Origin of the sequence: Cesiribacter andamanensis AMV16, from assembly GCF_000348925.1 — a bacterium.
GTDB classification, from domain to species: Bacteria; Bacteroidota; Bacteroidia; order Cytophagales; family Cyclobacteriaceae; genus Cesiribacter; species Cesiribacter andamanensis.
The window spans coordinates 1-42,125 of the sequence record NZ_AODQ01000028.1 but is presented as its reverse complement, the minus strand read 5'-3'; the positions used below and the strand labels follow the sequence as shown (position 1 = coordinate 42,125).

Sequence of the window (42,125 nt, the reverse complement as noted above, 5' to 3'; positions counted from 1 at the left end):
ACGTTTACTGTATGGGTCCTGGGCGGCCGCCGGTCAGGCGAGACCCGCGCGGTTCGAATCCCAGCCCGCGTGGCCCGGCGGAATCACCAAAGTAAAAACGTTTTCCGGGAAGCGGAAAATATAGCACTCTGAAAATTTAATTGTACCAGATTCTGCAGGCTGCCTGTAGGAATGTATAAAGATCCTGATTCCGTAGCTCAGCTGGTAGAGCAATACACTTTTAATGTATGGGTCCTGGGTTCGAATCCCAGCGGGATCACTAAAAAAGCCTCTTAGCGTATGCTGGAGGCTTTTGTGTTTGTAGGCGCTGGATGGGCTGCGTTTTAAACGAGCGGCAGTTGATGGGCCAGTTTATGGGAGCTTGTAGGCCTCGTCTACCTTACTCCTTCATTCCAGAATAAATTCGGCTGCTGCCTGATAGGGCGAAGGAAAAGGCTCGCAGGGTACTTATCCTGCTTCAATCTAATTTTTTTCAAAAAATAGTCAAGATAAGGGGCGTCAATTCAGCTCTTTTGTTATCTTTATCGTATGCACTCTCCGGGTGAAAGGGTGTGATAGTGAGGAGGTTGAACGGTGTGAGATCTCCTGAATAGAGTGGTCTGCTGGTACGCATTCCGGAAGCTTGATCTGCGTTGTAGGCAAATTCTCTTTATACGCCATTTCTTTTAACAGTAGCATTTGCTGGCTCTCTGCTTCAGACAGCTGAGGGGACGGGTTGTGTGCGCTACAAGGGGGGTACCTTTGCTGGTGGTGCCGGGAAATTTTTTGTCCGTATTCTACGCATTTAGTGCGTTTGCCATCTGGTAAAAAGGTTGCATTCGCTGATTTTACTTTTATTTTTTAAAACAAGCTACCCTAGTATGAAAGCATTTTTACATTTACCCGCCATGGCGGCCCTACTGGTGTTTGCCGCCTGCCAATCGGATATGGATGAGCCGCCTGCGCCCCTTTCCGAAATACCCGACCCCTTCGCAGGCGAAGTAGCCTATCCCGGCCAGGAAGGAATACTGACCGAGGGCCTTCTCTATGGTGCCCCCATTACCTACAGCCTTATCGACAACAAAGCCGTCTTTCAGGGGGATATTCTCCTGAGCAGGGAACAGCTGACAGCCCCTGCACCGGAAGAAGGGCAGCGGGTAAAAGGCACCGGCCGAAGCCTGCAGGCCGTACGCTGGCCCGAGAATACGGTCTATTATGCCATTGATCCTGCCCTGCCGGCAACGTATCGGGTGCTGGAGGCAATTGCTCACTGGGAGGCAACTACCCCCATTACATTTGTAAAGCGGACTACCCAGAACAACTATATTTATTTCGGCGAGGGCGACGGCTGCTACTCCTATGTGGGCATGATAGGCGGGGGCCAGTTCATCAGTGTAGGCCGGGGCTGTTCTACAGGTAGCACCATTCATGAAATAGGGCATGCACTGGGCCTGTGGCATGAACAAAGCCGGGCAGACCGGGATCAGTTCGTTACTATCCATTATGAGAATATCCAGCCTCAGTATTACCATGCCTTCATGACCTACACCGAGCAGGGGTATGATGGTTTCGATCATGGTGGATTTGATTTTAATTCAATCATGATGTACCATCCCTATTCCTTTTCCATAAATGGCCAGCCCACCATTACCCGGACAGATGGTTCCCTCTATTCCTATCAGCGGAATCGGCTTTCGGCAGGTGATCTGGCTATCATCAATCACATGTACCCAGCCCCTGTTGAGGAGCCGGTAGAGGAGCCCCCGGTGGAGGAACCAGTTATGACGATAGCGGCGCTGCTGCAACATTTCCAGGCCTTTGTGGCCGAGGGGAGCCTGCAGGGCAGTGGGCCGGGCAAATCGGCCGGCAACAGGCTCAACGCCTTTACAAACAAGTTAAAGGGCGTAGAGGAGCAGCTTAAAGCCGGCAATACCACCACCGCCATTGCCCGGCTTTCGGATGCGCAAAAGCATATCCATAGTAGTGGCAGGCTCAAACCCTCACACTTTATTACGGGCCCTAAAGCCTCTGCATTCAATGCCATGATCGATGCGCTGAAAGAGTCCCTCAGGGCGGAATAAGGAGCCGTCATCTCATCCATAGGATGACTCCATGGGCCCTCCCGGCAGGGCTGCCACCCCCTGCACCACCCAGCTCCGCCGGGAGGGCAAACATACGCTCAGGCCTTTAGGAGAAAGCTTATGCCAGTCGGGGTAAGGGGTCAGCAGCACAGCCAACAGGACCTGAAGTTTTAAACCCTGCCCAGTGCCTGGCTGCATGCCGGCCTGCTGTATAAGCCAGCGCAGGAAAAGCCCCGATCTTTACGATTTGGGGCTTCTTTTTGTTTACTTTTATACGGGCTTGCCTATTTTGCGTACGCTCTGTGGATGGGCGGATCGATCAGGCCCCCTTCCACCCCCAATTTATGTAGCCCTTTTTTTTATTCATGGATACCTCTACCCCTGCCGTTCGGATTGACCTTCCTGTTACCCTATCGTATGCTGCCCTGGAAGCGGCCGCCCGCAAAAAAATGCTGGGGCAGGTGCTGCCCCCCTCCACCGCCGAAGGCGAAGAACCCTATGCCCGCCTGCTGGACCTGCGTATGGCTCCCAGCCCCAGCCCCGACTATGATCTGCTGCTAAAAGTAAAGCTGGACATGTTGCGCACCCTTTTTAAGCGGGAGGGGGTAGATCTGTATGTGCTGGCCGAGCTGGGTTACGATAATCAGCGCCAGCTGCTCTGGGTGCGCAAGTACAAAGTGGATGCCCGCACCCAAAGCCGCCTGTATAATGGCTCGCTGGAGATGCTGGCCAACAGTGTGGGCTATGAGCAGGTGCTGAAACGCGCCCGTTTTCGGGTAGGGGATATCATTGCCCGCGAACTAGGCAAAATCAATGAGCGGCTTGCTGCGGGAATGGAGCTAAAGGGGTTGCAGCTGCAGGGGGGCGTTGACACACTGCAGGTGGCCGATGTTAAAGCCGGGCCGGAAGGCATTAGCCTTACGGTAGTGGTGCAGGCACAGCTTGAGGCCAGGGTGCAGGACCTGCTGAGTCTCATGCCCCAAGACATGGCCCATGAGGCCTGCCGCCACTTTAGCGCAGCTGAATGCCGGCGGCAAAGCGGTCCGCGATCTCCCTTGCGGGCCGAGAAAAGCGGGCATTGTTCTGTACGGTGCACAACTTGGCCAGCTCTATCTGCTGCTGGGGCACCCCAAAGGCTTCCAGCTGCAGCACATTGGCCTTCCAGAGGTCCAGCCGGGCTTTCTCATCAGGCTGGGGCAGCAGCAACAGCCTGCTTTGGCTGCCAAAGGCTTCTTCTACTGCCTGCACTACTTCCTGGCCCACCTCATAGGCCTCCTGGCACACCGAGGGGCCAATGCCGGCCAGCAGATCTTCTCCCCGGGTGCCAAAACGGGCCTGCATTTCCAGCAAGGTTTTTTCCAGAATGCGGGCTACTGTGCCCCGCCAGCCTGAGTGTACCGCTCCCACAGCCCCATGGCGCCGGTCGTAGAGCAGGATGGGCACACAATCGGCCGAGAGTACGGCCAGGCCAATGCCTCTTTCCTGGGTAATGAGTGCATCGGTTTCCTGCAGCTCGGCAGCTGTGGTCTGGCTGCTTACGGCCACAATGCGGGTCTGGTGCACCTGCGAGGGAAAATAGAGGCGATCTTCGGCCAGGCCCAGGGCGACTGCCAGCTGGCGGCGGTTGCTGCGCACAGCCTCCCGGTCTGGACTGCTGGAGTAGCTCAGCGTAAATTCTTCTTCATTGGGGGTGCTCCGTTCGCTTACAAAATGCCGGATGCCGGGCTCGGCGGCCAGCTGGTCAAACTGCCAGAGGGGCAGCGTTTGAGGGTTGATGCGCTTCATGGGCTGGTGATAGGGGGGAAGGGTAAAGGGGGTAGGGTCAGCGCTTTTTGATCTGCTCACAGGGGCCTTCATAGTGAATAAAAATGCTGATCCAGAGCGAGCGCGAAAGCCGGAAAATAATGGGGAGCAGGCCTACCACCACCCCAACCACCGTTACAAACACCATGAGCATGGTAATTTCGTCGGCCAGCAGCGATAGCACAAAGAGGGCTACCAGAAAAATGGCGGTGCTAATGGCGTAGCTAACGAACATAGCCCCGAAGTAGTAGCCCGGTTCCGGCTCAAAGGACTGGCCGCAGCAGGCGCAGCGGGGATGCATCCGGGCAAAGCGGGGGGTATACAAGCTCCCGGGCAGAAACATGTTTCCCTCCCGGCAGCGGGGGCATTTGGTCGTCAGTATGCTATAAAGCAGAGATCGTCTGGCACTCATGCTACTTTGAGCTAATTCCTTACATATCTGCAAGTATAGTATACTTTCTTAAGTTACAGGAGAAGCAACATGTGTTTATTGGCCTTCAAGGGAGAATTCAGCCCCTTTATCAGAGATTTGAGGCCTGGCAAGTGATTTGTTAAGGTAAGTACTTTCAGATCAGGCAGTTGTGAGCGTGCGCAGAGGGTATCAATTTCGTAGAAAAATCGCTGCTCTGTCTTTGAAATATTCAATTTGCAACAGAGGGTTGGTGTTTGCGCACGGCTAGAGAAAGTTGAAAAGAGCCTCTATGGGGCTTTGCAAACGTTTGTATTGGGATGATGCAATTTATAGGCCCATTTTAACAAAAAAATGTTCAAACAAAATAGTAATATTATGACTTGAAAAAGGGTTCGGGTGCGTTTTCTTCAGCCAGAAACTTTTACCTGAGCTCCTCATAATCAGTTGCTTTGTGCAAACGTATAAAAGGATTGTAGAACAGAACTAAGAAGTGTATGTCTAAGTACAACAAGTGGTATCACCCCTACGAGATAAACGAAAAATACAATACGCGTGTAGCTTACTTCTCCATGGAGTTTGGCATAGACCAGGCCCTGAAGATCTACTCGGGCGGCCTTGGCTACCTGGCCGGCTCGCACATGCGCAGCGCCTATGACCTGCGCCAGAACATGATTGGCGTGGGCATGCTCTGGAAGTTTGGCTACTATGACCAGACCCGCACCGAAGATCAGCGTATGGGCATTCAGTTCCAGAAGAAATACTACTCCTTTCTGGAAGATTCCGGTATTAAGGTAGAAGTGATCATTCATGGCAGCCCCGTATGGGTAAAGGCCATGGTGCTGCGCCCCGATACCTTTGGCACGGTGCCCATGTACCTGCTCACCACCGATATTCCTGAAAATGATCACCTGGCCCGCACCATTTCCTACAAACTGTACGACCCCGTGCAGGAGACCCGCATTGCCCAGAGCATTGTGCTGGGCATAGGGGGCGCCAAGGTGGTAGAAGCCCTGGGCGGCGCCGATATTTACCACATGAACGAAGCCCATGCCCTGCCGCTGGCCTTCCACATGTACGGCCGCATGCGCAACCTGGAGGAGGTAAAGAAACAAATTGTGTTCACTACCCATACCCCTGAGAAAGCCGGTAATGAGGAGCGCGACATCGAGCTGCTGAACCGGATGTCGTTCTTCGGGCCGGTTCCGCTGGAAGAAGCCCGCTACATCAGCGGCATGCATGGCGAGCAGTTCAACTATACGCTGGCAGCCCTGCGCCTTTCCAAAATTGCCAATGGGGTATCGCAGCTGCATGGCGAGGTATCGCGCCAGATGTGGTACGGCAATGAAGGCATCTCCGAGATCAAGGCCATCACCAATGCCCAGAATGTGCCCTACTGGCGAGACCAGAAGCTGCAGGATGCCATAGACCGCAACGACGACAAAGCCCTTACCCTGCGTAAGGAAGAAATGAAGCGCGGCCTGTTTGAAATAGTGGCCGACCAGACCGGCAAGCTGTTCCGTCCGGATGTGCTTACCATTGTATGGGCCAGGCGCTTTGCCGGCTACAAGCGGGCCGATCTGCTGCTACGCAACATTCACCGCTTTATGGATTTTATCAGCCGGAGCGATATGCCCGTGCAGATCATCTGGGCGGGTAAGCCCTATCCGTTCGATTATGGCGCCATTGAGGTATTTAACCGCCTGATGGAGATGTCCTACCAGCGGCCCAATGTAGCCGTGCTCACAGGCTATGAAAAGAACCTGTCTAAGAAACTGAAGCAGGGAGCCGATGTGTGGCTGAATACCCCCCGCCGGCCAAGGGAGGCCTCAGGTACCAGCGGCATGACGGCCGCCATGAATGGCGCCATCAACTTTACCATTCAGGATGGCTGGATTCCGGAGTTTGCCCGCCATGGCGAAAACAGCTTCCTGATCCCGATCTGTGATACCTCTCTGCCCGATCATGTACAGGATGATATCGACTATGATCACATGATGCGCATTCTGGAGCAGGAAGTGGTGCCTACCTATTACCGCAACCACGGGCAGTGGCTGGCCATTGTAAAACAAGCCATGAAGGATGTAGTGCCCCAGTTTGGCGCCGACCGCATGGCCGATGAATATTACCGGGAAATTTACCACGCCCCCATGAGCCAGCCCAATGGCCATGCGGTGTCACAACACAGCCAGAGCATGGCGCACTAGTGCCTGCTCCTGAGCAGGGAGTGCGGCCAGGGCCGGAGACGTATCCAGCCGGGCAGCGCTGCTGCCGCCATACAGCAGGCCATTGACCCTGGCGGTTACCGTGGCGTCAATAAAGTCCTCCTGTTGGGGGGTAGCGCTTCCTGAAATGGGCCAGTAGCTGCGCATGGCGCTGCAGCTGGTATTTTGGTGGCGCAGCTCGGCCAGGTAAAACCCTTCATAGGGGTAGAACAGCGTATGAACCCTGGTGTTCAGCCGCTGTTCTACCCTCTTTTTTGGCCAGCGCCTGCTGGTGCTGGGCAGGTGTATGGTAAAAAATGGCCGAGGCATACTGCCGTTTGTAGGGCGGACGGGTAGGGGTGTGCCAGCTAAAGAAGAAGTCGAGCAGCTGCTCATAGCCGATCTGCTGCGGGTCATGCTCCAGCTGCAGACTTTCGATATGGTTGCCCAGGCTGCGGTAGGTGGGAGCGGGGCTGCTGCCGCCAGCATAGCCTACGCGGGTGCGCACTACCCCCTGCTGCAGGCCAAAGAGGGCATCGGGCTTCCAGAAACACCCCAGGGCAAAGGTGGCGGTTTCAGTAGCAGCAGCAGGGGGCGCAGCATTGGCGGGCATGGGTGGTCTGGGAAAGCTGTAGTATCTTTGCAGGAAGCATGGCGCATGCCTCCCTCCCTGCTGTACGCTCAAAAGGGGCAGCGCGTTGTGCCGCTCCCTAGCTGCAATTGCCTATGAAAGCTCCCTTAAAATGGGGTGTTACAGCCCTTACCCTTTTACTTGTTGGCTGGATGCTGCTGGAATTGCTGCGCCAGCCCGGCGTGCAGGACCTGCCCGGGGGCTTTCAGGAAGTAGCTTTTTACCGCAATGAGAACAATACCGGACCCATCATTCGCCTCTATGCCGTAAGCGTGCGGGATGCCAGCCCGGAGCAGCTGCAGCAGTACGGCAATTTTATGCCCCACACCAAGTATGGCACCACGCGGGTGTATTTTTTTAAAGAAGGAAGCCCGGTACCCCCTGCGCTCTATCCCGGAGATGTAAATGTTGATGCTGCCTACCAGCCCTACTGCATTGCCATGTATGAAAAGAGCTCAATGGGGCAGGTAAGCCTGGTTTTTGAACCGTTCTGATCCATATTTTCCCTATTTCCGGGCCCCGGTGCTGCTCCTGCTGCCGGGCTACCTCTGCAGGCCGTTTAGTCCGGAAGTGGGTTGGTTTATGTGTGAGGGGCGCACCGATCACATCTTTGGGCGGGTTCGTCACATTTTTTTTTAAGGCTGCCGGGGGGTGCCTAACTAGCATGGAAATCAGCCGGAGAAGGCGCATGGGCCATTGCCCGCCTGCTTCTGCCTGGGCCGGGCAGGCCCAGCGACTATAGCTTCTACTTTACACCTCCTTGTAGCTTGTACAGAAATGATTACTTTATCCTCCACATTGCAGCCTTCTTTTATGAAAGACGATCTGTCAAGATCCGAAAATTTCAACCGGGTAGAATTCTGGGCCGTCACCACCTTATTTGTCTTTGCGGTCTTTTTCTTTATCTCCGAGGGCATTCAGAATATTGCCCATGTGCGCACACCCAACCGCTACTACTTTGATCAGGCACTGATCTACTTTGACTATTACAGGCACTACTTCTGGCCCCAGCTGATCCGCTACAGCTTTTTGTTTGTGGCCTTTTTGGTGCTCAACTTCCGGGTAGTGCCGCAGCTGATCCGCCGCAAATCCCTGCTGCGCAATGTGCTGCTGGTGCTGGTGTTTTTTGTGCTGGGCGGGTTGGTCTACAGCATTACCGATACCTATCTGAAAAATTACCTCTTTGCCCAGTTTGGGTCAGAGCAGGAAGCCTACAACAGCTTTTTTCTCAATGGCTTTCTGTACGCCTTCTGGCTGCTGCTGATGCTGGCCCTCTATACGGTGATCAAGTACCTGGGCATTTACCTGCTCTCCAATGCCGAGACGCTGAAAGCCCGCTACCCCTTTATCACACAAGGGGGGCTGGTGATTGTGGTGCTCTGGATGATCGGGATATTTCTGCTGCTGATGGGCGATGCCGACCGGGAGCTCATCATAAGCTGGTGTGTGCTGGTGCCTTCAGGCATTATGATCTACTGGTACTCCTTTTATGCGCTTATTCCGCAATCGCTAAATAAAAAGCGCCCCTTTCTGATGTACCTGAGCAAGGTATTGCTGATCATGGCAGTGGCCTTTTTGCCTATTGCCCTGTTGGTCCTGATCCTGGTAAGATACGGCGATCTGGCCTTTGTGCTGAGCATGTTCAATGTGGCCTTTCAGGTACTGGTGGCTGCCCCCCTTTGTTGGGTGCTGTACAAACGGCAGCGCAAGGGGGAGGAGCAGCTGTTTGTGCTGCAGCGGGAGCTGGGGCACAGCCATGCCACCTTTGATTTTCTGCGCTCGCAGATCAATCCCCATTTTCTCTTCAATGCCCTCAACACCATGTATGGCACCGCCCTGCAGGAGGGGGCCGAGCGCACCGGCGAAGGCATACAGAAGCTGGGCGATATGATGCGCTTTATGCTGCAGGAAAACATGCAGGAGAAAATAGCCCTGGCCCGGGAGATTGAGTACCTCCACAACTACATTAGCCTGCAGCGGCTGCGCACCGATTCCATCCCGGGCATTACCATTCATGAAGCCATTGAGCAGCCGGTGCTGCCTGTGCAGATTGCCCCCATGCTGCTGATCCCCTTTGTGGAAAATGCCTTTAAGCATGGCATCAGCTTCCGGGAGCCTTCTCACATCAGCATTACGCTGGAGGTGCGGGAGCAAACCCTTTATTTTGATGTGCACAACAGCAAGCATACCCGCCCCGAGAACGATCCCGAGCGGGACAAGAGCGGCATTGGCCTGAGCAATGTGCGCCAGCGCCTGCAGCTGCTCTACCCTCAGCGGCACGAGCTGCTGATCCGGGAAACAGGCAAGGAATATTTTGTGCATCTTACCGTTCAGTTATCTGCCTAATCACATGGCCTACCCCTGCTGCCTATGAACGCCATTGCTGTAGACGATGAACCCATGGCCCTGGAGGTAATCCGGGCCCATGCCGCCAAGGTGCCCTTTCTGGAGCTGAAGGCCCAGTTTACCGATGCCTTTAAGGCGCTGGAGTACCTGCAGAAGGAATCCATTGACCTGCTTTTTCTGGACATTAAGATGCCGGATATCTCGGGCCTGGATTTTTTCAACAGCCTGAGCAAAAAGCCGCTGCTCATTTTTACCACCGCTTATAGCGAGCATGCCGTTACCAGCTTTGAGATGGATGCAGTGGATTACCTGCTCAAACCTTTTTCGCTGGCCCGCTTTCTGAAAAGCTGCAACAAGGCCTACGAACTTTATACCTACCGCAATGCCGGCGAGGCGGCCGATTTCTTCTACATCAAGACTGGCTACGAGCAGCTAAAGGTGCAGTACGAGGAGATCCTCTACGCCGAGGCGGCCGGCAATTATGTGACCTTTGTGCTGAAGGACAAGAAAATCCTTTCCCGCAGCACCTTTGCAGAAGTAAGTGGCCTGCTGCCCCCTGACCGCTTTGTACGGGTGCACCGCTCCTATATAGTGGCCCTCAACAAGATCGATAAGGCCGAGCGCCACCAGGTGACCATTCATGCCACCCCTATACCGGTGAGTGAGGCCTACCGCCAAAACCTGATGGGGGTACTCAATAAGTTCTGACAACCATCTGCCAGAGGGCTTGCTCCGGCAGAAGGGCGCCCAGGCACCGGCTCCCGGCTTACAAAACGTACAGTATGGGTTGCTCAACCTGGAATGTTTCTATACGGAACGAATCCCCCTTCACCAAGGGGGATTTTTGTATGTCTTATCAACTTAACTAGAAGGTTTGATCCATAATTCACGGTGCAAAAGGCTCCATAGTCCGCCTCGGCTACCCGGCCGGGGCTATTTTATTTCCGCTGGCAACCCTTTCTGAAGAGCCCGACGCCTGGTCGCTATCGGCAGTTTAGCGGACTGGGAGAGGGGATGCAGGCTTGTTTCTGCCCCCTGTTCTCTTTGGTACAAGGCGTAAAAGCAGTTCCGTCACCTTTTTTCCTGTGCTCATCACATTTTATTTGCCGACTGCCCCTGGCATGCTAACTAGCTGATGATACGCACCGGAACCCCTTTTAATCAATCGCACCATGAACACATTTAGCACTACCTTCGCCCCCTTTTTCAGCTGCCGCCGGGGACGCTCGCTCCTTAGTACCTATATGGGGCTACTGCTATTTTTTATGCTGCCCATCGCGCAGCTGCCACTGTCCAGCCCGGCAGAGCCTAGTCTGTCGGAGCGGGCGTTGCGCCGGGACGATCCCGGCCCCTGTGGCGCTGACCCCCTGCCCGTAAGCCAGCCAGAGGTTGCCCTTACGCAGGCCTTGGCTGCTGAGAGTACCCAGCTTCCCTACCCCCGGCTGTGGACGGTTTGGCAGTTGTGGCAGTAAGCACTCTTCAGCGGGCCCGGATCCTGTAGCCCAAAGGAGCACCGGTATGTTGGGCAGCGGTTGAGCAGCGGGGCAGCAAGCCCGGGATCTGTTCAGCCGATCCTTTTTTTAGTGGAGTTAAATCAAAATAGTCTTAAACGAAAGGGGCGTTTATGCGTTAAAGCCTATAGGTCTTGTCCTTTTTTTACTCCGGCTTGCCCAAGCAGCGATCAACCCCCTTTTTATGCAGTCCGAATCTCCAGCCATCCTTTCGCCTACGCAATCCGATCTTCTCAGCCGGTTTAAACATGTACGGGCCACCACCGAAAAGCTGTGTGCCCCCCTGCAGACGGAAGATTATGTGGTGCAGCCCGTAGTAGATGTAAGCCCGCCCAAATGGCACATTGGCCATACCACCTGGTTTTTTGAGGAGTTTGTGCTGGATGGCAACCTGCCGGGCTATGAGCGATTCGATCCTCAGTACGCCTACCTGTTCAACAGCTATTATGAGGGGGTAGGTAAGCGGGTGGTGCGCACCGACCGCGGCAACATGACCCGCCCCTCGGTAGAAGAGGTGTATCAGTACCGGGCCTATGTAGACCAGCAGCTGGAGTGTTACCTGCAGGAGCATTCGCTCCCGGCCGAGGTAGCCGAAAAGCTGGAGCTGGGCCTGCAGCACGAGCAGCAGCACCAGGAGCTCCTGCTGTACGATATCAAATTCATACTGGGCGGCAACCCCCTGTTTCCCCCATACCGTGCCCGAAAGGCCGCAAAAGAAGCAGCACAGCCGGTAGGCGAACTGCAGTTTCTGCCCATGGAAGAAGGGGTGTATGAGATTGGGTGGGGGGCAGACACGCAGTCCGCAGACGCGCAGTCCGCAGACGCGCAGTCCGCAGACGCGCAGTCCGCAGACGCGCAGTCCGCAGACGCGCAGTCCGCAGACGCGCAGTCCGCAGACGGCCCCGGAAGGAGGGGATTCTGTTTTGACAACGAGCTGGGCCGGCACAAGGTATACCTGCAGGCCTATGCCATTGCCGACCGGCTGGTGACCAATGGCGAGTGGCTGGAGTTTATGGAAGCGGGTGGCTATCGGTACTTCCGGCACTGGATGCAGGAGGGCTGGCAATGGGTGCAGGAGCAGGGCATACAGGCCCCCTATCACTGGCACCGGATCGACGGGCAGTGGCAGCGCTTCAGCCTGCACGGGCTGGAGCCGGTAGACCTCCAGGAGCCCGTTACCCATATTAGCTTCTATGAGGCCGATGCCTATGCAAAATGGCGGGGGCTGCGCCTGCCCACCGAGCAGGAGTGGGAAGCTGCCTGCCGCAAGCACAGCCCGGCACCCCCTGCCTATGCCAACTTTCAGGACAGTGAGCTTTTTGAGCCGGCAGTCCGCAGCAGCGGCAACCGGCAGTTCTGGGGTGATGTGTGGGAGTGGACCGGCAGTGCCTACCGCCCCTATCCCTACTTTAGCGAAGCGCCGGGTCCGGTAGGGGAGTACAATGGCAAGTTCATGATCAACCAGATGGTGTTGCGGGGCGGCTCCTGCGCCACGCCACGGGATCACATCCGGGCCAGCTACCGCAATTTCTTTCACCCGCAGCTGCGCTGGCTGTTTAGCGGCCTGCGCCTGGCCAAGCAGCTGTAAGCTAGCTACTGCTGGCCCGCTGGGCTGCCCCTTTTTTCCATTCATACCATACCCCTTTATGTCCTCATCTCATCGCTCAGCCAACACCAAAACCACAGCTGCAGGCGGAAGCAACGCACCCAGCCAGGATGCCGGCCACCGGGATGCCGGCCACCGGGATGCCGGCCACCGGGATGCCGGCCACCGGAGTGCCGGGCGCAGGCCTGTTCTTCCGGCACCCCTTTTGCAGTTTGCGTGGGATGTGCGCCAGGGGCTCTCCGCCAGCCCTAAGCAGCTCTCCTCCAAATACTTTTACGACAAGCAGGGCGATGCTCTTTTCCAGGCCATTATGCACATGCCGGAGTACTACCTGACCCGCTCCGAGTACGAGATCCTGGACATGCACAAGGAGCGCCTGCTGCAGCTCTTTTGCAATGATAGCGGCCGCTTTAACCTCATTGAGTTTGGCGCGGGCGATGGGCTCAAGACCAAGCTGCTGCTGCGCCATTTTACCGGGGCAGGCATTGATTTTCGCTACATCCCGATCGATATTTCCCAAAACGTGCTGGAAACCCTTACGGCTGATCTGCGGCAGAGCATCCCCGGTCTGCAGGTGGAGGGCATTTGTGATGATTACTTCAGGGCGCTGCACCAGCTGGGCCAGACCAGCGACCGGCGCAATGTGGTGCTTTTTATGGGTTCCAACATCGGCAACTTTTCCGAGCCGCAGGCCCTGGACTTTCTCAGCCGCCTCTCCTCGGAGCTCAACCCCCATGACCTGATCCTGATAGGTTTTGACCTGAAGAAGGACCCCGGGCAGATCCTGGCGGCTTACAATGACCGGGCCGGCATTACCAGGGCTTTCAACCTTAACCTGCTGCAGCGCATCAATGGGGAGCTGGGCGGGGAGTTTGACCTGGACCAATGGGAGCACTACCCCCTGTATGATCCCATAAGTGGCGAGGCCCGTAGTTACCTGATGAGCCGCCGGGCGCAGCAGGTGTACATTGAGGCGCTGGACGAAACCTATCAGTTTGCTGCCTGGGAGCCTATACATGTAGAAATCAGCCGTAAGTACGATCTGGCCGCCATTGGGCACTACGCCAGCAACACAAACTTCAGGCTGGTGGAGCATTTCTTTGATTGCCGGCATTATTTTGTGGATTCGCTCTGGGAGAAAATATAAGCGCTCCTGCCCCGGATACTTGTATAAGTCTGCGCCAAGCACTACTTTTGTAACCCAAACCTGCGCATGTGGTGAAACTGGTAGACACGCCATCTTGAGGGGGTGGTGCTCGCAAGGGCATGGAAGTTCGAGTCTTCTCATGCGCACACAAAAAAGGCCTTTTTCTTCGGAAAGAGGCCTTTTTTTATTTCTATGCGCACTGGGAGGAGAAGAAAGTTGTATCGACAGAACTCTAGCTATAGAAGCTTATATGCAGCTTCTGCTCTTTACTGCAAAATGAGTGCGTATTTAAAAGAACTGTCGTTGCTTTAATAGGCTCGTTCATTATTTAATTTTTCTGCTGAAATATTAAATAGCAATCTATATTATTTAAATTTTTGGCTAAAATTTTAAATAGATCATCAGTCTGTTTAAATTACGCACCAGATCTTTAAATAGGTCCTATAATGAAAGAGTTCAAAGCAGGTCAATACATAAAGCAGGGTTCCTATAAAAGTTTTCAGCCGAACTCCATTAACCGCCCCTGGATCATGGATGATATGGAGGTACTGCAGTTATTGGGGATAGCAGACAGGGAGCTGGGGCGACTGGATATGTATTCTGAGTATATCCCGAATATAGAATTGTTTATTAGCATGCATGTGTTGAAGGAGGCCACCCAGAGCAGCAAAATTGAAGGTACGCAAACCAATATGGAGGAGGCACTGCTCGATAAGGAAGATGTGCCGCTGGATAAGCGCAATGACTGGGAGGAAGTACAGAATTATATTCAGGCCATGAATCATGCCATGGGTGCGCTAGATAGGCTTCCTTTTTCCTCCAGGCTTATTCGCGAAACGCACAAAACGCTGATGCAGGGGGTACGTGGGGAACAGAAGCAGCCGGGTGAATTCCGCACCAGCCAGAACTGGATCGGAGGGGCCAGTATTAACGACGCAGTGTTTGTGCCTCCGGTACATACCTCTATTCCGGAACTGATGGGTGACATCGAAAAGTTTGAGCATAATGAAGAACTATATTTTCCAGAGTTACTCAAAATAGCCCTTATTCATTACCAGTTTGAAACAATTCACCCTTTTCTGGATGGCAATGGGCGTGTAGGGCGTCTCATGATTACCCTGTATCTGGTAAGTAGGGGGATTTTGAAAAAGCCAATTCTCTACCTCTCTGATTTTCTGGAGCGGAACCGCAGGTATTACTACGATAACCTGATGCGCGTTCGAGAGGCGAATGATTTGAGCAGGTGGTTTAAGTTTTTTCTGCAGGGTGTTATCGAAATCGCACAAAAAGGGATTAGCACCTTCGATGGAATTTTAAGACTTCAAAAGGAGATTGACATTAAGATCAAGAGTCTCGGCAGTAGAGCAGTGAATGCTCAAAAGGTGTTGGAATACCTGTATCAGCGGCCAGTCTTGAATGCAGAAAATGTACGGAAGGTGACTGGTCTTTCCATGCCCTCAGCCTATAGCCTTATCAAAGAGCTGGAGGCTCAGGGAATTCTACGAGAGATCACAGGTGGGCAGCGGAGTAGGGTGTATGAGTTTAGTGATTATCTTAATCTGTTCCGTTCCTAAAAGGAAGACCAGGATTCAAATCACGCAGGTTCTGTAAAGGGTACGTATATAAAACTTCCTTCGGCTCAAATGAAGGCAGTTAGGCCCTATATAGGCCCTGCATTTCGTAACTATCTGACATTCATAACTTATGAATAATCTTGAGGTGGTGGTGCTCGCAAGGGCATGGAAGTTCGAGTCTTCTCATGCGCACACTTAGGCCTTTTTCTTCGGAAAGAGGCCTTTTTTGTTTGCAGGGGCAGGGAGGGGAAGAAAGGTATAAGGACAAAATGCTAGCTGTGGAAGCGTATAAGCGGCTTTGACGCGTTACAGCAGATTGAGGACGTATTTAAAAAAATCAGCCATTACTTAAATAGACCCAATCCTTATTAAAGTTTTTTGTTGAAATCTAAACTAGCCAAATGCCTTTTGTAGGCATTTGGCTATACTTTTAACCAGCTTGTGGTCCTGTTTACTTATGCACAAGATCTTTGGATAAGTTCCACTATGAAAGAATTCAAGGCTGGTCAATACATAAAGCCGGGTGCCTGTAAAAGCTTTCAGCCAAATTTTCAAGGAGCAGGTCAGGCCAGTGCTACTGTTCCACTTCATCAAAATAGATCATGAAGGTAGTGCCTGCGCCGGGCTTGCTCTCCACTTTAATACGGGCTCCATGGCTTTGCAGAATGCTGCGCACATTGGCCAGGCCTACCCCCAGACCGGAGGGCTTTTGGGTGTAGTAGGCATCAAACATCTTGCTTAGCTGTTCCTGGTTCATGCCGCAGCCATTGTCCTTGATGAGCAGAGCCGTGTAGCGCTGCTCATTTTTGCGCACCACCACGCGCAATACTCCCTTATGGGCTTCCATGGCGTCAATGGCATTATGGAAAATGTTGAGTATGGCAATCTTCAGCTTTTCGGGATCGGCCTTTACCTGGCAGTCTTTGGCATAGGTTTCTTCTACCTGTATATGTTTCAGAAAGAGGCGGTCCTGTGCCTTGGTCAAGGTCTCTTTTACCAGTTGCTGGAGGGAGTGCACCGCAAATGCGGCATTCTGATTTTTGGTGAGGCTGAGCAATTCAGTGATAAAGGCCTCGATGCGCCGGGTGCTTTTGCCAATAATGTCAAAATAGGTTGTGGTGGCCTGCGTTTTTGTAGCGGCCTGCTCCTGCTGCAGCAGCTCCAGCACCATATTAATGTTCACCAGCGGCCCGCGTACTTCATGGGCAATGGTACGGGCCATATGGCCTTTTACGGAGAGCTTTTCGGCTTCCAGCAAGGCTTGCGTGCGCTCCTCAACCTGCTGCTCCAGCAGCTGGTTGTAAGAAGCAAGGGCTTCTTCTATATGCTTGCGGTCTTCGATGTCGGTAGCCGTTCCAAACCACTCCAGCAGGTTTCCGGCGTTGTCTTTGAGGGGCATAGTGCGGCAAAGGTGCCAGCGATAAGCGCCGGTGGCATTGCGCAGGCGGTATTCGGTTTCGAAGGAAGCGCCCTGGGCCAGGGCCTGCTGCCACTTTTCTTTTGCCGCGGGGGCATCGCTGGGGTGCACAATGGCCTGCCAGCCGGGGCCGGCAGAGGTTTCGGGGCTCAGGCCGCTGTATTGGTACCAGCGCTGGTTAAAGTAGCTGGCCCTGCCTGCAGCATCGTTGGTCCAGATGAGCTGCGGTATGGCATCGGCCAGGGTGCGGAAACGGGCTTCACTTTCCTGCAGGGCTGCTTCAGCCCTGGCTCTTTCTGCCGCAGCCCAGATACGTTCGGCTACGATTTCAATCAATTCCACTTCTTCTTTTGTCCAAACCCGCGGCGTAGCGGTTGCTGCGGCAAGCGACCAGATGACGTTGCTTTCGCCTTTGCGAACACTGGCGCAAATGAACGCCTGCAAATCCACTGCATGAAGGGATGTCCTATTTAAATCAGAAAGTCTGGTATCGCCATCAATGTCATTGAAGACAATCGTTTGGTCTTCGATTTGCCGAACTGTTTCAGGAAAATCAGACATCCGAACTTCGCCCAAAATAGATACCAGACTACCTTTTCGATGCTCCGCTCTGACCACCGCACGGTCGTCATCGGGATACAAGACAAACACATAAGCCCGATCCAGCTCCAAGAATTCAGCGAGCATCTGCAATGGGGTCTCTTCAATTGCCTTCTCGTTAGACAGGGTTCGTAAAGTGTCGGAGAATTTCAATAGAAACGCCTGTTGTTTCTCCCGTTTTTTGCGTTTGGTGATGTCTTCGAAAACCACTGCCACCTGCCTGGCTTCTGCTTGGCCTATCCGTGATGCATAAACATGGTACCATCGCTGCGTAGGCTCATGCCAATTTTCGAAACGAACCGTATCTCCTGTTTTAACAACCTGATCAAAGGCATTAAACCAGTACTTCTCTGTGGCCAGCCCCAGCTCGGAGTGCAACTTTCCTACCACACCTTCCAAGCCTGTTTGTTTGTTGTAGGCTGGATTTACTTCTAACCAGCGCAGGTCTGTCGGCGTTTCCTGATCATCATACACTACTTCATAAATACAAAAGCCTTCGTCTATGGCATTGAAAATGGAATAGTATTTATCGGTTGCTTTCTGTGCGAGTTCCTCTTTCAGCCGAAGGATTTCTTCCTGAGATAGTATGCGTTCGGTAATGTCTAGTGCTGTAGCCACCAAACCATCTCCCAGCTTTACGGCCATCAGGTGAAACCAGCGTTCCCTGCCCATCAGCTTCAGCTGCACTTCTGTGTTCAGCTCTTTGCCTGTCTCTACCACCTGGCAATACAGCCGGAACACGATCGTGTCTTTGATTCCGGGATAGGCTTCTGAGTAGCGATTGCCGGTGCGGTTCTCCAGTGCGTATTTTCTGGCTTCCCGGTTTTCCAGCTGAAATTCAAAATCAACAATCTCTCCAGCCGTATCCCGAACAGCTTTGTGGTAAGCAATCGGATTCAGCGAGACATCAAATACAGTTTTGATCAGGTTTCGGTTTTCCCTGATTTCCTGCTCGGCAATTTTTCTTTCTGTTACATCTTCCCAGGTATGCAACAGCCGATCACCCTCCAGGGGACTATTGGTAATAGCGAACCATACCTTTTGCCCCAGGAAATCGGCTTCCCGTACATAGTTGTTTCTTTTCCCGGATTCAATCACTTCAATGAATTGCGGCAGTTGTACCAAGGCATTTTCTCCGTGCGCGCTAAAGGGTTTGCCGGTAAAATCCTCACCCTCCAGCATCTCCAGGCTTGCCCGGTTGATGAACTCATGCACAAAATCAAAGATCTCCCCTTTTTCATTGCGCAGGGCTTTGTAGACTGCCATGCCGATTCGGGGTGCATCAATCACATCCTGCAGCAGTGTTTTGCTTTGCAGCAGGTCCTGCTGGGCTTGTTTCAGGAGGGTGATGTCGGCAGTGGTGGTGGCCACGCCGTCATCGAACTTCACCACCGACTGGTAATACCAGCCCTTAAACTGCTCATGCGGATAATACCGTTCCTGCTGGTCGGGAATGCCGGTTTCCACTACCCTGACAAAGGTATCGAAAATGCCTTCCTTTTTTACGCCGGGGTTGTGTTGCAGCAGGCACTGGCCCACTACAGGCCCGAATATCTTTTTAGAGGTTTCGTTGATGAGTATCCACTCAAAATCGATGATAGTGCCTTTAGCGTCGCGCACGGCTTTAAATACCTGAATCATGTCCAGCGAGCTGTCGATGGTGGCTCTCAGCAGCTGGTCGTCTCCAATATTGCCGGTACTTTGCCGGGCTTCCTGCGGCAAGGGGGGCTGCTGCCTGCGAAGGGTCAGCAGCAGCAGTTGGGAAGGGGCGGTTGCTCCCAGGGCCGTGCAGCAGATGCTGAAGCAGTGCCAGTGTCCATTGGCCCCTTTCAGCTGTGCCTGCCACTGCCGCTGTTTGCCCTCGGGCAGGCTTGCCGCCGCCTGCACGTGCGCGGCAAAGGCCTGACGCCCGGCGGGTTTCAGCAGCTCCTCCAGAAAGGAGAAGCCCTGCTGCAAGGCGGCCTCCGGCGCATAGCCCAGCTGCTGCCGGAGCTGCTGGTTGGCGTAGGTGATGGTGCGTGTTTGTGGGTTGGCCAGCAGCAGCAGGTCGGGGCTCAGCTCGGCCATGGCCTGAAAGGGGGCCGTGGCCTGCAGCGGCGATGGGGTGTGATTACTACGGCTGCGGTCTGTAGGGGTAGGCATAAAAATACCGTAAGCGGATTAAGTATTTGCAGCCCTTTGGCGCTGAAGGGCGCGAAAGAGCCGGGGGTAGGGCAGGTGTTTAAAAAGTACTTTCAGCGCCGGAGGCTGAAAAAACAATATACTCAGGCAGAGGCCATGAGTGCAACTAGAAGGATGGATTTTATATGATTTTTTTCGCTTTCTTTCCCGGGAATGCTGTCAATGCGCTTTTGTTTACTGGGCATTGCTACTGGCTGTATGCTGTCTGTAAAGCTATCAGAAGGGGAAGATATTATCAAAATGGGAGTGTTCTGCGGCGAAACTCTGGCTAGCACAAAAAAGTAAATCAAAAAAATGGGGCCCTGCCTGGCCCTACGGGCATTTTAGGGCAGAGACACTATTTCTGGCCCGGTATCTGTCCTGTACCACAGCAGATCCTAGTATTTTTTAACCTCCGTTTGGCTGATTTTTTAAACTAGATCCCAGAGGCCCGGACCTGTGCCTTCCTTCCACCCGGTTCGGGCCTTTTTCTTTGTGAGTGGACCGGCCTCTCCAAACCCGGAGAGGCTCTTCTGGCTGCAACACGACCGCTGCAGCCCTTTTTTAAGTCCTGCGGCAGAATGCTTTTTTCCTGGCAGACTGCCGACAGGCACAAAGGAAACCCACTCCCTTCCTTTATGAAGAAAGAACCAGGGTGGATTTTGGAGGATATTCTTCGGCCTTCCAGAAGCGCAGTAGAAAATCAAGGTCTTCCAGGTAGTGTTGCCGGGCCACACCCGGAAGGTAGCAAAAAAGCAGTGGCCACGCCAGGCCCCCTAACCGGACTGGTTGGGAAGGAGAGCTAGCCCACCGCCCCCTCTACCAGCTAAATTTCCTGCTGGCTCAGACCCTAAAGCTGGTAGACCAGCTGGTCAATTTCGGATTCAGGGGGGGCTATTTTTTTTACTGCTTTCTAGCCTGTGGAATTCGATCAACATTCAATACGGCTAACAAGGTAGAGTACTAGAACCAAAAGGCAAGGGTATGTTTTCAGATTTGAGCCAGGCATTGTAGATAGCAATTGGTGTTTTTTGCTCTGTTTTTCAACAATTGTTTTGATACAGGCTTTATCTAATGATAGCAGCACGTATGCGCTGTACTACCCCCCCCCGCCATAAGACAGTTATGTAAGTAACACGCATGGAATCACTTACTCTCACCATGGTCAAGACCAGGATTCATATTAAAAACATGGTTTGCCCCAGATGTATTATGGTAGTAAAGGAACGCTTACGCCGTGCCGGCCTGCAGGTAGTACATGTGGAACTGGGTTATGCAGAAATCGTACAACCAGCTCGTTTAGACACGGCCAGGATCAGAAAAGCATTGGAAGCGGTAGGATTTGAATACATACAGGGAAAAGATGAGATCACTCTTGAAAAGATCAGAACCGCCCTGCTCGATTATATTCATCAGCTTGAAAATGGGAGTAATGAAACCTTATCTATTTACCTAAGCCAAAGCCTGGGCATCAACTATACGTGTCTTAGCAGATTATTTTCCAAGGCTAAGCATATTTCCATCCAAAAATATCTGGTGCTTCAAAAAATAGAACGTGTAAAGGAGTTGCTGGAATATGGTGAGCTGACCTTGAGCCAGATAGCTGCACGTCTTGGGTACAGCAGTGTTCACTACCTATCAACTCAATTTAAGAGTGTTACAGGCAAATCTGTTTCTGAATACAAAGCATTGCAAAAGCCAAACCGCAAGTTTCTAGACCAGCTATAGCGATCATTCGCTAACATCAGGCCTTTACCATCCTTTTTTCATACATAAAAAGCAGAATCTTGTACAGCATTTAGACGATCTATCCCTGCATTTCATAAACACAACCCCAATGAGCGCGTTAAAAATATAGTTGATTTTTTAAACCGTTAAAACTTTTTAATCATGGCTCACGATAGAGAATTGCTTCAAAAACTGGCCCAGTGTGCTGCCGCCTGTGAAATGTGTGCAGATGCTTGTCTGGATGAAGACAATGTGAAAATGATGGTCCGCTGCATTCGCCTGGACCGCGATTGTGCCAAAATTTGCCATACAGCTTCCAGCTTTGTTGCCTCCCATTCGGATAATGCAGGGGCTATTCTGCAGCTCTGTGCTGATATTTGCCGCCAGTGCGGCGATGAATGCGCACAGCATAAGCACGACCATTGCCAGGAATGCGCCCGTGCCTGCCGCGAGTGCGAGGAAGCCTGCCGCAGCTATGCCGGTGCCCGTATGTAAAACAAGCAGTATTTACTGATTGAAAGCACTGGCCACTTAGGGGTCAGTGCTTTTCTTCTTACGCTACAGAAGCCAATTCATGAATTTTTTAGCCGTTCAAGCATGAAGCATCAGGACAAAGATTCTCACGATAAAAAGGGGAATAAAGGGGGCATGGCCATGCGTGGGGTAAGCCGCCCCATGGCCGAAAAGCAAATCAGGGAGCACCAGCAGGAGATGCATTCCCGGGAGGATGAGCATCCGGAAGGTGCACACAAGGATAAGCAGGGCGGCGGCATGAAGATGGACCCGGAAATGCGCCAGAACATGCTGCACATGCATCACATGCAAACACTCTGGATCTACTGGGCCATTATCATGCTGGGGTGTGGATGCTGCTTTCGCCATTAACTTTTAGTTATGCCAAAGGGACGGTAGATCCCAGTGGGGGCCGGGATCTCTGGCTCTCGCTGGAGCAGCGCATCCAGTTCATGAAATGGAGCGACATTCTAAGTGGCCTGGGGCTGATCTTCTTTGGCTGGCGCTCCCTTACGCCCAACCGGCCCATCAGTCTCTGGATCTGCTGCTTTATCGGTATTTGGCTCTCTATTGCCCCGGTGCTGTTCTGGTCGCCAACGGCAGCTGGCTATCTGAACAACACGCTTATAGGCATGCTGGTCATCTCCCTTACCATCCTGATACCGGGCATGCCTAATATGATCATGTACATGAAAATGGGCTCTGAAATACCCCCTGGCTGGAGCTACAACCCATCCAGCTGGCCGCAGCGCTGGATCATGATTGTGCTGGCCTTTGCGGGCTGGGGTGTTTCGCGCTACCTGGGGGCTTTTCAGCTGGGCTACATCGACCACGCCTGGGATCCTTTCTTTGGCGAAGGTACCCGCCAGGTGCTTAACTCCAAGATGTCGCACTCCCTGTTTATTTCCGACGGCGCTATGGGTGCTTTGGCCTATACCTTCGAGTTCCTGATGGGCTTTATGGGCAGCCCCAGCCGCTGGCGCACCATGCCCTGGATGGTGGCGGTGTTCGGCATTCTGGTAATTCCCTTAGGGCTGGTGCACATCTTTCTGGTGATCTCCCAGCCAGTAATGGTAGGTGCTTGGTGTACGTTTTGCCTGCTGGCAGCAGCCATTATGCTGCCGATGATCCCGCTGGAAGCCGATGAAGTAGTGGCCATGTTTCAGCATATGAAACAGGCGAAAAAACGAGGCGATAACCTCTGGGAGGTATTCTGGAAAGGCGGTAAGCCCTTTGAGATGAACAAAGACGAGCGCTCACCTACATTAATGCAGTTTCCCCAGATGCCCGGAAAGGTGTACAAAGCTTCTATCTGGGGCATGAGCTTTCCCTGGACCTTAACCGTCTCTACCCTCATTGGCCTAGCGCTTATGTTTGCTCCAGGACTGCTGGGCTTTGATATACAGGCTACGCCTTCGGATATTTTCCACCTTAGCGGTGCACTCATTGTGGTGGTTTCAGTGATTTGTATGGGCGAAGTACTTCGCTTTGGCCGCTACTTGAACATTCTGCTTGGCCTGGTGGTAGCGGTAGGGCCATGGCTGGTAAACAGTGAAAACCTGATGCTGAACATTATCGGCACGCTTGCTGGCCTGCTGGTTGCAGCACTGGCAATGCCAAGAGGACCTAAAACGGAGAACTACGGCTTTTGGGATAAGTATGTTAAATAGAGATCGGGCTAGGTCTACTACACATACAGAGACAACAACCCTTTCTGTATCAGATCAGGAGCTTTTTGAAAGAGTACGTAAGCTGCTGCACGAAAACATGATCAAGGGGCAAAGCCAGGAAAAGAACATACAGTTTCACTATACCAAGCCTTCTCCCGGGCGCTACCCCTTTCAGTTCTTCTGGGATACCTGCTTTCATGTCTTCATTTTCAGTGCCCTGGGCGAGCACGATATGGCCAGGGAACACCTCACCAGCCTGTTTGCCCTGCAGGAGGAGGACGGCTTTGTGGGACATATGATATACTGGGACCGCCTGCAGCCTGGCCGAAGCACCGATGTGTTTCAGCTAAACCCAAGGCTGGGCAGGCGTTTTTTCCGGGAGCACATGTCAGCCTTGATACAGCCTCCCCTGGTGGCTCAGGCGGTAGCTAAAGTTTATCAAAATACCGGAGACACAGCGTTTTTAAGCAGCATGCTGCCAAAGCTTAAGAAGTACTTTGACTGGGTAAGCCACAATCGTGACTTTGAGGGGGATGGCCTGATTACGATTATCTCTCCCTTTGAATCCGGCATTGACTTTAAGCCCACGTTTGATGTTGCCCTGGGCATGCCGCAGCGTAAAGGAGACTGGCGGTTATTCCTGCGGTATGTTGGGGTAGACTTCCGAAATTTTGCCAATGGGTATAATCTTAAGAAGATTTACCGGAAAGGCTATTTTCTGGTGAAGGAAGTTGGCTTCAATACCATTTATGCGCAAAACCTCTTTGCCCTGGCTGATTTGTGCAAGGCCGTAGCGGATCCGGATGCTGCCAGGTATCGTTCCCTGGGAGGAAAGGTGGTAGGGAGCATCCTGTCCATTATGTATGACAGTGATCTGGGAGCATTCCTGGACACCTGGGGAAAAGACAATAAAAAATCAGGGTGCTTACCCCTACCATCTTTTATCCGGTAGTGCTCCAGGGCATGCCCAATGAAATAACAAAAAAGGTAATCGGCCAGCATTTGATAGACGGAAGTGAATTTGACACCCCCTTTCCGCTCCCCTCCCTGGCTAAAAATGCAGCTGCCTTTAACCCCACAGAATCAAAATATATCTGGCGCGGGCCTACCTGGATTGTGCATAACTGGTTCTTGCATCAGTTCCTGCTGGAAAAAGGGCATCAGCAAGAGGCAACAAAACTGGTAGAAAGCATTCGCACGCTCATCGGGAAAAGTGGCTTTAGAGAATACTATAACCCCTTTACCGGCGAAGGCTATGGTGCCAAAGAGTTTACCTGGGCAGGGCTGGTTGTAGATATGATGCAGATGGAAAAGCGGGCAAACTCAACTATCTCCCCCACTCACACCTGACATCCGCACCATCTTCCATAGCGGAACTAATAATCATCAAAGCGCTCCAGGTGTTTTCGATCAGATAGTTAACCGGTTTTATTACCCGCTGGTATATAAAAAAGGCTGCTACGGAATTTCTTCACTAGCAGCCTCTTTTTACTAAAAGTAACGTAGCTTACTGGACCACTTCAAAAGGAAAGCTGATCTTTTTGGTTTCCCAGGCCAGGGAAATAGTGCCTGCTGTCTCGCTTACTTTATTGACTTCATATGCAAGCTGCTCCTTAGATTCCTGCAGGGTCTCTGGCTTTATGGTAAAGCGAAACACATCTTCCGACTGCTCATACTCATCCTTGCCGTGCTGGTCCCAGTTGCGGTTAAAGATCACCGTCCAGTCGCCGGCCGAGGGGATGGTAAAAAGGGCATATTTTCCTGCAGGCAGGGTATTCCCTGCAATTTTGAGGGGTTTGTCCGTCTCCAGCCAGGTGGCATTATGCGCGCCCGATACCCACACTTCATCCAGGGCAACCAGCCCTCCATAGATCATGCGGTTGCGTACACTGGGGGCACTGTAATCAATATGAATGTGCGCTCCGCCCACCATGGCCATGGCGCTGGTGTGAGGACTCAAAGCTTTCTTTTGCGCACCAGATTCTGCGGAACCCGCTTCCGGAGCGCTGGTAGGATGCTGATGCTCAGCCGGAGTCTCTGCTTGTTCGGAGCCGGACGGCTCGCCCTGGCAGGCACTAAACAGTACTGCTGCCGCTGCAATGATCATTAACTTTTTCATGGATGATTCTATAAACTGCCGGCGCAAATATGCTGAAAAAAGCCAAGACTAGTACATAATAAGAAACCTGCGACCTTAGACCACGCTGCCTTTTGCTGATAGTAAAAAGATATACATCCATTACAAAGTTCTATAAATAGTACAAGCAGATACTTGGCTAACTTGGCTCCAGGCAAAGCATCATAACTTTTTGAACATAAATGGATTCATAATAATAGCTCATTGAGCTTTTTATGCTGCCCTGCCGTTCATAAAACTTTTTATATATGGACCACTCACATCACCACGATCACAGGCCTAAGGAAAAGGCCAACGATCAAGTCAACAGGACCCGGGACCATCTGGCGGAAAAAACGCTGCATGCGCACGAACAGGCTATTCCGGATAAAGAAAAGTTAGGTGATACCCCTAAAGATAGGCCAGCAGCGCATCCCAGGCATGGGGCACATCCCACGCATCAGGGACATGACATGCCAGCAGATCATAGCGGGCACGGCGATATGCACGAAGAGCATGGGGGCCATTCCCATGGCGATCATCACCGCATGATGATCCAGGATTTTAAGCGCCGCTTCTGGATCTCCCTGATCCTATCCATCCCGGTAATCCTGCTAAGCCCCATGGTGCAGCACATCCTGGGCTTTGAGCTTGAGGTGCCTTATGCCGGTTACATCGCCTTTGGTCTTTCCTCTGTCATCTATTTCTACGGGGGCTGGCCTTTTCTGACAGGACTGGTAGAAGAGGTGAAAAAGGGATCTCCCGGCATGATGACGCTCATTGGCGTTGCCATTACGGTGGCCTATGTCTACAGCACGGCCGTTGCTTTTGGACTGGAAGGCATGGATTTCTTCTGGGAACTGGCCACCCTGATTGTGGTGATGCTGCTGGGGCACTGGATTGAAATGAAATCCGTACTGGGTGCTTCCAAAGCCCTGGAGTTGCTCGTAAGCATGATGCCCGCCACCGCCCATGTGATCCGTGGGGGACAAATCCTTCAAATCCCGATCGGGGAGTTGCAAAAGGGCGATGTAATTCTGGTAAAGCCCGGCGAAAAAGTGCCAGCTGATGGCCTGGTAACCCAGGGGGAAAGTTATTTGAACGAAAGCATGCTCACCGGCGAAAGCAAACCGGTGCAGAAAACAGGGGGAGATAAAGTAATCGGCGGCTCCATCAACGGCAATGGCTCCCTGCAGGTACAGGTAGAGCATACCGGTGAGGAAAGCTACCTGAAAAAGGTCATCAATCTGGTGCAGGGGGCACAGAAGACAAAATCAGAAACCCAGCGCCTGGCCGACCGTGCCGCCAAGTGGCTTACCTATGTAGCCCTGTCGGCTGGGTTTATCACCTTTGCTGCCTGGCTCATTGCCGGAGCCGAACTGGACTTTGCCCTGGAGCGCATGGTCACCGTGATGGTGATTTCCTGTCCGCATGCGTTGGGCCTGGCCATCCCCCTGGTGGTAGCCATCTCTACAGCTGTATCGGCCAAGAATGGACTGCTGATCCGCAACAGAACAGCCTTTGAGAATTCCCGCAACATCACGACCATCCTCTTCGACAAAACCGGTACGCTTACCCAGGGATCGCATGCCGTGGCGCAAGTGGTCACCTTCGGAGAAGGGATCAGCAAACAGGAAATGCTACGCCTGGCTGCTGGCGTTGAGCAAAACTCCGAGCACTACATTGCACTGGGAATCCTGAAAAAGGCAAAGGAAGAAGGCATAACTGTACCTCCCTCTCAATCATTCAACTACCTGCCCGGCAAAGGCCTGGAAGGCCAGGTAGAAGGTAAGGATATTAAAGTAGTAGGTCCTACCTACATCAAAGAATATACCATAGCCGTTCCTGCCAATGCCGCCGAAGAAGGCGTAGAGACTGTTGTTTACGTGATGATAGAAGGCCAGGTAGTGGGCTACATCACCCTTCGGGATCAGATCCGGCCCGAATCGGCAGAGGCCATTCGGGTGCTGAAAGAAAACGGCATCAAAAACCTGCTGATCACTGGCGATAACGAGCGGGTAGCCAAAAGTGTAAGCCAGGCCCTTGGCATGGATGGGTATATGGCCAATGTGCTGCCACACGAAAAACTGGAAAAAGCAAAGGAGCTGCAGGCAAAAGGAGAATTTGTGGCCATGACCGGCGATGGGGTAAATGATGCCCCCGCCCTGGCCCAGGCCGATGTGGGCATTGCGGTAGGCTCCGGTACCGATGTGGCCGCCGAAACAGCCGACATCATCCTGGTAAACAGCAACCCGCAGGACATTGCCTCGCTGATTCTCTTTGGCAAAGCCACCTACCGCAAAATGATCCAGAACCTGATCTGGGCCACCGGTTACAACATCATTGCCTTACCATTGGCAGCAGGGGTGCTCTATCAGCAGGGCATCATGATCTCTCCGGCTGTGGGTGCAGCGCTCATGTCTTTGAGTACCATCATTGTCGCCATTAATGCACAGCTGCTGAAAAGGCAAATTAAGCGTTAACACGGCTATTGCTTCCTATTTTTTCAAATTCACCACTGGTTATGAGCATGAAAATTCTTTTATCAAGCCTGCTCCTGTTGACGATCCTTTCCCTCCCTTTAGCAGCCCAGCATGAGGGACATCAGCAGCATCAACAAAAACAGCAGCAGGATACTACTCAACACCTGCAGCAGGCCAGCCAGCAACATGGCCAGATGCAGCATCAGGGCACGCCTATGTCACACGCCTTCTCCCGCAACCTCCCCATGACCCGGAATGCCTCCGGAACCGGCTGGCTGCCCGACGAATCGCCCATGTACGGCAATATGTTCCATGCCCGGGAGTGGATGTTTATGCTGCACTACAATGTATTTTTCCGCTACAACAAGCAGGACGTTTTTGAAAAGGGCCAGCGAGGGGATACCCAGTTTGATGTGCCAAACTGGTTTATGCTGATGGGCCAGCGTCCTGTAGGCGCAAGGGGATTGTTTCGCTTCAGCGCCATGATTTCCTTAGATCCTCTGACGGTGGGTGGCAATGGGTACCCACTGCTGTTTCAGACCGGGGAAACCTATAACGACCAGCCCCTGATAGACCGGCAGCACCCCCACGATCTCTTTAGTGAGCTATCCATCGGCTATACCCATATGCTCTCTTCGGAGGCAGATATATTTCTGTATCTGGGCTATCCCGGGGAGCCCGCCCTCAGCAATGTAGCCTTTATGCACCGCCCTTCCGCCCTTAACAACCCTGATTCCCCTTTAGGCCACCACTGGCAGGATGCTACCCACATTACCTTTGGGGTGGCTACGCTGGGCTTTCGCTACCGCAATCTCAAGATTGAAGGCTCCTCTTTTACCGGCCGGGAGCCCGACGAACAGCGGTATGATTTTGACAAACCGCGTTTTGATTCCCGGGCCCTGCGGCTTACCTACAACCCCAGCCCGCAGTGGAGCCTGCAGGCGTCAACGGCCTATGTAAAAAGCCCCGAATCCATTGAGCCCGATGAGGATGTGTATCGCAGTACGGCCTCTGTGCTCTATGGCAAAAAACTGGCGGGCGATGATCATTTCTGGACCACTACCCTCAATTGGGGCTATAACTGGGTAGATGCCAACCACAAGGAACATTCGGTTTTGCTGGAGTCAAACCTGCAGCGCAATACTTATGCGCTCTATGCACGCTATGAATGGCTACAGAAGTCGGCCGAGGAGCTGGGTTTTGAAGAGGATGAATTCGGCCATGATGCTATTTTTGGCATTCATGCCCTTACGGTTGGTGCTAACCGCCAGCTGCTGAAAATCGGAACCGTAAAAACGCATCTTGGGGCACAGCTAAGCATTTTTAGGGGGGATAGCGATTTGCATCCGTACTACGGGAGCCTGCCGCTAAGCGCACAGCTCTACCTGCGGCTGTTCCCCACGGCCATGATGCCTTAGCGCCCGGGCAGTGTTTCCTGCATGCTGCGCCAGACCAGCACACCGGAGAGAAAGGTGAGCAGCCCTGCCGCATGTATGGCCCACTCCAGGCCCAATACAGCCGCCACCACCCCCGCCATCAGGGCGCCTACGGCATAGCCCATATCCCGCCAGAAGCGATACACCCCTACCGAAGAAGCGCGCCAGCTGGGGTGGGCCGCATCACTGACAGCCGCCAGCAGGGCCGGATACACCATGGCGGTGCCCATGCCCAGCAGCACCGAGCCCAGCATACCGGCCGCAAAAGGATGCGCCATGCCCAGCCCGATGACAACATGCCCCAGCGCCTGCAAAAACATGCCCCAGACGATCAGGGGCTTTCTGCCAATGCGATCGGACAGCGGACCGGTAATCACCTGGCCCACGCCCCACACTACCGGATAAATGGCCTTGATCCAGCCTACCCCCTCCAGGCCAACGCCAGCGGAGACAAACAGCAGGGGGAATACGCCCCAGGACATGCCATCGTTCAGGTTATTGACCAGTCCCGCCTGCGATACGGAAAAGAGCGTTTTGTTGCGCCAGCTGGTTTCGGCAAAGACCCAGTGTGTTTTGGGGGTATGCGCTTTTTCGCCAACGCTGGTTTTACTGATCTGGCGACCCTCCAGCTGAGCGTGTGCCCGTGTGTCGCGCACCAGAAACCAGGAGATAAGCAAGCCCGCCCCGGTATAGAAAATGCCGATGTAGAAGGGTTCGGGCCGCAGGCCGTAGGCCGACGCCAGGTAGCCGGTAAGCAGAGCCGTAAGGCCCACGGCCCCATAGCCGGCTGCTTCGTTCAGGCCCATGGCCAGCCCCCGTTTGCGAGGGCCTACCAGGTCTATCTTCATGTTCACCGTCATGGACCAGGCCAGCCCCTGGCTGATGCCCAGCAACACATTGGCCAGCAGAATCCAGTTCCAGGAAGGGCCCCAGCCCAGCAGAAAGGGCACCGGTATGCCCACCAGCCAGCCCAGGATCAGGATTCGCTTGCGGGTGTAGCGGTCGGCCAGCAAGCCCGAGACCAGATTGGTAACCGCCTTTACCACGCCAAAGGCAATAATAAAGGAAAAGATCACCACCTCAGAACCGATCTGAAATACCTCTGTACCAATCAGGGGCACCACCGTGCGCTCCAGGCCCACCATACCCCCTACGAATACATTGACCAGCACCAGCAGGGCAAACTGTTGCCAGTTTTCCTTTAGGCCCAACCGGATGGGCTGGCGGGACTCTTGTAGCGGTCGAGGGTGCGCAGGTGTAACAGGCATAGGGTCAAATTCGGAATTTATGCGGACAAACCATTGCCCTATTTTGGTGTTCCGCTATAAAAGAGTGTTTATGGAAACCAAAGACCGTGTACGAGAAAGCACCCCCGACAAGATCAATCGCCAGATCGATCAGCAGATAGAAGCGCAGGTGGCCAGCTACAGCGGCGCCTCAAAAGCCGCTATCCGGCAGCGCATTGACGAGCTCAACGGAGAGTGGGACCTGGAACGGGCCCTGGCCACCACGGCTGCCAGCTTTACCATTTCAGGGGTGCTGCTGGGCACATGGGTAGACAAGCGCTGGCTGATTCTGCCGGGTGTGGTGGCTTCTTTTCTGCTCCAACACAGCCTGCAGGGCTGGTGCCCGCCCCTGGCAGTCTTCCGGGCGCTCAAGTTCAGGAACCGTCGGGAGATAGAGCGGGAAAAAGTAGCACTGAAGGTTTTAAAAGGAGATTTTGATGCTCTTTCTTCCAGCTCCAGTCCGCAGGAAATCCTCCCGGTGCTGCAGGGGTAATTGGACTATAGACAATTGATATTAGACAATGGACTGGGGACAATGGGCTTTAAGTATGGAGGGGGTATTCCTATTAGATCATACTATCCAACACAAGTGTCACTCCTTTGCAAGCATCTGACTCAGAGCTTATTGTATCGCTTGTCCACGATCCCCCGTCCATTGTCCATTGTCTATAGGCTATTGTCCCCAGTCCATTGTCCATAGTCAATAGTCCATATTATTAGTGAGGCAGCCATTTTCGGAGCATGCCATAGGCCAGGGTACCCAGCAGCGCACTGGCCAATACTACCAGAATCACCGAAAAGCCCCCGCCAATCAGGGTGTACATGGGGCCAGGGCAGGCGCCCGTCATGGCCCAGCCAAGGCCAAAGAGCGTTCCCCCAAACAGGTAGCGTGGAATGCTCATGTCCTTGGGTGAAAAAGTAATGGGGGTGCCGTCGGTTGACCGGAGCTTGTACTTTTTGATCAGCGCCACGCCAATGACGCCCAGGGTTACGGCCGAACCAATGATGCCGTACATGTGGAAGGCATCAAAGCGGAACATCTCATAGATACGGTACCAGGAGATGGCCTGCGATTTGGTCATGATAATGCCAAAGAAAATGCCAATCAGAGCAAAACGTATGTATTTCATGGGGTAGTTGTCAGTTTATAAGGGTGTGGAATGTATAGGGTATAGTGTATTGTGAATTGGAACAAAAGAGGCCCCTCACTTTACCCTATGCCCATTTCTTTGTCTCAAAGATCCGCAGCAAGCGATTACAGCTGCAGAATTAGGGGTAAGAACAGATAGGTCATCAGCAGGCCGCCGATAAAGAAGCCAATTACCGCAATCAGGGATGGCAGCTGCAGATCGCTCAGGCCGCTGATGGCATGGCCCGAGGTACAGCCACCGGCATAGCGGGCACCGAAGCCTACCAGAAAGCCCCCTATTACGAGCAGAATAAAGCCCCGCAGGGTGAACAGCCCCTCCCAGCTAAAGATCTCGCTGGGGAGATACTCCTCGCCCGGATTGGTAATGCCCATCTCCTGCAGCTTCTGCACGGTATCGGGCGCCAGGGGTATGGGGTCGGGCTGCTGCAGCCAGGTGGCGGCAATAAAGCCCCCTACCACCATACCGCCTACAAACACCAGGTTCCAGATCTGGCTCTTCCAGTTGAAATCAAAGAAATCATTGATCTTTCCGGCCCCGCCAATGGCACACCCAGTGCGCAGGGTGCTGGATACGCCAAAGTTCTTGCCAAAGAATAAGAGTAAAAACATGGTGAGGGCAATGAGCGGCCCGGCAACGTACCAGGGCCAGGGTTGGCTTACAAATTCTAACATTATATATAGGGTAGTTTAGTGCTATGTTATATTTTAAAGGTCAGTACCGGGTAAAATACATGGTTGACCAGGGCTGAAGATACGTGTTTCTGAAACAGCTTGCTGAGCTTGTCTTTCTCAACACCAATGCAGATCATGTCCATTCCCCTATCCTGAGTAAAATGTAAGATGCCGGATTCCACATCCTTATCAGCCCAGATGTGGTGGGCTACGTTGGTAAGCCCGTTTGCCGCAGCAAAAGCCTCCATATGCTCCTGCAGGTAGCGGCTGGACTTAAAGTCGGAGGGGGTTACAATGCGTAGCAGGTGAATGGTGGCCCCAAAAGCCTGTTGCAGTTCCTTGATAAACCCGATTTGCCGGGGGGTGATGGCATCAAACTTGCTGGCCAGTACAATATTTTTGATCTCCAGATCGGAGCGGTCGCATTTGAGTGACAGCACCGGCACGGACGACTGACGCACCACCTGCTCGGTTACAGAATCGGCAATCAGCTCCCGCAGGCCGTTAAGCCCGTGGGTGCCCATCACCACCAGGTCAATGCCTTCCTTTTTGGTGCAGTGCAGGATCTGGTCGGTTAAGTTGCCTGCTTTTACAATGGGGGTGGCAGCAATGCCCGACTGGCTGATCCAGCCGGCCAGGCGTTCCCTGCTTTTCTGCATCTCCTTTTTTAAGGTGGCCAGGTCAAAATCTTCGTCCTCAGCCAGCTCGCCATCACGGGTAAAAACGGCGTCGGCAGGGGTAGGCACCACCGTAAGCGCCAGAATTTCGGCTCCGCTCTGGCGGGCAAATTTTTGAGCCAGCGTCAGGGCATAGCCCGACAGCTCGGAAAGGTCGGTAGGTACTACTATCTTTTTCATAGAACAAATGCTTGGGTTGAGGTGCTTTTGCAGGATTCTCCTGAATGCTAATGCAAAAGTAGACACTGCTCAGGGGGTATACAGTGATAAAAATCACAGAAGGGGGAGGGGTCTGGGTTTGGCGGATCTACCCGCATCGGCTGAAAGCAGAATTGGGCTAGTGTGAGCGTACAGCTCGTACTTCATAGTGTTTGAAAATTAAAAGGGCATACGAGCGAAACGCTCGCACCAGCGATGAGCAGCTTACTTCACTACCATTAAATTAAACTGCCTGCCCCCAGTCGGAGCAGGCAGTTCTTACATTGCTGCTTAGTAATCTAGTGATTTTTACTGCAGCTCGTAGGGCCAGCTGCCGATGCCGCCGTTCAGGTTATAGAGCCTGGTAAAGCCGCGCTCGGCCATGTAGGAACAGGCCTGGCCGCTTCGGTTGCCGCTGCGGCAATAGACCAGGTAAGGCTTGTCCTTGTCCAGGGTTTCGATGCGGTTGGCAAAATTCCGGTCCATGATGTCAATGGTAGTGGCGCCTGGGATCTTGCCGCCCCTTACTTCGCCAGGGGTGCGTACGTCCAGCACTACGGCATCGGGATTCTCCTCCTGCAGCTTTTTCAGCTCTTCTGCGCCAATATTTTTATACTTCATCGCTTTCTTGCTTTTAAACAGATTGAACATCGCATTATGATTTTATTTATCTAAAGATAGCCCCTTCCTAGAGCCTGGTCAGTGACTTACGTCACCTAATGCCAGCGGGTTGATGCGCTACATGCGGTCTGGTTGGCAAAGGGGGTAGGGCACTGGATAGTAAAAAAGGCACCCGCATGCAGGTGCCTTTCGGGGATCTATTTCTGCAGTTTCAGCTCGTTTACCGCCTCGCTCATGTCCAGTACCGGTACGGGCAGCTGGCTCTCCAGAATGCTGCTGCCTGCCGCAGAGCGATAGCCACCGGCACAGTGTACCACCACCGGCTTATCAGTCGGAATCTCACTGGCACGTTCGCGCAGTTCGGGCAGTGGTACGTTTATGGCTCCCTCAAAGAATTTACCCGCCTTGGTTTCGCTGCTGTTGCGGATGTCTACGATGGTGTAATCCTGCAGATTCTTCTCAAAGCGTGCTCTGTCAAATCCTTCGCTGGTTTCACCCCCTTGCTTGTCGTACACAAAGGCGCCGGCGATCAGCAGTTCATAGCCAATCTTGGCCGCTTTGCGGATCAGCTCTTCCAGCTCTTTTTCGGAGCCGGCTAGCAGGTAGTATTTCTCTGTGGGGGCTACAATGCTGCCCAACCAGGTTTCAAACTTGCCACCGTTCTGGATGTTGATGGCGCCCTTCAGGTGCCCCTTCTTGAACTGCTCCTGCGGGCGTCCGTCAACAATAACAGCACCGGCCTCAGGCGTAAAGTTCTTGTCCAGACGCTTAACGCCGGTCAGGGAGGGCTGGTAGGCAGGGGCGCCCTGCTTGTTCAGGCTTACATCGTAGCCAAAGTATTTGGGGATAAAGGGCTGGTCTTCCAGCAGTACCTTTACAAAGGCTTCTTCCGACATGGGCTGCAGGGCGTAGTTGCCTATTTTCTCAGCGCCTATGGTGCTGCTTTGGGCATCGCTGAGGGCCTTGCCGCAGAGTGAGCCGGAGCCGTGGGCCGGGTATACAAGCACATCATCGGCCAGGGTCATTAGTTTTTCGCGGGTGCTGTAGTATAGCTGGCGGGCCAGTTCTTCGCGCCTGGCCATGATGTTGCCGGCTTTTTCGCGCAGGTCGGGGCGGCCTACATCCCCAATAAAGAGCGTATCGCCGGTAAACACCGCTATATCTTTTCCATCCACTTCTGCCACAATGCTGATGCCGTCGGGCGAGTGGCCGGGAGTGTGCAGGGCTTTGAGTTTCACTTCGCCCAGTACTATCTCATCGCCATCGTCGTAGGCCTGGTGGGGGTAATCGGCGCCTACCAGCATGCTCACATAAATGGTGGCGCCGGTGGTTTTGTGAATCTCCAGGTGCGCGCTTACAAAGTCGGCATGCGGGTGAGTTTCGATCACCCCAACGATTTTGGCGCTTTCTGCCTCGGCCCAGTCATAGTACGGTTGGGGATCACGGGCAGGGTCTACCAGTACAATCTCCTTTTTCTCTTCGCTTAAAATGGCATAGCCGAAATGGGCCAGTCCCTTGTCTTCGAATTGTTTGATCTTCATGATGCTATTGTTTTGATTTTTTGTTGCTTTCTTATGACAGTACAAAGGTACGCCTGGCCTGTGGCCTGCACAGTGACAAAGGTCACATTGGAGCGCTGCCTAAAAAAGAAGTTCCTTAGCCAGGATATAGAGGGCCATCAGCAGCACAAACCAGCCAAAGGCTTTCTTCAGGTGGCTACCATGAATTTTGGTGGAGAGCCAGCTGCCGATGAAAATACCCACCAGCGAAAGGCCGGTGAAGAGCAGCATAAAGGTCCAGTCGATGGGCTGGTTGCCAATATCGCCCAGGAATCCAATCAGGGATTTTACGGCGATGATCAACAGCGAGGTGCCAACGGCCATTTTCATAGGTAACCTGGCCAGCAATACCAGGGCGGGGATGATCAGGAAGCCCCCGCCAGCGCCTACCAGCCCGGTAAGTACGCCTACAACGGCGCCTTCCAGCCCGATCAGGGGGTAGTTGTACTGGATTTCCTTCTCTTCCTGGCTATCTGCTTTGGCGCCATTCCGCATCATGGAAAAAGCTGCTGCCAGCATGATCAGGGCAAAGAAAACCATGATGCCGATGTTCTTGGTCATCACAAAATCACCTACTGTAAATAGGGTGTCGGGGATGGCAGGCACCAGCAACTTGCGCGTCAGGTACACGGCGATAAAGGAGGGGGTGGCAAATACGGCAGCGGTCTTGTAGTTGACCAGCCCCTTTCTCATAAAAGAAAAGGCGCCTGCCAGCGAGGTAGCGCCCACCACAAATAGGGAGTAGGCCGTTGCCAGCACCGGGCTAACGCTGAGCAGGTACACCAGGGCCGGTACGGTAAGAATGGAGCCTCCGCCGCCGATCAGCCCCAGGCTGATGCCAATGATGATGGCCGAGATCCATCCCAGAATAGTCATAACTTCCATGTGCGTGTCTGAATTTTACACAAAAGTAGTGAAGTGATAAGCCCGCTTCAGTGATATTTGTTACACAAGCCCTGTTGCTCCCGCCCTTTTTAAAATCCCTGAGAAGGGTCATGCCATCGGCTGAGGGGAATCATGTTTTTCTCCATCTATCCGCCGGAGTTTTGCATTGTCCGCTAACGAAGTCCCCTTGAAGGGGTAAATCTGCAGACAAATCAGCAAAGCACAAGTATAAAAAAAATCATATTTAGCGCATGAAATCCAGGAAAATTGTGATTGTAGGAGGGGTAGCCGGCGGGGCCACGGCAGCGGCCAGGCTGCGGCGCCTCAATGAAGGAGCCCATATCGTGCTGCTGGAGCGGGGCGAGCACATCTCCTTTGCCAATTGCGGCCTGCCTTACTACATTGGCGGGGCTATTGAAAAGCGGGAAAAGCTGCTGGTGCAGACCGTAGAGGGCATGTCCAGGCGCTTTCACCTGGACATTCGCACCCTTAGCGAAGTACTGCGCATCAACCGCAGCGAAAAAACCGTCAGCATCCAGAACCTGCTGAGCGGAGAGGTGTATGACGAATCCTATGATACGCTCATCCTGTCGCCGGGCGCCAAACCCATTGTGCCGCCCATCCCGGGTCTGGCTGATGCCCGTACTGTGTTTACCCTGCGCAACATACCCGATACGGATAAGATCAAAGCCTATGTAGCGGAAGCGAAACCTAAACGAGCCGTGGTGGTGGGTGGAGGCTTTATTGGCCTGGAAATGGCAGAAAACCTGCACCAGCTGGGCATACACGTAAGCCTGGTAGAGCTTTCGGCCCAGGTAATGGAGGCCATGGATGTTGAGATGGCCGCCATTCTACAGCAGCACCTGCGTGCCAAAGGGGTAGCCCTGTATCTGAGCGATGGCCTGAAAGCGGTTGAAGAAGGGGGTAGCCGGCTGGTGCTGCAAAGCGGCACCGAGCTGGCGGCCGATATGCTGGTGATGGCTGTGGGCGTGCAGCCCGAAAGCAGCCTGGCCAAAGAAGCCGGCCTGGCGCTGGGCAGCCGCAACAGCATCCGGGTAAACGAGTACCTGCAGACCTCCGACCCCCATATTTATGCCGTGGGCGATGCCATAGAGGTACAGGACTGGGTAAGCGGGCAGGCCTGCTTTGTACCCCTTGCCTGGCCGGCCAACCGCCAGGGCCGCATTGTGGCCGATACCATTTCGGGCAAGCCTACCCCCTACAAGGGTACCCTGGGTACGGCCATTGCCAAGGTGTTTGACCTTACGGCGGCCGTTACGGGCAATACCGAAAAAGTGCTGCAGAAGCGGGGTGTGCCCTACCTGACAGCGCACATCCACCCCAACTCCCACGCCGGCTACTACCCCGGTGCCAAACCCCTGGCCCTAAAGTTGCTGTTCTCGCCTGAGGATGGCATGCTCTTCGGTGCCCAGGCCGTGGGCGAAAAGGGCGCCGACAAGCGCATCGACGTGCTGGCAACAGCCATTAAAGGCGGCCTGAACGTATGGGACCTTGCCGAGCTGGAACTGGCCTATGCACCCCCTTTCTCCTCGGCCAAAGATCCGGTAAACATGCTGGGATATGTGGCCCAGAACATGCTGGAAGGAGAGGTAGACACCATTCAGTGGCACCAGATCAGGGACCTGGCTGCAGCCGGTGCGTTTGTGCTGGATGTACGGGAGAAAAAGGAGCTGGAGGGGGGCTTTATTGAAGGGGCTGTACACATTCCCCTGGACCAGCTGCGGGACCGGCTGGCCGAGCTGCCCGCAGCGGAAACCATTTACATTTACTGCCATGCCGGCCTGCGGGGTTACCTGGCCAGCCGCATCCTGCAGGAGTGGGGCTTTGCCGTAAAAAACCTGGATGGCGGCTACAAAACCTATTCCGTGGCCTGTCAGGAAATGAACAACTGTAGTCTGGCGACTCCTGAACTGGTGCTGCAGTAAGCAAACCTCTGTTTTCAGAAAAAGCCCGGATGTTGAGTCAGGGCTTTTTTAGCTTCTGGCCAATGGGCCTGACTAGTGAAATGCACAAGCTTGTGTAACCAATGTCACTGTAAATGCTAAAGGGGCGCCCCAATTTTGCTGCTACTTCGGCCGATGAGGTGCTGAAGCAACCGATGCAACCGCCCTTATGAAATCATTTCTCTTACTGGCAGCCTTACTTAGTTTAGGGAGCTGGCACATAGCCCTGGCACAAGACGCTCATCCTGCCGCCGGCACCCCCCCGGCAGCAGCCGATACCAGCAGCATCAAAAGCCTGAAAGACTTCTTTGCCAGGGGGAGCGTACACGGGCATGTGCGTAACTACTTTATGGCCAGCTGGAATTACCGGCAGCTTTCTGACAATTACGCCAATGCGCTGGGAGCCGGCCTTGCCTACCAAACGGCTGCGTACAAAGGGCTTCGGCTGGGTATTGGCGGCTTGTTTACCTACCGGCTTTTTTCATCGGGCATGAGTGAACGAGACCCCATAACGGGCAAATACCCCAGACTGGAGCTGGAGCTGTTTGATCTGGAAGATCCTGAAAACGGTACTGATCTGGACCGTTTGGATGAACTCTACCTCGAGTATAGGTACAGGCATCTGCTGGTAAGGGGAGGGCGCTTTAGCTTTTCTTCTCCCCTGATGAATCCGCAGGATACACGCATGAAACCGTATTCTTTTCAGGGAATCGCCCTTGAGGCACCTTTGGGGAAGAAGGCTGCACTGCACCTGGCCTGGTTCGATCATGTGTCTCCCAGAAGCGCTGTTTCCTGGTTTAGTACCGCCGAAAGCATTGGCCTTTATGCAGCCGGGGTGGATGTGGCCGGAAACCCCTCGGCCTACCGCCATCAGACCCGGAGCAGGGGGGTGGCTGTGGCGGGACTGCAGAGCAAGCTACTAAAGGGGCTGGAGGCTGACGTTTGGAATTACTGGATTGAAAACATCGCCAATACTACCTATGGCCGCAGCCAATGGCCTTTACATTCTCAGGTGTCGCTGGGCCTGGAGGGTCTGTACCAGTTTCGGGTAGGCACTGGCGGAAATCCCGAAAGCAGCCTGGCCTACTTTCCCGACCAGCAGCAGTGGCTGGGGGGAAGCCGCCTGGCCTATACGCCCGGAAGTTGGGAGCTCTCCCTTAACTATCTGCATATTGGCAGGGGAGGGCGCTTTCTGTTTCCCCGGGAATGGGGGCGGGAGCAGTTCTTTGCCACCCTGCCCCGGGGCCGCATGGAAGGGCTGGGGAAGGCTAATCTGCTGGTAGCCAAAGTCAAATATACTCTATCGGAGCATTTTTTGCTGGAGCTGGCCCTGGCTAGGGGCTGGACCCCCGCAACTGAAGAGTACCGGTTCAATAAATACGGCACTGTCAGCTACTGGAGCTGGGTAAGCGACCTGCGTTACCAGCCGGCCAATCCAGCCCTGAAAGGATTGAGTTTTCGCCTGCTCTACATTGGCAGGATTTCCCCCACTGATGCGCTGGCGGTAGAGGAGATGTACTACCGGACCAATTTTCACAACCTGAACCTTATCACACAAATAAGCTTCTAGCTGCTGCTGGAAGTTAGTGATGAAGCCGCCCCTGTGTGACTAAAGTCACAGACCTGAATCCTGGCTTTTTGTACCTTGCCCTTTCACTATCGTAGCTGGTCAATCCAAAAAATGAAGTCCTACCTGCTGGTTCTGTTTGTCCTACCCTTTCTGCTGTTTGCGCTGCCCACTGAGGCAGGTCTGCCAACCAGTGGGCCTGGTCGTGGCATAAACAGCAGCCTGCCTGGGAGCAGCCTGTTCTTTGGCGCGGCGCACGCCGGCGCGGTGCCCACCGGCGCCGTGCATACGGGCGCCGTGCATACGGGCGCCGTGCCCCAGGGAGCAGCACTAAAGGATGCTATGCCTACAGCTGCGACACAGCTGGAAGGGAGCAGCAGCTGCCAGAAAAGCAGCAAAGGGGCCAAAAAACCCTGTACCAAGCGTAAATGCTTGAAGCACCATCATCAGGATCCTGCACCGGCCGGATCTGTGCCGGCATCAGTATGCAGCCAGTTGCTGGTAGCCGTTGTGCACCAGCCCGAAGCACTTTGCCTGATACCCCCTGTACGTGCTACCCGGAGCGGAAGCTTTTACAGGGCCCATCTGACGGCTCCTGCTCTGGAGCTGGAGCCCCGTCCTCCACGCTTTTCTTAATACAGTAGCAGCGGCATCCCCTTTTGGAGCGGCGGCTGCGTGTACGGCAGCCCCGGCCCCAGGCCTGCTGCCGACTTTTTCTGATTGCATGGGCACTGGCTTTTGGTGACCTGCATCAAGCTGTTAAGAAAAAACTAACTACTATGGAATCCACCCCTCTTCAAAGAATATCCTATCTGGCGTTGCGCCTGATGGGCAGCCTTATCTTTATCATGGCAGGCCTTAACCACCTGTTTGACACGGCCGGCCCAAGCGCACGGCTCCAAAAAGCTCCCCTGGGCGACCTGGCTACCTGGATGGCCCCTGCCGAAACACTCGTTATGCTGGCAGGCATTGGGTTGCTGATCGGAGGCCTGGCCCTGCTGGCAGGCTTTATAACCAGGCTGGCGGCCGCTGGCCTGCTGGCCATTCTGATCCCCATTACCCTTACCATTCAGGTGGCGGCAGAAGGCAGCGGCCCACTTTTCAAGAACATTGCCCTAGGGGGTATTTTACTCTTTTTTATCGCCAATGGATCGGTCTGGTACGGACTGGACCAGTGGCTCCATCATCGAAAAATCACAAGCATGAAAACAAAGAATAACCATAAGAACTACGTAGCAGCGCTGGTGATTGGCCTGCTCACCCTCACCGCCTGTATTCCTACTGCGCTGCCCGCACAAACGGCTACCCCTGCTGCAGAAAAAAGCGCTCCTGCTACAAGCGCTAAGAACTATGCGGTGCTGATCAGCCAGCCCAACCATGTAAAAGCGGCCGTAAATACGGCCGAAGCCATTACTCCCTCCAGCACCTACCAGCGCCAGCAGTTTGTGGTGATGGCCTGCGCCAAATCGGTAGAGGCCTTTGTAAAGGGCAGCGCTATGGAGCAGGAGATCCAAAAAGGGAAAGCGGCGGGTGTTACCTACAGAATTTGCGGCATGTCGCTCACCCAATTCACCATCGATCCGGCCAGCCTGGTAGAGGGGGTAGAGATCATCCCCAACGGCCTTACGCATATGTTTGAGCTGCAGGCGCAGGGATTTATCACTGTAGAACTGTAATTTTAGGAACTTAGCGGCAAGCCATGCCGGTACTATACGTTTAAGAACACGAACATGAGCAAGAAAAAATTCTCCATAAAAAAGATACCCAGCTGGGTGGTAACGCTAACCATCTTTGGCCTGCTGTACATCACAGGCCTGCATACCGAAGCCATTGGGCAGGTGCAGCGCCTGTTGCTGGCTACCGGCCTGCGCCAGGCCGAGGTACCCGAAGCAGTTGCGGCCGAACCCAATGCCCCGGCTCCGGCAGCGGCCGAAGTAGCAGGCAGTGGATTTCAGATGGTAGACCTGGAGGGCAATACCGTAGCCTTTGAGAGCCTGCGGGGCAAGGTGATCTTCCTGAACATCTGGGCCACCTGGTGTCCGCCCTGTGTGGCTGAAATGCCCAACATCCAACGCCTTTACAGGTGGGCTCCGATAAGATCGCTTTTGTGATGCTGTCAGTAGATGAAGGGG

At 53.6% G+C, this 42,125-nt stretch carries 37 protein-coding genes, 2 tRNA genes and 1 pseudogene; 26 read left to right on the top strand and 14 right to left on the bottom strand.

Annotation, left to right across the window (positions count from 1 at the left end):
* The first annotated feature begins 186 nt into the window (after positions 1 to 186).
* The 3 genes and pseudogenes from ADICEAN_RS07350 to ADICEAN_RS23850 all read left to right on the top strand — a co-directional run.
* Positions 187 to 259, top strand: a tRNA-Lys gene (locus ADICEAN_RS07350).
* A 601-nt stretch (positions 260 to 860) separates the two neighbouring features.
* Positions 861 to 2,060 carry a M12 family metallopeptidase gene (locus tag ADICEAN_RS07345; RefSeq protein WP_236612877.1) on the top strand — a complete coding sequence of 400 codons (1,200 nt, stop codon included), beginning with the start codon at positions 861 to 863 and terminating at the stop codon, positions 2,058 to 2,060.
* Between the two features lie 365 nt (positions 2,061 to 2,425).
* Positions 2,426 to 2,956 (top strand): annotated as a pseudogene (locus tag ADICEAN_RS23850) (DUF4403 family protein); the annotation flags it as partial.
* Here the strand turns inward: ADICEAN_RS23850 and ADICEAN_RS23200 are convergent.
* From ADICEAN_RS23200 to ADICEAN_RS07330, 3 genes are read right to left on the bottom strand one after another with little or no spacing between them, the layout of a single operon-like run.
* Positions 2,900 to 3,055: a hypothetical protein gene (locus ADICEAN_RS23200; RefSeq protein WP_009194933.1), complete on the bottom strand. Its 156-nt coding sequence runs from the start codon at positions 3,053 to 3,055 to the stop codon at positions 2,900 to 2,902. The pseudogene ADICEAN_RS23850 and the gene ADICEAN_RS23200 overlap by 57 nt on opposite strands.
* 16 nt (positions 3,056 to 3,071) lie before the next feature.
* Entirely contained in the window at positions 3,072 to 3,905 is an 834-nt protein-coding gene (gene pgeF, locus ADICEAN_RS21015) for a peptidoglycan editing factor PgeF (protein WP_161622671.1), read from the bottom strand.
* On the bottom strand, positions 3,883 to 4,275 hold the full coding sequence (locus ADICEAN_RS07330) for a DUF983 domain-containing protein (RefSeq protein ID WP_009194931.1): 393 nt from the start codon (positions 4,273 to 4,275) through the stop codon (positions 3,883 to 3,885). The genes pgeF and ADICEAN_RS07330 overlap by 23 nt, the downstream gene beginning before the upstream one ends.
* Before the next feature lie 494 nt (positions 4,276 to 4,769).
* Here ADICEAN_RS07330 and glgP point away from each other — a divergent pair, with 494 nt between their 5' ends.
* Positions 4,770 to 6,479: an alpha-glucan family phosphorylase gene (gene glgP / locus ADICEAN_RS07325; protein ID WP_009194930.1), complete on the top strand. Its 1,710-nt coding sequence runs from the start codon at positions 4,770 to 4,772 to the stop codon at positions 6,477 to 6,479.
* On the opposite strand, the gene ADICEAN_RS21010 is transcribed toward glgP, so the two are convergent.
* Together ADICEAN_RS21010 and ADICEAN_RS07320 are read right to left on the bottom strand one after the other, a co-directional pair.
* Positions 6,450 to 6,644 (bottom strand): hypothetical protein, encoded by a 195-nt coding sequence (locus tag ADICEAN_RS21010; protein ID WP_009194929.1) that lies wholly within the window; start codon positions 6,642 to 6,644, stop codon positions 6,450 to 6,452. The two genes, glgP and ADICEAN_RS21010, sit on opposite strands and share 30 nt — an antisense overlap.
* Before the next feature lie 49 nt (positions 6,645 to 6,693).
* Positions 6,694 to 7,089, bottom strand: coding sequence for a peptide-methionine (S)-S-oxide reductase (locus ADICEAN_RS07320; protein WP_009194928.1), 396 nt, complete (start codon positions 7,087 to 7,089; stop codon positions 6,694 to 6,696).
* A gap of 113 nt (positions 7,090 to 7,202) precedes the next feature.
* On the opposite strand from ADICEAN_RS07320, the gene ADICEAN_RS07315 reads away from it, so the two are divergent.
* From ADICEAN_RS07315 to ADICEAN_RS07280, 8 genes are all read left to right on the top strand, one after another.
* Positions 7,203 to 7,601 carry a hypothetical protein gene (locus ADICEAN_RS07315; RefSeq protein ID WP_040396475.1) on the top strand — a complete coding sequence of 133 codons (399 nt, stop codon included), beginning with the start codon at positions 7,203 to 7,205 and terminating at the stop codon, positions 7,599 to 7,601.
* A 319-nt stretch (positions 7,602 to 7,920) separates the two neighbouring features.
* Positions 7,921 to 9,453, top strand: coding sequence for a sensor histidine kinase (locus tag ADICEAN_RS07310; protein WP_009194926.1), 1,533 nt, complete (start codon positions 7,921 to 7,923; stop codon positions 9,451 to 9,453).
* 24 nt (positions 9,454 to 9,477) lie between these two features.
* Entirely contained in the window at positions 9,478 to 10,161 is a 684-nt protein-coding gene (locus tag ADICEAN_RS07305; RefSeq protein ID WP_009194925.1) for a LytR/AlgR family response regulator transcription factor, read from the top strand.
* Between the two features lie 464 nt (positions 10,162 to 10,625).
* Complete coding sequence (locus ADICEAN_RS07300) at positions 10,626 to 10,925, top strand: hypothetical protein (protein ID WP_009194924.1); 300 nt, start codon at positions 10,626 to 10,628, stop codon at positions 10,923 to 10,925.
* Between the two features lie 223 nt (positions 10,926 to 11,148).
* The gene (egtB, locus tag ADICEAN_RS23195; protein WP_009194923.1) at positions 11,149 to 12,552 is read left to right on the top strand and encodes an ergothioneine biosynthesis protein EgtB; all 1,404 of its coding nucleotides are present in this window, start codon (positions 11,149 to 11,151) and stop codon (positions 12,550 to 12,552) included.
* Positions 12,553 to 12,610: 58 nt separating this feature from the next.
* The gene (gene egtD / locus ADICEAN_RS07290; protein WP_009194922.1) at positions 12,611 to 13,717 is read left to right on the top strand and encodes an L-histidine N(alpha)-methyltransferase; all 1,107 of its coding nucleotides are present in this window, start codon (positions 12,611 to 12,613) and stop codon (positions 13,715 to 13,717) included.
* 62 nt (positions 13,718 to 13,779) lie between these two features.
* Positions 13,780 to 13,863, top strand: a tRNA-Leu gene (locus ADICEAN_RS07285).
* A gap of 300 nt (positions 13,864 to 14,163) precedes the next feature.
* Complete coding sequence (locus ADICEAN_RS07280; protein ID WP_009194921.1) at positions 14,164 to 15,291, top strand: Fic family protein; 1,128 nt, start codon at positions 14,164 to 14,166, stop codon at positions 15,289 to 15,291.
* Positions 15,292 to 15,865: 574 nt separating this feature from the next.
* Here ADICEAN_RS07280 and ADICEAN_RS07275 read toward each other — a convergent pair.
* Positions 15,866 to 19,450 carry a PAS domain S-box protein gene (locus ADICEAN_RS07275; RefSeq protein WP_009194920.1) on the bottom strand — a complete coding sequence of 1,195 codons (3,585 nt, stop codon included), beginning with the start codon at positions 19,448 to 19,450 and terminating at the stop codon, positions 15,866 to 15,868.
* A 1,158-nt stretch (positions 19,451 to 20,608) separates the two neighbouring features.
* Here ADICEAN_RS07275 and ADICEAN_RS07270 point away from each other — a divergent pair.
* From ADICEAN_RS07270 to ADICEAN_RS22985, 6 genes are all read left to right on the top strand, one after another.
* The gene (locus ADICEAN_RS07270) at positions 20,609 to 21,196 is read left to right on the top strand and encodes a helix-turn-helix domain-containing protein (protein WP_051068811.1); all 588 of its coding nucleotides are present in this window, start codon (positions 20,609 to 20,611) and stop codon (positions 21,194 to 21,196) included.
* Between the two features lie 162 nt (positions 21,197 to 21,358).
* Positions 21,359 to 21,691 carry a four-helix bundle copper-binding protein gene (locus tag ADICEAN_RS21835; RefSeq protein WP_009194917.1) on the top strand — a complete coding sequence of 111 codons (333 nt, stop codon included), beginning with the start codon at positions 21,359 to 21,361 and terminating at the stop codon, positions 21,689 to 21,691.
* A 102-nt stretch (positions 21,692 to 21,793) separates the two neighbouring features.
* Positions 21,794 to 22,081, top strand: a complete 288-nt coding sequence (locus tag ADICEAN_RS23190) for a hypothetical protein (protein WP_009194916.1) — start codon at positions 21,794 to 21,796, stop codon at positions 22,079 to 22,081.
* Entirely contained in the window at positions 22,063 to 23,379 is a 1,317-nt protein-coding gene (locus ADICEAN_RS07260) for a vitamin K epoxide reductase family protein (protein WP_009194915.1), read from the top strand. The genes ADICEAN_RS23190 and ADICEAN_RS07260 overlap by 19 nt, the downstream gene beginning before the upstream one ends.
* Positions 23,380 to 23,476: 97 nt before the next feature.
* On the top strand, positions 23,477 to 24,331 hold the full coding sequence (locus ADICEAN_RS22990) for an MGH1-like glycoside hydrolase domain-containing protein (RefSeq protein ID WP_009194914.1): 855 nt from the start codon (positions 23,477 to 23,479) through the stop codon (positions 24,329 to 24,331).
* The gene (locus tag ADICEAN_RS22985) at positions 24,301 to 24,729 is read left to right on the top strand and encodes an MGH1-like glycoside hydrolase domain-containing protein (RefSeq protein ID WP_040396473.1); all 429 of its coding nucleotides are present in this window, start codon (positions 24,301 to 24,303) and stop codon (positions 24,727 to 24,729) included. Before ADICEAN_RS22990 ends, ADICEAN_RS22985 begins: the two co-directional genes overlap by 31 nt.
* 157 nt (positions 24,730 to 24,886) lie before the next feature.
* Here ADICEAN_RS22985 and ADICEAN_RS07245 read toward each other — a convergent pair whose 3' ends face one another.
* Complete coding sequence (locus tag ADICEAN_RS07245; protein ID WP_040396472.1) at positions 24,887 to 25,498, bottom strand: DUF2911 domain-containing protein; 612 nt, start codon at positions 25,496 to 25,498, stop codon at positions 24,887 to 24,889.
* Positions 25,499 to 25,764: 266 nt separating this feature from the next.
* Here ADICEAN_RS07245 and ADICEAN_RS07240 point away from each other — a divergent pair, with 266 nt between their 5' ends.
* Both ADICEAN_RS07240 and ADICEAN_RS07235 read left to right on the top strand, forming a co-directional pair.
* Positions 25,765 to 27,978 carry a copper-translocating P-type ATPase gene (locus tag ADICEAN_RS07240; protein WP_009194911.1) on the top strand — a complete coding sequence of 738 codons (2,214 nt, stop codon included), beginning with the start codon at positions 25,765 to 25,767 and terminating at the stop codon, positions 27,976 to 27,978.
* 47 nt (positions 27,979 to 28,025) lie between these two features.
* Positions 28,026 to 29,396, top strand: a complete 1,371-nt coding sequence (locus ADICEAN_RS07235; RefSeq protein ID WP_152426343.1) for a TonB-dependent receptor — start codon at positions 28,026 to 28,028, stop codon at positions 29,394 to 29,396.
* Here ADICEAN_RS07235 and ADICEAN_RS07230 read toward each other — a convergent pair.
* Entirely contained in the window at positions 29,393 to 30,682 is a 1,290-nt protein-coding gene (locus ADICEAN_RS07230; protein ID WP_009194909.1) for an MFS transporter, read from the bottom strand. The genes ADICEAN_RS07235 and ADICEAN_RS07230 overlap by 4 nt on opposite strands.
* 70 nt (positions 30,683 to 30,752) lie before the next feature.
* Here ADICEAN_RS07230 and ADICEAN_RS07225 point away from each other — a divergent pair, with 70 nt between their 5' ends.
* Positions 30,753 to 31,193: a DUF2892 domain-containing protein gene (locus ADICEAN_RS07225; RefSeq protein WP_009194908.1), complete on the top strand. Its 441-nt coding sequence runs from the start codon at positions 30,753 to 30,755 to the stop codon at positions 31,191 to 31,193.
* A 223-nt stretch (positions 31,194 to 31,416) separates the two neighbouring features.
* Here ADICEAN_RS07225 and ADICEAN_RS07220 read toward each other — a convergent pair whose 3' ends face one another.
* The 6 genes from ADICEAN_RS07220 to ADICEAN_RS07195 form a co-directional block, all read right to left on the bottom strand.
* Positions 31,417 to 31,830, bottom strand: a complete 414-nt coding sequence (locus ADICEAN_RS07220; RefSeq protein WP_009194907.1) for a DUF6691 family protein — start codon at positions 31,828 to 31,830, stop codon at positions 31,417 to 31,419.
* A 125-nt stretch (positions 31,831 to 31,955) separates the two neighbouring features.
* Positions 31,956 to 32,522: a YeeE/YedE family protein gene (locus tag ADICEAN_RS07215; RefSeq protein ID WP_009194906.1), complete on the bottom strand. Its 567-nt coding sequence runs from the start codon at positions 32,520 to 32,522 to the stop codon at positions 31,956 to 31,958.
* A gap of 26 nt (positions 32,523 to 32,548) precedes the next feature.
* A complete protein-coding gene (locus ADICEAN_RS21005; RefSeq protein ID WP_009194905.1) occupies positions 32,549 to 33,379 on the bottom strand; it encodes a universal stress protein in 831 nt (276 codons plus the stop codon).
* 327 nt (positions 33,380 to 33,706) lie between these two features.
* Positions 33,707 to 34,048 carry a rhodanese-like domain-containing protein gene (locus ADICEAN_RS07205; protein ID WP_009194904.1) on the bottom strand — a complete coding sequence of 114 codons (342 nt, stop codon included), beginning with the start codon at positions 34,046 to 34,048 and terminating at the stop codon, positions 33,707 to 33,709.
* Positions 34,049 to 34,215: 167 nt separating this feature from the next.
* Entirely contained in the window at positions 34,216 to 35,559 is a 1,344-nt protein-coding gene (locus tag ADICEAN_RS07200) for an MBL fold metallo-hydrolase (RefSeq protein WP_009194903.1), read from the bottom strand.
* A gap of 99 nt (positions 35,560 to 35,658) precedes the next feature.
* Entirely contained in the window at positions 35,659 to 36,462 is an 804-nt protein-coding gene (locus ADICEAN_RS07195) for a sulfite exporter TauE/SafE family protein (RefSeq protein ID WP_009194902.1), read from the bottom strand.
* Positions 36,463 to 36,713: 251 nt separating this feature from the next.
* Here ADICEAN_RS07195 and ADICEAN_RS07190 point away from each other — a divergent pair, with 251 nt between their 5' ends.
* From ADICEAN_RS07190 to ADICEAN_RS07170, 5 genes are all read left to right on the top strand, one after another.
* Positions 36,714 to 38,408 carry an FAD-dependent oxidoreductase gene (locus ADICEAN_RS07190; protein WP_009194901.1) on the top strand — a complete coding sequence of 565 codons (1,695 nt, stop codon included), beginning with the start codon at positions 36,714 to 36,716 and terminating at the stop codon, positions 38,406 to 38,408.
* A gap of 187 nt (positions 38,409 to 38,595) precedes the next feature.
* A complete protein-coding gene (locus tag ADICEAN_RS07185; RefSeq protein ID WP_009194900.1) occupies positions 38,596 to 39,996 on the top strand; it encodes an OprD family outer membrane porin in 1,401 nt (466 codons plus the stop codon).
* A 111-nt stretch (positions 39,997 to 40,107) separates the two neighbouring features.
* Positions 40,108 to 40,629, top strand: coding sequence for a hypothetical protein (locus ADICEAN_RS07180; RefSeq protein WP_040396469.1), 522 nt, complete (start codon positions 40,108 to 40,110; stop codon positions 40,627 to 40,629).
* 143 nt (positions 40,630 to 40,772) lie between these two features.
* The gene (locus tag ADICEAN_RS07175) at positions 40,773 to 41,669 is read left to right on the top strand and encodes a DsrE family protein (RefSeq protein ID WP_009194898.1); all 897 of its coding nucleotides are present in this window, start codon (positions 40,773 to 40,775) and stop codon (positions 41,667 to 41,669) included.
* Positions 41,670 to 41,723: 54 nt separating this feature from the next.
* Complete coding sequence (locus ADICEAN_RS07170; RefSeq protein ID WP_009194897.1) at positions 41,724 to 42,104, top strand: TlpA family protein disulfide reductase; 381 nt, start codon at positions 41,724 to 41,726, stop codon at positions 42,102 to 42,104.
* Positions 42,105 to 42,125: the final 21 nt, after the last annotated feature.

Coding starts and splice junctions, on each gene's coding strand:
- ADICEAN_RS07235 (WP_152426343.1), top strand. CDS start 28,026: ATGAAAATTCTTTTATCAAGCCTGCTCCTGTTGACGATCCTTTCCCTC.
- ADICEAN_RS07205 (WP_009194904.1), bottom strand. CDS start 34,048: ATGTTCAATCTGTTTAAAAGCAAGAAAGCGATGAAGTATAAAAATATT.
- ADICEAN_RS07270 (WP_051068811.1), top strand. CDS start 20,609: ATGGAATCACTTACTCTCACCATGGTCAAGACCAGGATTCATATTAAA.
- ADICEAN_RS07280 (WP_009194921.1), top strand. CDS start 14,164: ATGAAAGAGTTCAAAGCAGGTCAATACATAAAGCAGGGTTCCTATAAA.
- ADICEAN_RS07190 (WP_009194901.1), top strand. CDS start 36,714: ATGAAATCCAGGAAAATTGTGATTGTAGGAGGGGTAGCCGGCGGGGCC.
- ADICEAN_RS07215 (WP_009194906.1), bottom strand. CDS start 32,522: ATGTTAGAATTTGTAAGCCAACCCTGGCCCTGGTACGTTGCCGGGCCG.
- ADICEAN_RS07240 (WP_009194911.1), top strand. CDS start 25,765: ATGGACCACTCACATCACCACGATCACAGGCCTAAGGAAAAGGCCAAC.
- egtD (WP_009194922.1), top strand. CDS start 12,611: ATGTCCTCATCTCATCGCTCAGCCAACACCAAAACCACAGCTGCAGGC.
- ADICEAN_RS23200 (WP_009194933.1), bottom strand. CDS start 3,055: ATGGGCCATGTCTTGGGGCATGAGACTCAGCAGGTCCTGCACCCTGGC.
- ADICEAN_RS07230 (WP_009194909.1), bottom strand. CDS start 30,682: ATGCCTGTTACACCTGCGCACCCTCGACCGCTACAAGAGTCCCGCCAG.
- ADICEAN_RS07330 (WP_009194931.1), bottom strand. CDS start 4,275: ATGAGTGCCAGACGATCTCTGCTTTATAGCATACTGACGACCAAATGC.
- ADICEAN_RS07195 (WP_009194902.1), bottom strand. CDS start 36,462: ATGGAAGTTATGACTATTCTGGGATGGATCTCGGCCATCATCATTGGC.
- egtB (WP_009194923.1), top strand. CDS start 11,149: ATGCAGTCCGAATCTCCAGCCATCCTTTCGCCTACGCAATCCGATCTT.
- ADICEAN_RS07175 (WP_009194898.1), top strand. CDS start 40,773: ATGGAATCCACCCCTCTTCAAAGAATATCCTATCTGGCGTTGCGCCTG.
- ADICEAN_RS07245 (WP_040396472.1), bottom strand. CDS start 25,498: ATGAAAAAGTTAATGATCATTGCAGCGGCAGCAGTACTGTTTAGTGCC.
- ADICEAN_RS07180 (WP_040396469.1), top strand. CDS start 40,108: ATGAAGTCCTACCTGCTGGTTCTGTTTGTCCTACCCTTTCTGCTGTTT.
- ADICEAN_RS07345 (WP_236612877.1), top strand. CDS start 861: ATGAAAGCATTTTTACATTTACCCGCCATGGCGGCCCTACTGGTGTTT.
- ADICEAN_RS07170 (WP_009194897.1), top strand. CDS start 41,724: ATGAGCAAGAAAAAATTCTCCATAAAAAAGATACCCAGCTGGGTGGTA.
- ADICEAN_RS21010 (WP_009194929.1), bottom strand. CDS start 6,644: ATGCGCAGCTACTGGCCCATTTCAGGAAGCGCTACCCCCCAACAGGAG.
- ADICEAN_RS22990 (WP_009194914.1), top strand. CDS start 23,477: ATGATCAAGGGGCAAAGCCAGGAAAAGAACATACAGTTTCACTATACC.
- ADICEAN_RS07315 (WP_040396475.1), top strand. CDS start 7,203: ATGAAAGCTCCCTTAAAATGGGGTGTTACAGCCCTTACCCTTTTACTT.
- ADICEAN_RS07185 (WP_009194900.1), top strand. CDS start 38,596: ATGAAATCATTTCTCTTACTGGCAGCCTTACTTAGTTTAGGGAGCTGG.
- ADICEAN_RS07310 (WP_009194926.1), top strand. CDS start 7,921: ATGAAAGACGATCTGTCAAGATCCGAAAATTTCAACCGGGTAGAATTC.
- ADICEAN_RS21835 (WP_009194917.1), top strand. CDS start 21,359: ATGGCTCACGATAGAGAATTGCTTCAAAAACTGGCCCAGTGTGCTGCC.
- ADICEAN_RS21005 (WP_009194905.1), bottom strand. CDS start 33,379: ATGAAAAAGATAGTAGTACCTACCGACCTTTCCGAGCTGTCGGGCTAT.
- ADICEAN_RS07260 (WP_009194915.1), top strand. CDS start 22,063: ATGCTGCTTTCGCCATTAACTTTTAGTTATGCCAAAGGGACGGTAGAT.
- ADICEAN_RS07305 (WP_009194925.1), top strand. CDS start 9,478: ATGAACGCCATTGCTGTAGACGATGAACCCATGGCCCTGGAGGTAATC.
- glgP (WP_009194930.1), top strand. CDS start 4,770: ATGTCTAAGTACAACAAGTGGTATCACCCCTACGAGATAAACGAAAAA.
- ADICEAN_RS07200 (WP_009194903.1), bottom strand. CDS start 35,559: ATGAAGATCAAACAATTCGAAGACAAGGGACTGGCCCATTTCGGCTAT.
- ADICEAN_RS23190 (WP_009194916.1), top strand. CDS start 21,794: ATGAAGCATCAGGACAAAGATTCTCACGATAAAAAGGGGAATAAAGGG.
- ADICEAN_RS07225 (WP_009194908.1), top strand. CDS start 30,753: ATGGAAACCAAAGACCGTGTACGAGAAAGCACCCCCGACAAGATCAAT.
- ADICEAN_RS07320 (WP_009194928.1), bottom strand. CDS start 7,089: ATGCCCGCCAATGCTGCGCCCCCTGCTGCTGCTACTGAAACCGCCACC.
- ADICEAN_RS07220 (WP_009194907.1), bottom strand. CDS start 31,830: ATGAAATACATACGTTTTGCTCTGATTGGCATTTTCTTTGGCATTATC.
- ADICEAN_RS07300 (WP_009194924.1), top strand. CDS start 10,626: ATGAACACATTTAGCACTACCTTCGCCCCCTTTTTCAGCTGCCGCCGG.
- ADICEAN_RS07275 (WP_009194920.1), bottom strand. CDS start 19,450: ATGCCTACCCCTACAGACCGCAGCCGTAGTAATCACACCCCATCGCCG.